The sequence below is a fragment of the Arthrobacter sp. AL05 genome (assembly GCF_029960715.1).
Lineage (GTDB): Bacteria > Actinomycetota > Actinomycetes > Actinomycetales > Micrococcaceae > Arthrobacter.
On the sequence record NZ_JASBRC010000003.1, the window covers coordinates 1 to 55,562 of the forward strand.

Annotated in this window: 54 protein-coding genes; 27 read left to right on the forward strand and 27 right to left on the reverse strand. The window is 66.1% G+C overall.

From position 1 onward, the window contains the following. Positions 1-335 precede the first annotated feature (335 nt). Positions 336-1,148, forward strand: coding sequence for an SDR family NAD(P)-dependent oxidoreductase (locus QK287_RS04470; protein ID WP_226774704.1), 813 nt, complete (start codon positions 336-338; stop codon positions 1,146-1,148). A gap of 39 nt (positions 1,149-1,187) precedes the next feature. Here QK287_RS04470 and galK read toward each other — a convergent pair whose 3' ends face one another. The 9 genes from galK to QK287_RS04515 form a co-directional block, all read right to left on the reverse strand. Further along, positions 1,188-2,375 carry a galactokinase gene (galK, locus tag QK287_RS04475; RefSeq protein ID WP_226774703.1) on the reverse strand — a complete coding sequence of 396 codons (1,188 nt, stop codon included), beginning with the start codon at positions 2,373-2,375 and terminating at the stop codon, positions 1,188-1,190. Next, positions 2,372-3,553, reverse strand: a complete 1,182-nt coding sequence (galT, locus tag QK287_RS04480) for a galactose-1-phosphate uridylyltransferase (protein WP_282359432.1) — start codon at positions 3,551-3,553, stop codon at positions 2,372-2,374. Before galT ends, galK begins: the two co-directional genes overlap by 4 nt. A 1-nt stretch (position 3,554) precedes the next feature. Beyond that, positions 3,555-5,804: an alpha-galactosidase gene (locus tag QK287_RS04485; protein WP_282359433.1), complete on the reverse strand. Its 2,250-nt coding sequence runs from the start codon at positions 5,802-5,804 to the stop codon at positions 3,555-3,557. 44 nt (positions 5,805-5,848) lie between these two features. Continuing rightward, positions 5,849-6,667, reverse strand: a complete 819-nt coding sequence (locus QK287_RS04490; RefSeq protein ID WP_253031583.1) for a DeoR/GlpR family DNA-binding transcription regulator — start codon at positions 6,665-6,667, stop codon at positions 5,849-5,851. A gap of 9 nt (positions 6,668-6,676) precedes the next feature. Continuing rightward, on the reverse strand, positions 6,677-8,785 hold the full coding sequence (locus tag QK287_RS04495; protein ID WP_282359434.1) for a beta-galactosidase: 2,109 nt from the start codon (positions 8,783-8,785) through the stop codon (positions 6,677-6,679). Then, positions 8,782-9,732 carry a carbohydrate ABC transporter permease gene (locus QK287_RS04500; protein ID WP_226773455.1) on the reverse strand — a complete coding sequence of 317 codons (951 nt, stop codon included), beginning with the start codon at positions 9,730-9,732 and terminating at the stop codon, positions 8,782-8,784. The genes QK287_RS04495 and QK287_RS04500 overlap by 4 nt, the downstream gene beginning before the upstream one ends. Beyond that, complete coding sequence (locus QK287_RS04505; RefSeq protein WP_226773515.1) at positions 9,729-10,625, reverse strand: sugar ABC transporter permease; 897 nt, start codon at positions 10,623-10,625, stop codon at positions 9,729-9,731. The genes QK287_RS04500 and QK287_RS04505 overlap by 4 nt, the downstream gene beginning before the upstream one ends. Before the next feature lie 105 nt (positions 10,626-10,730). Continuing rightward, positions 10,731-12,053: an extracellular solute-binding protein gene (locus QK287_RS04510; RefSeq protein WP_282359436.1), complete on the reverse strand. Its 1,323-nt coding sequence runs from the start codon at positions 12,051-12,053 to the stop codon at positions 10,731-10,733. 616 nt (positions 12,054-12,669) lie between these two features. Next, positions 12,670-13,284: a TetR/AcrR family transcriptional regulator gene (locus QK287_RS04515; RefSeq protein ID WP_282359437.1), complete on the reverse strand. Its 615-nt coding sequence runs from the start codon at positions 13,282-13,284 to the stop codon at positions 12,670-12,672. A 213-nt stretch (positions 13,285-13,497) separates the two neighbouring features. On the opposite strand from QK287_RS04515, the gene QK287_RS04520 reads away from it, so the two are divergent. Next, entirely contained in the window at positions 13,498-14,082 is a 585-nt protein-coding gene (locus QK287_RS04520; RefSeq protein ID WP_282359438.1) for a sigma-70 family RNA polymerase sigma factor, read from the forward strand. A gap of 429 nt (positions 14,083-14,511) precedes the next feature. Here the strand turns inward: QK287_RS04520 and QK287_RS04525 are convergent, their stop codons facing one another. Next, a complete protein-coding gene (locus QK287_RS04525; RefSeq protein ID WP_282359439.1) occupies positions 14,512-15,822 on the reverse strand; it encodes an ABC transporter permease in 1,311 nt (436 codons plus the stop codon). A gap of 6 nt (positions 15,823-15,828) precedes the next feature. After that, positions 15,829-16,758, reverse strand: a complete 930-nt coding sequence (locus QK287_RS04530) for an ATP-binding cassette domain-containing protein (RefSeq protein ID WP_282359440.1) — start codon at positions 16,756-16,758, stop codon at positions 15,829-15,831. Between the two features lie 101 nt (positions 16,759-16,859). On the opposite strand from QK287_RS04530, the gene QK287_RS04535 reads away from it, so the two are divergent. The 8 genes from QK287_RS04535 (at position 16,860) to QK287_RS04570 (ending at position 24,077) form a co-directional block, all read left to right on the forward strand. After that, positions 16,860-17,537: a GntR family transcriptional regulator gene (locus QK287_RS04535; RefSeq protein WP_282359441.1), complete on the forward strand. Its 678-nt coding sequence runs from the start codon at positions 16,860-16,862 to the stop codon at positions 17,535-17,537. Between the two features lie 169 nt (positions 17,538-17,706). Beyond that, the gene (locus QK287_RS04540) at positions 17,707-18,429 is read left to right on the forward strand and encodes a DUF969 domain-containing protein (protein WP_282359442.1); all 723 of its coding nucleotides are present in this window, start codon (positions 17,707-17,709) and stop codon (positions 18,427-18,429) included. After that, positions 18,426-19,397, forward strand: coding sequence for a DUF979 domain-containing protein (locus QK287_RS04545; protein WP_282359443.1), 972 nt, complete (start codon positions 18,426-18,428; stop codon positions 19,395-19,397). Before QK287_RS04540 ends, QK287_RS04545 begins: the two co-directional genes overlap by 4 nt. Positions 19,398-19,420: 23 nt before the next feature. Then, positions 19,421-20,449, forward strand: a complete 1,029-nt coding sequence (locus QK287_RS04550; RefSeq protein WP_282359444.1) for a DUF2891 family protein — start codon at positions 19,421-19,423, stop codon at positions 20,447-20,449. A gap of 180 nt (positions 20,450-20,629) precedes the next feature. After that, positions 20,630-22,477, forward strand: coding sequence for a glycoside hydrolase family 15 protein (locus QK287_RS04555; RefSeq protein ID WP_282359445.1), 1,848 nt, complete (start codon positions 20,630-20,632; stop codon positions 22,475-22,477). Further along, positions 22,474-22,614 carry a hypothetical protein gene (locus QK287_RS04560; RefSeq protein WP_282359446.1) on the forward strand — a complete coding sequence of 47 codons (141 nt, stop codon included), beginning with the start codon at positions 22,474-22,476 and terminating at the stop codon, positions 22,612-22,614. The genes QK287_RS04555 and QK287_RS04560 overlap by 4 nt, the downstream gene beginning before the upstream one ends. 69 nt (positions 22,615-22,683) lie before the next feature. Continuing rightward, positions 22,684-23,022 (forward strand): hypothetical protein, encoded by a 339-nt coding sequence (locus QK287_RS04565; RefSeq protein ID WP_282359447.1) that lies wholly within the window; start codon positions 22,684-22,686, stop codon positions 23,020-23,022. A 110-nt stretch (positions 23,023-23,132) separates the two neighbouring features. Beyond that, positions 23,133-24,077, forward strand: coding sequence for an ABC transporter substrate-binding protein (locus QK287_RS04570; RefSeq protein WP_282359448.1), 945 nt, complete (start codon positions 23,133-23,135; stop codon positions 24,075-24,077). Between the two features lie 82 nt (positions 24,078-24,159). On the opposite strand, the gene QK287_RS04575 is transcribed toward QK287_RS04570, so the two are convergent. The 4 genes from QK287_RS04575 to QK287_RS04590 form a co-directional block, all read right to left on the reverse strand. Further along, positions 24,160-24,840 carry a haloacid dehalogenase type II gene (locus QK287_RS04575; RefSeq protein ID WP_226773486.1) on the reverse strand — a complete coding sequence of 227 codons (681 nt, stop codon included), beginning with the start codon at positions 24,838-24,840 and terminating at the stop codon, positions 24,160-24,162. A 99-nt stretch (positions 24,841-24,939) separates the two neighbouring features. Next, positions 24,940-25,554, reverse strand: a complete 615-nt coding sequence (locus QK287_RS04580; RefSeq protein WP_226773487.1) for a hypothetical protein — start codon at positions 25,552-25,554, stop codon at positions 24,940-24,942. Positions 25,555-25,941: 387 nt separating this feature from the next. Beyond that, positions 25,942-26,793, reverse strand: coding sequence for a hypothetical protein (locus tag QK287_RS04585; protein ID WP_282359449.1), 852 nt, complete (start codon positions 26,791-26,793; stop codon positions 25,942-25,944). 104 nt (positions 26,794-26,897) lie between these two features. Beyond that, a complete protein-coding gene (locus QK287_RS04590; protein WP_282359450.1) occupies positions 26,898-27,383 on the reverse strand; it encodes a tetratricopeptide repeat protein in 486 nt (161 codons plus the stop codon). Positions 27,384-27,429: 46 nt separating this feature from the next. Here QK287_RS04590 and QK287_RS04595 point away from each other — a divergent pair, with 46 nt between their 5' ends. The 12 genes from QK287_RS04595 to QK287_RS04650 all read left to right on the forward strand — a co-directional run bounded on the left by QK287_RS04595 (position 27,430) and on the right by QK287_RS04650 (position 40,920). Next, a complete protein-coding gene (locus tag QK287_RS04595) occupies positions 27,430-28,215 on the forward strand; it encodes a GNAT family N-acetyltransferase (RefSeq protein ID WP_226773491.1) in 786 nt (261 codons plus the stop codon). Positions 28,216-28,513: 298 nt separating this feature from the next. Next, positions 28,514-29,488: an aldo/keto reductase gene (locus QK287_RS04600; protein ID WP_226773492.1), complete on the forward strand. Its 975-nt coding sequence runs from the start codon at positions 28,514-28,516 to the stop codon at positions 29,486-29,488. Between the two features lie 111 nt (positions 29,489-29,599). Beyond that, positions 29,600-30,394, forward strand: a complete 795-nt coding sequence (locus QK287_RS04605) for an IclR family transcriptional regulator (protein ID WP_226773516.1) — start codon at positions 29,600-29,602, stop codon at positions 30,392-30,394. 157 nt (positions 30,395-30,551) lie between these two features. After that, positions 30,552-31,829, forward strand: coding sequence for a cytochrome P450 (locus tag QK287_RS04610; RefSeq protein ID WP_226773493.1), 1,278 nt, complete (start codon positions 30,552-30,554; stop codon positions 31,827-31,829). Positions 31,830-31,834: 5 nt separating this feature from the next. Further along, positions 31,835-32,896 carry a PEP/pyruvate-binding domain-containing protein gene (locus QK287_RS04615; RefSeq protein WP_226773494.1) on the forward strand — a complete coding sequence of 354 codons (1,062 nt, stop codon included), beginning with the start codon at positions 31,835-31,837 and terminating at the stop codon, positions 32,894-32,896. 68 nt (positions 32,897-32,964) lie between these two features. Further along, positions 32,965-34,833: a PEP-utilizing enzyme gene (locus QK287_RS04620; protein WP_282359451.1), complete on the forward strand. Its 1,869-nt coding sequence runs from the start codon at positions 32,965-32,967 to the stop codon at positions 34,831-34,833. Further along, complete coding sequence (locus QK287_RS04625) at positions 34,826-35,599, forward strand: SDR family oxidoreductase (protein ID WP_282359452.1); 774 nt, start codon at positions 34,826-34,828, stop codon at positions 35,597-35,599. Before QK287_RS04620 ends, QK287_RS04625 begins: the two co-directional genes overlap by 8 nt. Positions 35,600-35,646: 47 nt before the next feature. Continuing rightward, positions 35,647-35,967 (forward strand): 2Fe-2S iron-sulfur cluster-binding protein, encoded by a 321-nt coding sequence (locus QK287_RS04630; protein WP_226773497.1) that lies wholly within the window; start codon positions 35,647-35,649, stop codon positions 35,965-35,967. Between the two features lie 2 nt (positions 35,968-35,969). Further along, complete coding sequence (locus QK287_RS04635) at positions 35,970-37,310, forward strand: FAD-dependent oxidoreductase (RefSeq protein ID WP_282359453.1); 1,341 nt, start codon at positions 35,970-35,972, stop codon at positions 37,308-37,310. 30 nt (positions 37,311-37,340) lie between these two features. Further along, on the forward strand, positions 37,341-38,114 hold the full coding sequence (locus QK287_RS04640; RefSeq protein ID WP_282359454.1) for an HD domain-containing protein: 774 nt from the start codon (positions 37,341-37,343) through the stop codon (positions 38,112-38,114). Continuing rightward, positions 38,111-39,631 (forward strand): aldehyde dehydrogenase family protein, encoded by a 1,521-nt coding sequence (locus QK287_RS04645; protein WP_282359455.1) that lies wholly within the window; start codon positions 38,111-38,113, stop codon positions 39,629-39,631. The genes QK287_RS04640 and QK287_RS04645 overlap by 4 nt, the downstream gene beginning before the upstream one ends. Positions 39,632-39,744: 113 nt before the next feature. Then, positions 39,745-40,920: a zinc-dependent alcohol dehydrogenase gene (locus QK287_RS04650; protein WP_282359456.1), complete on the forward strand. Its 1,176-nt coding sequence runs from the start codon at positions 39,745-39,747 to the stop codon at positions 40,918-40,920. 267 nt (positions 40,921-41,187) lie between these two features. Here the strand turns inward: QK287_RS04650 and QK287_RS04655 are convergent, their stop codons facing one another. Continuing rightward, positions 41,188-41,895 (reverse strand): DUF2202 domain-containing protein, encoded by a 708-nt coding sequence (locus tag QK287_RS04655; protein ID WP_282359457.1) that lies wholly within the window; start codon positions 41,893-41,895, stop codon positions 41,188-41,190. Between the two features lie 149 nt (positions 41,896-42,044). On the opposite strand from QK287_RS04655, the gene QK287_RS04660 reads away from it, so the two are divergent. Both QK287_RS04660 and QK287_RS04665 read left to right on the forward strand, forming a co-directional pair. Continuing rightward, a complete protein-coding gene (locus QK287_RS04660; protein WP_282359458.1) occupies positions 42,045-42,734 on the forward strand; it encodes a response regulator transcription factor in 690 nt (229 codons plus the stop codon). After that, positions 42,731-44,086, forward strand: a complete 1,356-nt coding sequence (locus QK287_RS04665) for a HAMP domain-containing sensor histidine kinase (RefSeq protein WP_282359459.1) — start codon at positions 42,731-42,733, stop codon at positions 44,084-44,086. Before QK287_RS04660 ends, QK287_RS04665 begins: the two co-directional genes overlap by 4 nt. Before the next feature lie 97 nt (positions 44,087-44,183). Here QK287_RS04665 and QK287_RS04670 read toward each other — a convergent pair whose 3' ends face one another. The 4 genes from QK287_RS04670 to QK287_RS04685 all read right to left on the reverse strand — a co-directional run bounded on the left by QK287_RS04670 (position 44,184) and on the right by QK287_RS04685 (position 47,399). After that, a complete protein-coding gene (locus QK287_RS04670; RefSeq protein ID WP_282359460.1) occupies positions 44,184-45,464 on the reverse strand; it encodes a Dyp-type peroxidase in 1,281 nt (426 codons plus the stop codon). Then, positions 45,461-46,066 (reverse strand): copper chaperone PCu(A)C, encoded by a 606-nt coding sequence (locus QK287_RS04675; RefSeq protein WP_282359461.1) that lies wholly within the window; start codon positions 46,064-46,066, stop codon positions 45,461-45,463. The genes QK287_RS04670 and QK287_RS04675 overlap by 4 nt, the downstream gene beginning before the upstream one ends. A 53-nt stretch (positions 46,067-46,119) precedes the next feature. After that, positions 46,120-46,680 (reverse strand): copper resistance CopC family protein, encoded by a 561-nt coding sequence (locus QK287_RS04680; protein WP_282359462.1) that lies wholly within the window; start codon positions 46,678-46,680, stop codon positions 46,120-46,122. Between the two features lie 107 nt (positions 46,681-46,787). Continuing rightward, positions 46,788-47,399 carry a hypothetical protein gene (locus QK287_RS04685; protein ID WP_282359463.1) on the reverse strand — a complete coding sequence of 204 codons (612 nt, stop codon included), beginning with the start codon at positions 47,397-47,399 and terminating at the stop codon, positions 46,788-46,790. A 145-nt stretch (positions 47,400-47,544) separates the two neighbouring features. On the opposite strand from QK287_RS04685, the gene QK287_RS04690 reads away from it, so the two are divergent. Beyond that, the gene (locus QK287_RS04690) at positions 47,545-48,324 is read left to right on the forward strand and encodes a GntR family transcriptional regulator (RefSeq protein ID WP_282359464.1); all 780 of its coding nucleotides are present in this window, start codon (positions 47,545-47,547) and stop codon (positions 48,322-48,324) included. On the opposite strand, the gene QK287_RS04695 is transcribed toward QK287_RS04690, so the two are convergent. From QK287_RS04695 to QK287_RS04705, 3 genes are read right to left on the reverse strand one after another with little or no spacing between them, the layout of a single operon-like run. Next, positions 48,321-48,830: a hypothetical protein gene (locus tag QK287_RS04695; RefSeq protein WP_282359465.1), complete on the reverse strand. Its 510-nt coding sequence runs from the start codon at positions 48,828-48,830 to the stop codon at positions 48,321-48,323. The two genes, QK287_RS04690 and QK287_RS04695, sit on opposite strands and share 4 nt — an antisense overlap. Continuing rightward, positions 48,817-49,755 (reverse strand): cytochrome c biogenesis CcdA family protein, encoded by a 939-nt coding sequence (locus QK287_RS04700; RefSeq protein ID WP_282359466.1) that lies wholly within the window; start codon positions 49,753-49,755, stop codon positions 48,817-48,819. The genes QK287_RS04695 and QK287_RS04700 overlap by 14 nt, the downstream gene beginning before the upstream one ends. A gap of 1 nt (position 49,756) precedes the next feature. Beyond that, complete coding sequence (locus tag QK287_RS04705) at positions 49,757-50,512, reverse strand: DsbA family protein (RefSeq protein WP_282359467.1); 756 nt, start codon at positions 50,510-50,512, stop codon at positions 49,757-49,759. Positions 50,513-50,766: 254 nt separating this feature from the next. On the opposite strand from QK287_RS04705, the gene QK287_RS04710 reads away from it, so the two are divergent. Continuing rightward, on the forward strand, positions 50,767-51,192 hold the full coding sequence (locus tag QK287_RS04710) for a DsrE family protein (protein WP_282359468.1): 426 nt from the start codon (positions 50,767-50,769) through the stop codon (positions 51,190-51,192). A 29-nt stretch (positions 51,193-51,221) separates the two neighbouring features. Here the strand turns inward: QK287_RS04710 and QK287_RS04715 are convergent, their stop codons facing one another. Both QK287_RS04715 and QK287_RS04720 read right to left on the reverse strand, forming a co-directional pair. Further along, positions 51,222-51,767, reverse strand: a complete 546-nt coding sequence (locus tag QK287_RS04715; RefSeq protein WP_282359469.1) for a hypothetical protein — start codon at positions 51,765-51,767, stop codon at positions 51,222-51,224. Next, the gene (locus QK287_RS04720; RefSeq protein ID WP_282359470.1) at positions 51,764-53,080 is read right to left on the reverse strand and encodes an MFS transporter; all 1,317 of its coding nucleotides are present in this window, start codon (positions 53,078-53,080) and stop codon (positions 51,764-51,766) included. Before QK287_RS04720 ends, QK287_RS04715 begins: the two co-directional genes overlap by 4 nt. A gap of 265 nt (positions 53,081-53,345) precedes the next feature. On the opposite strand from QK287_RS04720, the gene QK287_RS04725 reads away from it, so the two are divergent. After that, positions 53,346-53,876, forward strand: a complete 531-nt coding sequence (locus QK287_RS04725; protein WP_226773504.1) for a LacI family DNA-binding transcriptional regulator — start codon at positions 53,346-53,348, stop codon at positions 53,874-53,876. A gap of 38 nt (positions 53,877-53,914) precedes the next feature. Here the strand turns inward: QK287_RS04725 and QK287_RS04730 are convergent, their stop codons facing one another. Next, entirely contained in the window at positions 53,915-54,922 is a 1,008-nt protein-coding gene (locus QK287_RS04730; RefSeq protein ID WP_282359472.1) for a bile acid:sodium symporter family protein, read from the reverse strand. A gap of 102 nt (positions 54,923-55,024) precedes the next feature. Further along, on the reverse strand, positions 55,025-55,396 hold the full coding sequence (locus tag QK287_RS04735) for a MerR family transcriptional regulator (RefSeq protein WP_226773506.1): 372 nt from the start codon (positions 55,394-55,396) through the stop codon (positions 55,025-55,027). Positions 55,397-55,562: the final 166 nt, after the last annotated feature.

Consider the following 55,562-nt stretch of genomic DNA (forward strand, 5'->3'; position numbering starts at 1 on the left):
GCGGCGATACCGGCGAAAGTCTTGATCGATGTGCGCATGGGAATGCTCCTTGAAAGTAGTTCAGTGGATGTATCCGTTCCCGCGGCCACACCGTAAGCGGTGCGGTCCTGACAATGAATCCAGCGGGTCCGGCTTGGTCTGTCAGGAGTACTTCGGGAACACCCCCCACCCCGGATGGGTCACCCCAAACCCGTAACCAACCCGTTACATCCGCTGGTGGACCGTCGCGGCCCATCCACTTCGGAATAGCCCGCGGACGGTGTGGGTTGACGCTCACTGAACACCCCGCCGGACGTCATCGTGGTCCGGCATCCTCAAACCGGAAGGATCCCCAGATGGATCTCAGCAACCGCCGAGGCATCATCACCGGCGCAGGTCAGGGCATCGGCCAGGCCCTGGCCCTCGAGTTCGCCGCCCGCGGTGCGCACTTGTTGCTCGTGGGCCGTAGGGAAGAAACGCTGAAGGAAACCGCTGCTCTGGTTCAAGCCGCCGGCGGCAGTGCCGAAATCCTTGTGCAGGACCTGAGCATGCCGGGCGCCGTGGACCGGGTGGTCGAGGCAGTCGTGGCGTGGGATGCCGTGGACTTGCTGATCAACAACGCCGGTAACGTCCGGGCGGGCCGCCTGGAGCTCTCCAGCGAGGTGGATGTGCGCTCGATGATCGACCTGAATCTCACCGCGCCGCTGCTGCTGACCCGGGCCCTCCTGCCGCAACTGCGGGCCAGCGGCACAGCGAGGGACAGTATTGTGCTCAATATTTCCAGTGGCATCGCGCTGGTGGGTATGCCGTTCTACGCTGTTTACGCTGCCACAAAGGCCGGGCTGGCACGCTTCGGGGAATCGTTGCGGCGTGAACTGCACGGCACCGGCGTGCACGTGGCCACGGTGTATCCGGGGGCGACGGACACCGCGATGATGTCCACCCAGAACGCCGGTGCTGATCAGGGCTGGGAGCGCCGGACAGTCGAGGCAGTCATCACGGACCTCATGGCCGGGCTTCTTGCCGGTGACCACGAAATCAACACGGCGCCCGAAAGCCGCCGCAGCATGCAGCGGCTCAATGTCGAGGACCCGATGGCAGTCGATGCGGCGTTGGCGCCCGGACTTGATGCCTTGGAAGCTTCAGTCCGGGACCATCGCAGCATCTAAGCGGCCAACCCGCGGACACCAAAGGTGCCGACGTGGGTGTTACCGTTCGCGCCGGGCACCGGCCGACGCGCTGACCGGAAAGATGTGCGGCGCGGCGAAGCCCGCGTCGGAGAACTCACGGGCAATTCCCTCGGCGACCCTGGCGGCGTCGCTGTTTCGCACCAGTGCGATCGCGGCGCCGCCAAAGCCCCCGCCGGTCATGCGGGCGCCGATACTGCCCAGTTCCTGGGCGCTGGAGACGGCGAGGTCAAGTTCCGGCGTGGAGATTTCGAAGTCGTCGCGCATCGAGACATGTGATTCGTTGAGGAATGATCCGATGGCGGCAGGGCCCGATGTCCGCAGCGCGGCGACGGTGTCCAATACCCGCTGGTTCTCCGTGATGATGTGGCGGACCCGGCGGAAGGTCTGCCCGTCCAGCAGGGCCTCGGCGCGGGGAAGGTCGCCGGGGCCAAGGGCCCGCAGGCTGGCGACGCCCATGGTGCGGGCGCCGTCCTCGCAGGACCGGCGTCGGCTGGCATAGCCGCCGTCCGCGTGCGAGTGGCTGGTGCGGGTGTCGATCACGAGGATCCCCACCCCGGCGGCGGTTAAGCCGAGGGCAATACTCTCGGTCGTGAGGTGCTGGCAGTCAAGCAGGATGCCATGATCCGGCTCGCCCAGAAGTGAAGCCGACTGGTCCATGATGCCGGTGGGCGCGCCGACCACACGGTTCTCGGCCAGTTGGCCGATCCTGGCCAGTTCCTGCCTGTCCAGCCCAAGTCCCCACAGCTCATTCAGGGCGAGGGCCACGGCGCATTCGACGGCAGCGGAAGAAGAGAGGCCGGCGCCGGCCGGGACGTCCGAGATCAGTGCCAGATCCATGCCGGTCAGCCCGGCGCGGGCAATGGTGGCACCGGCGTCGCCGGCACCTCCCGGCGGCTGGCTCATCGCCCAGGCAACGCCCAGCGGGTAGGCGGCCCAGCCGGTGAGCGCAGCCGGGTCGAGGTGGTCCAGGCTCACCTCCACCACGCCGGGATAGGAGCTGCTGGCCACCCGCAGCAGGCGGTCTTCCCGCGCGCGGGCCGCCACAGTGGTGCGCTTATCGATTGCGATCGGAAACGCGTAGCCGTCGTTATAGTCCGTGTGCTCACCGATCAGGTTGACCCGGCCCGGCGCCGACCACAGCCCGTCCGGCGCGCCGCCGAACTGGCTTTCGAAGTACTTGCTTCCACGGTGCAGGACGTCGTTCATGGCCGGAGGTGCTCCTGTCCTGCCGTGCGCTGACCTGCGACGGGCGGTTCCGTGGCCGCCCCGGCTGGCCCGCCGCCGGCTCTTTCGATGGCCTTGCGGAGCCGTGCGGCAGCGGTTTCCGGCGGGATGTCTGCTATAAACGCACCCATCGCCGCCTCGGAACCTGCCAAGTACTTGAGCTTGTCTTTTTCCCGGCGGGGGGAGGTCAGCTGCAGCATCAGGCGGATGTCGTCCCGGTGGACGTGGACGGGGGCCTGATGCCACGCCGAAATGTAGGGCGTGGGGGTGTCGTAGAGGGCGTCGATGCCGCGCAGGAGCCGGCGGTACAGCCGGGAGAACTCATCGCGTTCCCCGCCCGTTGTGGCGGCGAGATCCGGGACGTGCCGGTGCGGGAGGACGTGTACTTCCAGTGGCCAGCGCGCGGCAAACGGCACAAACGCCGTCCAGTGCTCACCCTGGAGCAGCACCCGCTCGGATTTCTGCTCAAAGTCAAGGATGTCCTCGAACAGCGAGCCGCCGTAATTTTCGATGGTGCGGACCAATTGGGCAGTGCGGGGAGTGATAAAGGGGTAGGCATAGATCTGTCCGTGCGGGTGGTGCAGCGTCACACCGATCGCCTCGCCCCGATTCTCGAAAGGGAAGACCTGCTCGACGCCGGGCAGCGCCGACAGCGCGGCCGTCCGGTCTGCCCAGGCCTCCACAACCGTGCGCATCCGGGACACGGACATCCCGGCGAGGGAACCGGTGTGTTCGGGGGAAAAGCACACCACCTCGCACCGGCCCACTGATTGCCGGCTGCGCCCCAGCCCGACCCGGGCCAGATCGTCCAGGGTTTCGGGCGCTTCGGGGCCGGACAGCCCGGGCCCGAAAGACGGGGATTTGTTTTCAAAGACGGCGACGTCATAGCGGCTCGGAATTTCCGAAGGATTGTCCGGCGACGCGGGGGCCAGCGGATCCAGATGCGAGGGCGGCAGGACCACCCGGTTCTGCCGGGCAGCCGCGATCGAAATCCATTCGCCGGTCAGGGCGTCCTGGCGCATCGTGGCCGTGGGCGGCCGGACGGCCGGCTCGCGGAGATCGTCCCCGCGTTCAGGCGGCAGGACGGTATCGGCATCATCGAAGTAGATGATGTCCCGGCCGTCGGAGAGCTTGTAGGAGCGCTTTGCAATCTGGCCCATGTCAGGAGCTCCTCACGGCGTGGCCGCCGGCTGGGGTTGGCCCGGCAGCGGTGACCCGGCGGGCGGTCAGGAGCAGCCCGTGCTCCGGGTTGAGGACAGGCATCGGAAGTCCGGAACCGGCCAGGAAACGGCCCGTCGCCTCAACGCCGGCGGCTAGCCACGCCGGCGGCACGGCCTGCAGGAACGCCCGCCTGTCGTCCGGCGCCGGGTAGACCGCTTCCACCCGATACACGGCATCCGGCAGCAACCCCGGGACGGCGATCCGGCCGGGGACTTCAGCGAACGAGGTCGCCACGGACACCAGCGCGAAGAGGGCCTCGCCGCCGTCGTGCGAAACGACGCCATGCAGCCGGAGGGCCGGATCGGACTCGTCGGCCCGCACCATACGTCCGGTGTGCAGCAGTGAGCGGTATTCCTTGAACAGGGCGATTGCTGCCGCAAGTTCGGTGCGCTCGGAATCATCGAGGTGCCGGACGTCCCATTCGAGGCCGAAATGGCCGAACATGGCCGTGATGGCCCGGAAGGAAAGGTCGTGGGTTCGTGCGGTGGTGTGGCTTCGGGTCGGTCCGATGTGGGATCCGACGAGTTCCGGCGGGACCACTATCCCGGTCCAGCGCTGGATGGTTTGCCGTTCCAGGGCATCGTTGCAGTCCGAGCCCCAGATCCGGTCCGTGCGTTCCAGGATGCCAAGGTCCACACGGGCACCTCCAGAGGAGCAGCTTTCGATCTCGACGCCGGGATGGGCCTTGCGGAGCTCGTCGAGGAGCCGGTAAACGGCCCTTGTCTGGTCGTGCACTGACGGCCGGCCGGCATGGCCCATTTCGCCGAGGTCCCGGTTCTGGTCCCACTTGAGGTAGGCGATGTTGTTTTCGCGCAGCAAGGCATCGAGCCGGTCGAAAATGTACTGCCAGGCCTCCGGATTGACCAGGTCCAGGACCTGCTGGTGCCGCCACCGCTCCGGCAGCCGGCCAGCCGGTCCGCCGTCGCTGGACGGCCGCGGGGCCGGGCCGGCGATCCAGCCCGGGTGGGCCCGGGCCAGGTCCGAATCTTCATTGACCATCTCTGGCTCGACCCAGAGCCCGAACTCCATCCCGTGGCCGGTGACCGCGTCAATCAGCGGGGACAAGCCTTCGGGCCACAGGTCCTCGTCAACGTACCAGTCTCCGAGGCCCGCACCGTCATGGCGCCGTCCCCGGAACCAGCCGTCGTCCAGGACGTAGCGTTCCACCCCAAGCCGGGCGGCGGATTCGGCGAGTTCAAGCAGTACCGGCATCCGGTGGTCGAAATACACCGCTTCCCAGACGTTGAGGACCACCGGGCGGGCCTTGCCGGACTCTGCGCCGGGGTGGTGCGGGCGCTGGCGGAACCAGGCGTAGAACGCGTCGCTGATACCGTCCAGCCCCTCGGCGGAGTACGCCGCGAACAACCAGGGCGTCTCGTAGCCGGTGTTTGCGGCGAGGGTGATCTCGCCGGAGCCAAGCAGCTCCGAGGCCCCGATCACCGTGCGGCCGTCGGGGGCGGCGTCGACGAAGCTCTCGTGGTTGCCGCTCCAGCCCAGGTGGACGGCCCACACCTGCCCGTGGCGGTTGCCGAATCCGGGGGTGCCGGCGGCCAGCAGGAGCGAGGCGTCATGGCCGGTCCGGCCGTGCCGCCCGGAGCGGACCCAGGTTCCCTGGCCCAGCGGCATCCGCTGGGGGTGCGACTCCCGGCACCACCGCCCGGTCAGGTCCAGGATCTCGGTGGCGGCGCGGCCCACCGGAAGCACCGCCGCGAGTTCCTCGACGCTATAGGGATCGGTCCCGTTGTTATCGAGCCGGTGCCGGAGCTGGAGCAGGCCGCCGTCGTTGATCCTGACCTCCGTGCGGACGGTGACACCCGCGGTTGGGTCGGCCTGGGTGATTACGGCTGAGCAGTCCGTCCCGCTGGATCGTTCCACCGCGCTCACGCGCAGGCGGGCCGAGAACGCCAGTCCGTTGCGGTGCCCGCGGAGGCCCGGACGCCCCCGCCAGCCGGAGGATGCCTGCGGGATCAGCCCGAGCGTGACGGGGATGTCGAGGGCCGAGTGCGGCACGGGGTCGCCCAACAGGGACAGGTCCGGAAGAGCCGGGCCAAGGTCGGCGCCGAAGTGCAGCAGGGCGGGTTCACCGGTGCGGAAATCGATCAGCAGTGACGTTCCTGAGCGGCGCAGGTAGAGCGGATCAGGGAGGGGCAAAGGGGTCTCGGGTGCACGAGTGAGGTCCGGGTTGTTCACGGTAGCTCCAGGCATAGGGGGTTGGGGTGGGCGGGCCGTACCGGTCAGCCCGGCGTGGCCAGGAGGCGTGCGGCGGGGACGGGCCGGGCGCCGCCGGCAGGAGCAAGTCGGAGCCGCCCCACGCGTTCGCCAAGAATGCGCCGGGCTTCACCGCCCAGGAGGTCGTCGCTGATGAGTTCGTCGGCATCCTCGAGGCTCGCAATCGTGCTGATACCCAGGGTGCCCCACTTCGTGTGGTCGGCGAGCACCACCACCCGGCGGGCCGCACTGACGAAAGCCCTGTCCGTCTCTGCCTCCAGGACGTTTGGTGTGGTGAACCCGGCATCGGCGTCGACCCCGTGGACGCCGAGGAACAGCACATCCAGGTGCAGTTGCCTGAGCGAGGAGGTGGCCAGCGGCCCGACGAGCGCATCCGAAGGGGTCCGCTCGCCGCCGGTCAGGATCACAGTGGACGCAGAGGAATTCTGGTGGAAAACGTCGGCGATCCGCACCGAGTTGGTGACCACCGTGATCCGGGGACCGGGGGACAACAGCTGGGCCAGCGCCCAGGTAGTGGTTCCGGCGCTGAGCCCCACGGCCATGCCTTCGCGAACCTGGGCGGCCGCCTCCTGGGCGATCGCCATTTTTTCGTCCTTGAGCTGCGTCACTTTCAGCTCAAAGCCCGGCTCGTGGGTGCTGGCCCCGCCGGGCAGCTTGGCCCCGCCATGGATCTTTTCCAGTACGCCGGCCGTGTCGAGCGCCTCGATGTCGCGCCGCACGGTCATCAGCGAGACGCCGAGCATCTTGGCGAGGTCCGTGACGCGGACAATCCGCTCACGCTGGACCTCCGCGAGAATGGCGGAATGACGGGCTGCGGCTAGCATGCGGAGTCCTTACAGGCTTGAGTGGGTTGACTTGGCGGCGGAGGGGCTGCCCTGCCGGGCGGTGGAACGGACGACGGCGACGGCCCCGGCTTCCAGCCCGAGCCCGCCGTCGAGCTCGGTGCCGGTAAGCAGGTCAACGCCTGCCAGCGGCAGCCGGACGTCCTGTGTTCCGTGGTTGATGCAGAACGTCCAGTCTGTTCCGTCTTTGCTTCGCCGGGTCACTTCGACACCGGCCGGCAGATCCGGGACAAGAGGCTGCACGGCCGCATCGGCACAGATGACGCCGAGCAGTTCGCCCAGGCCCGCCGGCGCGAGTGTTGTGGCGACGTAGTAGGCACGGCCGCTTCCGGCGAGGTTGCGGGTCACGGCGGGGGAACCGGCGGCCGGCCCCTCGTCGATGGCCGCCAGGACCTCGGCGGTGGTGGTACGCCCCAGCTCATTCCAGCAGGAGCCCGCACCGAAGCCGCTGAGCCGGACGCTTTCGCCGGCGCAAAGCGGAAAGAACTCTTCCATCCGTACCCCCAGCAGGGCACTGAACGCCCCCGGGTAACTGCCAAGCCTGATGTGGTCATTTTCGTCCACGATACCGGAGAAATAGGTCACCACCAGATGGCCGCCGGCGCGGACGTAGGCTTCCAGGTTTGCCGCCCCGGCGTCGGTGACGAGGTACTGCATCGGCGCGACCACCAGGCGATAACCGGCCAGGTCCTCGGTGCTCTGCCGAAAGTCCGTGGGAATGCCGGCCCGGTAGAAGGCGTCGTGCCAGCGCCTGGTTTCCGCGATGTTCGAGGCGTCCACACTCGGGTGCGAGTCCAGTTCCGAGGCCCAGCGGGCGTCGGTGTCGTGCAGGATAGCCACATCCACCTGGCCGGAGGCGCCGGTGACAACCGAACCGCTAAGCTCGGCCAGGCTGCGCAGCGACTGTCCCAGCTGGACGACTTCGCGCCAGACTTTGGTGTCCGTGCCGGCGTGCGGCAGCATTCCGGAGTGGAATTTCTCGGCGCCCGCGCGCGAGGCCCGCCACTGGAAAAAGAGCGCACCATCAGCGCCGCGGGCCACGTGCTGCATGGCATTGCGGAGCATCTGGCCCGGCGCCTTGGCGATGTTGCGGGGCTGCCAGTTGACCGCCGAGGTGGAATGCTCCATCAGGAGCCACGGCTTGCCCTTGGCCCAGCCGCGGGTGAGGTCAGCCGTTGCCGCCAGCTCCTGGAAATTCCGCGGATCTTCGGCAATGAGGTAGTGGTCGTTGGAGACCACATCCATTTCCTCGGACCAGCGCCAGTAGTCCACGGGCTGGTGCAGGCCCATGTTGAAGCCCATGAAGTTGGTGGTGACTGGATGCTCCGAGTGCGAGCGGATGATGGCCGCCTCGGCCGTGTAGCATTCGAGCAGCTCATCGGAGGAGTACCGGGCGAAGTCCAGTTGCTGGGTCGGGTTGACCCAGGTCCCGGACGTCCGGGGCGGCAGGATCTGCGCCCAGGCCGAGTAGCGCTGGGACCAGAATGAGGTTCCCCACGCGGCATTGAGGGCATCGATGCTGCCGTACCGAAGTTCGAGCCAGCGCCGGAAACCGGCAGCGGCACCGTCGGAGAAGTCAGGCTGGTTGTGGCAGCCGTACTCATTGTGGACGTGCCACATCACCACGGCCGGATGGTCCTTGTAGCGGAGCACGATCTGCTCGGTCAGCGCCGCGGCGGCGCGGCGGTAGTCCGGGCTTGAGGCGGCAAAAGCCTGCCGGGAACCGTAGCTGTGCCGCACGCCGTCGGCCGTCACCGGCAGTGATTGGGGATACTTGTGGCTGAACCAGGGCGGTGGGGAGGCCGTGGCGTTCGCCAGGTCAACCCGGATGCCGTTGGCATGCAGCAGGTCCAGGACCCGGTCCAGCCAGCCGAATTCGTAGCTGCCCTCGGCTGGTTCGAGCAGGGACCAGCTGAAGATGCCCACGCTGACCAGGTTGACGCCGGCCTCGCGCATCAGCCGGACGTCTTCGTCCCAGGTTTCCTCGGGCCACTGCTCGGGGTTGTAATCTCCGCCAAAGGCCAGCATCGGCGACCCTTCGGAGCCGAGACGGGCGCTGATGTAGTCCATGGCGGCGTTGTGGTTGCTGCTCACATTCATCCTTTGCTGGAGCCGAGGGTCAGTCCGGCGACGAAGTGCCGCTGAAGCATGAGGTAGATGATCAGGGCCGGGATCGCCGTAATCATGGCGCCCGCGGCAATGAGGTTGTAGTTGGACAGGAACTGGCCCTGGAGGTTGTTCACGGCCGTGGTCAGCGGAAGCCGGTCCCCGCTTTGAATAAAAAGAAGAGGCCAGAAGAAGTCGTTGTAAATAAAGATCACTTCCAAGGTGCCCATGGCCGCCAGCGCCGGGCGGCACAGCGGCAGGATGATCTCCCAGTACTGGCGCCAGATGCCCGCACCGTCCACGAGGGCGGCCTCCGTCAACTCGGAGGACAGCGCCTTCATGTAGTTGGAGAGCACAAAGGTGACGAAGCCGATTTGGAAAGCGGTATCAACGGCAATGACGCTGATGTAGGTATTGAGCAGGTTGCCCGAATCGCTGATGCTGTACGGCAGTTCGAAGTGCTTGAACATTTCAAACAGGGGAGCGGCCAGCACCTGGGGCGGCAGCAGGTTCCCGGCCGTGAACATGATCAGCAGGGTGATGTTGAACTTCCAGTTCACCCGGCTGACGGCGAAAGCCATCATGGAGGCGAAGAAGAGGATCAGCAGGACCGAGGGGACCGTGATCAGGACGGAGTTCCATGCGTACTGGGCGAAACCGGCCTGCGTCCATGCCTGCACGAAGTTGTCGAAACTGAAGGAGCCACCGAGGCTGAAGTAGCCGTATTTGTCGGTGTCTGCCTTCGGCCGCAGTGCCGTGAAGAGGGTCCACACCAGCGGAATCAGCCACATAATGGCCATAACGCTCAGGAAAATGTGGGTTCCGTAGTGCCGCTTCGCGGATGTTCGTTTTCCGGCGGCGCGCCCTGCCGCGCGGTTCGCGGCCGTGGGCTGGAGTTTCCTGCCGCCCACGTCGGGACGGGAGGGATTGGAGATGCTCATGCCTCTTTGTCCTTTCCGAATGCGCGGGAGAGGTAGAAGGTGATGGGAACCAGCGAGATAACCAGCAAGATGACTGCCAGGGCTGAGCCGACGCCGATCACTTGGCCTTCGCCGACGAGGTTCTGGACCACGAGGGCGCTGATCAGCTCCAGGCCGTTGGTGCCGCGGTTAATGACGTAGACGATGTCGAAGGCCCGCAGGGACTCGATGACTGTAATGACGATGATGATGACGTTGACCGGGCGCATGGCCGGGAAGATCACCCGGAAAAAGGTCTGCACGGCGTTGGCGCCGTCGATCTGGGCGGCCTCACGCAGGGTTGGGTCAACGCCCTTGAGCCCCGCCAAGTACAGGATCATCACGTAACCGGCGTGCCGCCAGGTGGCGGCCACCAGGGCAGCCCAGATGTTGACGCTCGAATCGCCGAACCAGTCGACTGCCTGCGGCGTTCCTGCGGTTCCGAGCAGGAAGTTCAACAGGCCGGTATCCCGGTTGTAGAACAACTGCCAGATGACGCCGATCAGTGCCAGTGAGAGCATCACGGGAGTGAAGAAGATGCTCTGGTAGATCTTGGTGCCGCGGATGTTCTGGTCCAGCAGGATCGCGAGCAGCAGCCCCAGTGGTGTGGCGATCAGCGCCAGAAAGATCAGCCACAGCACATTGTGCTGCACCGCGGGCCAGAACGGCGGGTAGTTCTGGGCGATGAATTCATAGTTGTCCACCCCGGCGGGTTTGATGTCCTCCAGGGTCAGGCCGTTCCATCGGGTGAAGGACAACGCGGCGGAGAGCAGCGTTGGAATCCAGACAAGGACCAGCTGAATCAAAGTCGGCAGGCCCACCATAAAGGCCAGGACCCACTTGTCGCTGCGGGACAGCCGGCGGACCCGCCGCACCGGGGCAGCGCCGGAGCGCCGCGCCGGGGCGGGGTTTGTGTTGGTTGATGTACTCACTAAGACGATTCCTCGATCTGGCTCGTTGGGGGAGTCTTCGTTCGGCGGCTACTGGGCGGCGTACAGTGCTTTGGCCTGGGCTTCCAGGTTCTTGACGTCGACGGCGCCGTCCTTGATAAAGGACTGCAGGGCCGGAATCATCACGTTATTGGCCATGGCCGGGAGGGCATCGCGGTCGAAGAACTGGCTGATGCTCTTGGCGTTGGTGATCACGTCGGCCATTTTTTTGTTCAGCGGCGAGAACTTGGACGTGTCAGTGCCCTTGGCGGCGGCGATGTTGGCAGAGTCGACCGAGGCGTAAACGTCTTGTCCCTCCGGGGTGCCGAGGTAGGCCATGAAGTCCCGAGCCGACTGGTTCTGGCCGCCCTTCTTGGACAGCAGGAGGCCATCGATGGGGGCTTCGACGGCGTCGCGGCCTTCCATCGCGATTTCCGGGAACTGGAAAAAGTCGATATCGTCAGCGACTGCCTTGTCCGTGTACTGCTGGGTCAGGAAGGAGCCAAGCAGGTACATGCCGGACTTCTTGTCGGCGAGGTTCTTGGCAGAGTCCTGCCAGGTCATGCCAAGGGCGTTGGGGTTCTGGTACGGCAACAGGGCCGTCCAGGTGTCAAAAACGTCGCTGACCTTCTTCTGGTCCCAGGATTCCTTGTGGGCTGTGAGGTCCATGTGGAACTGGTAGCCGTTGAGGCGCATGTTCATGTAGTCGAAGGTGCCCATGGCAGGCCAGCCGTCTTTGTCTGCAAATTCGATCGGGATCAGCCCGTCGCCTTGCATCTTTTTCGCCAGCGTTGTCAGCTGGTCGAACGTTTCGGGGACTTCGTAGCCCTTCTCGGTCCAGAGGCTCTTGCGGTAGAAGAATCCCCAGGGATAGTTGTAGTTCGGGATGAAGTACATCTTGCCGTCGCTGCCGGTGGACGCCTTTTTCATGGCGTCGGAGTAGTTGGCTCCGACCTTCTCCCAGACGTCGTCGATTGGCGCGAGCAGGCCCTTATCCGCGTAGTACTGCATCCGGTAGCCTGCGAACCAGGTAAAGGCGTCGTCTGGGCTTCCCTGCAGGTAGGTGTTGATCTTGTTCTGGAAATCGTTGTGCGGAACAACGTTGGTGTTGACGGTAACGCCGGACTTTTTTGTAAACGCATCCGTAACTGCCTTGTAGGCAGCCTTGGGCACTTCGTCGGAGGAGCCCGAGCCAAAGGAGAGCGAGGAGCTGCCGCTGCTGCCGCCGGCGGGGGCGCTGCCGCCGGTGCAGGCTGTGAGCAGGGGAATTCCGGCCATGGCGACTGCTCCGGCACCGAATGTCTTCAGCAAAGTCCGCCGGTCCCAGCCGCCGTGGCTGGAAGCCCGGCGCAGTGCGTCTTCATGCATGGTCATGATTTCTCCTTTGAAATAACGGCTGGCGTGTGAAGTAACTCACATCACTATCTATCATAAACGCACAATAAGGAACGTCAAGAGACCAAAGGGAACAATTTATGTCAGGTCGTTAGGCAAGCGAGTCGATGGCGGCCGAGGTGCGGGGTGGGTCTGCCGGGCCGCAGGTTAACCACGGATCCGGCCTGGGGAGATCCGCACGCCCCTGCTTAGTGGGACGCCGACCGGGGGACGCGCTCCGGTTCAGTCGTCGGATGGGCAGGCTCTGCAGGCGGTGATCAGCCCCGCGAAAGGAGCCGCAAGCTCAATAGAGTCAACTGTGATGGTCCCGGCCGAGTCCGAGCCGAAGTCATGGGTCTGTCGGAACCGTTTGAACGGGACCTTTACCGGCTCGTCGATGGGGGCGGGCACCAAAATGCCAGGCCCGCCAGGCTAGTGTTCCCTGGCGGGGTTAATCCTGCGCTAACGCCGGCGACGTCTGCTGCCCGCGGCCGGGCCGTCAAAGCTGTGTGGTCGTCGATGCTCCGGCAAAGATCAAGCCATTTCGATTTGGGCATGCGCGTCCGGTGGTGGTCCTCCCGGCAGGGTTCTGGAAGCAGGGACCGGGGTCCACGGTCTAGGGGGTGTCCCGGAGCGCAACGTCGATCAGGATCTCCGCCGCCGCCCGGGCCTGGCGCGCGGGCTCGGCGCTGGCGGCTATTGCCGCAGTGGTGATGGCGCCTTCGGCAAGGATGGCCAGTTGCGGGGCCAGCGATGCGGGGGCGCCGAGGTCCTCCGCCAGTTCAGCCAGATAGTCCTGGAAGTGTTTCTTCTGCTTCCTGACGATGTCGGTGATATTTCCGGAGGCACCGCCTACTTCCCCGAAGGAGTTGATAAAAGCGCACCCCCGGAATCCCTCAGAAGTGAACCAGCTGGCCAGGAAGTCGTAGACAGCCAGCAGCCGCTCGCGGGGCACCTGGGTCGATTCAACCTGCGCCGTCACCCCGGACGTCCACATACGCTCCCACGCGAACAGGACTTCTTCCACAATGGCTTCCTTGGACGGAAACAAGCGGTAAAGGCGCTTGAGCGGGACGCCCGATTCGGTCCGGAGTTCGTCCATTCCCACGGCAGTAAAGCCCCGGGCATAAAAAAGCACTGCGGCGGCGGCAATGACTTTCTCTCGGGATGCGTCGTCATCCGGCCGTTCGGCGGGCTGGTTCGCCGGCGCGGCACGCTCTGCTGTGGTCACCTCAACCACCCTTTCCAACACCCCGCTTGCCTAGATAACGATCGTTCTCTATGGTAAACCCTATGAAGTGAGAACCAGCGTTCTACGTTGGTATGGAGCGATCCGGCCACGGCTGTTGTAACCGTCAGTACCGAGAGTAGGGCGCTTTGGCCGCAGGCCCGGGCGCAACCCCTCACCCCGCTCGTGGTTCTCGGGCCGAAAGCTGAAGGCGCCATGAACCGTTTAGAGCAGGACGTACCTCCCCGGACCCACCAAGCCCGGGATCTCCTGGCCGGCCTCCTGGTGCGCACGTCCCACGGCGATCACCTGGCCTTTAATGAGTTCTACCGACACACGGCCCGCCAGGTGTCCGGATTGGTCCAGCGGGTTGTCCTCGACCGTGAGCTCAGCGAGGAAGTGGTCCAGGAAATATTCCTCGTGGTCTGGCAGGACGCGGCGAAGTACCAGCCGGCGCTTGGGACCCCAACAGCCTGGCTGATGACCATTGCGCACCGGCGGGCCGTTGACAAAGTCCGGTCCAGCCAAAGCAGCCGCAACCGTGACGACCGCTGGGCTGCGAGCGTGCCCGGTGCCTACGACGGTGTACTCGAAGCGGTGACAGCAAAGATGGAAGCCCGGGTCCTCATTGCGTCGCTGGCATGCCTGTCAGCACTTCAGCGGGAATCCATCGTCCTGGCCTACTTCGGGTCGCTTACTTACCGGGAGATCTCGGAGGAGCTTTCCGTGCCCCTTGCCACCATCAAGTCCAGGATCAGGGACGGCCTCCACAGGCTCAGGACGCAGCTGGAGCCGGCATAGCGGGAATCCCGCGGGAGCCCCTGCCCCGGGGGTGGCGGACGGCTCTGTTCGTCCCGGTACGCCGGCTGCCCACAGACAGGCCAGCCGGCGCTGCAGCTGCTGCAGGTAACCGACCGACCGGGGGGGCGGGGGCGTCAAGCCAGATCTGCAACGCAGGTCCCGGCTCCAGCCCATTCCAGGGCGCGGTACCAAGTCCGAAGCCCGCCACTAGTCCGAATCCGAGCCATAAAGCCCCTGGACACGCTGTGGGTCCATCCGACGGGCAGGCGCCGTCAGAGTGCCGTCCGGCACTCCAGGGGCCGCCCAGCCAGGACGAAACACCCGCAGCAGCAAGCCCCTGCCGGCACCGGCGCCGGGCCAAGTACCGGAACTGCTGTCGAGGCAATAACAACGGAGGAGCCGGAACAAGTTTCTTCCGGCTCCTCCGAGTCATTTCCGGTCAAGTGAACTGCGTTTGCGGAAGGTTCCGGCGATGGAGAGTTTGCTTGAGTATTGGATGGATCCGTAGCGGAAGAGGTGGACGGCGAGGCGGAGGATGAGGAATCCGAGGATAAAGAGTTCGGCGATGATGATTGTTGCTTCGAGCGGGCTAAGGGTGCCGAAGGCGTTGCGGAGCATGGCTGTGATCGGGGCGGAGAGCGGAAAGTAGGTGAAGATCTGCACGATGGGGGCGTTCGGGTCCGAGACGATGAGGGTGACGGCGTAGAAGGGTACAAAGATCAGGCCCATGAGCGGTCCGAAGATGCTGCCGGCGTCCTTGGCCGTGGGCATGATCGCGCCGATCGCGACCAGGACGCCGGTGAAGACGGTGAACCCGCCCAGCAGCAGAAGTGCCCCGACGATCATGGTTCCGGGTTCGAAGGTGAGGTTGGAAAGGTCGAAATCGGGGAGGGCGAGCTTTTCGCGGAAGAAGAGATAGCCGACAGCGATGGGGGCGAGGAAGACGATGATTTGGAGAAGGCCGACCATAAACAAGGCCACGACTTTGCCGACGATCAGGGTGGTCGGGTTCAGGGTGGTGAGGATCATTTCGGTAACCCTGTTTTCCTTCTCCTCCAGGGTGCTGTTGAGCATCTGGTTGGAGAGCAGGATGATCGAGACGTAGAAGATCAGCAGGAACATCAACGGCGGCACGACGGAGCCTAGCCCGCCGGCAAGCTGGCCGTCCTTGAACGCTTGGGATTCAGTTTTCACATTGCCGCTGGCCGCGGCGGTCAGTTGGGGGGAGCCGACGGCGGCTTGGGCCGAGGCGGTGAGGAGTTGCTTGGCGACGGCGTCGTACTTGCCGTTTTCGAAGATCCCTTTGTCCGTCCCGTAGACCTTAACCGGCTGGGTGGCCGGCTCGGCGGGGTACTCAAAATACGCATCTGTAGACCCGGCTTTGACGTCCTGCAGCGCTTTAGCCGGATCGCTGGCTTTCGTCCCGCCCATGGCGGTGGCGATCTGCGGAGTGATGAGACCGGAGGCATCGCTGTAGGTGAAGGACACTGTTGCGGTCTTCTGGGCGTCGGCGCTGGCCGCGGTGGAGGAGTTGCTGAGGAAGACTAGCGCGAACACGATCGCAAGCACCACCGGGATCGCCAGGGTGGCGATCCAGAATCCGCGTTTTTTCATGGTGCGGGTGAATTCGAATCCGATGACGGTGCCGAGGTTGTGCTGGGCGAAGGGGCGCTTCGGCGGGACCGGCCCCGGCCGGGGCGGGGGAGCGGGGGAGGGTTTAGTGCCCGTGGGATGTGTCATGGGGTGTTATGCCTCCGCCATCGTGTGGGCTTCGCCGTATACCTTGATAAAGATTTCATCCAACGACGTTCTCGCGGTGGTGAAGGACCGGACGGCCATGCCGTGATCGATAAGTTCGCGCAGGACGGCGGTTTCGTCGCAGCCGGGGCGTGGTGAGAGCTCGGCATTGGTCCCTGTGTTGGCTACGACGTCGTACAGGGCCGAGGCGGGAAGGACCCCGTCGTAGGAGAGCCGGTAGAGGGTCCCGCCGAATTGTTCCTGGACCTCGGCAACGGTTCCGTACGCCCGGGCCGTCCCGTCCTTGAGCAAGATCACCCGGTCGCAGAGCCGTTCGACTTCTTCCATCTGGTGGGTGACCATGATGACGGTCGCGCCGGCGAGTTTTTGTTCCTCGATGATGTCCATCAGCAGGCGCCGGTTCACCGGGTCAAAACCCTTGGTCGGCTCGTCCAGGATCAACAGCTCCGGATCGTTCATGATGGTCACACCGAGCTGGATTTTCTGCTGCTGACCGCCGGAGAGCTTGTCCAGCCGCATGCCGGCTTTGTCAGCAAGGTCGACCCGGTCCAAATACTCCCGGGACCAGGCTTTGGCGCGCGATTTATCCAGGCCCTTGAGCCGGCCGAAGTACACCATCACATCGAGGACGGACTCCTTTTTGTACAGGCCGCGTTCCTCGGGCAGGTACCCCAGCCGGGCACCGTCCTGCGGGGCGAAAGGTTTACCCCCGATGTGGAGGATCCCGGCCGTCGGCTGGTAAATCCCCAGAAGTGCCCGCAGCGTCGTGGTCTTGCCCGAACCGTTGCTGCCCAGGAACCCGAAAGTTTCCCCGGCCCGGACATCGAAGGAGAGGTCCTTGATGACCGTTGTGTCCCCGAAGTCCATCTGAAAATCCTGGATGTGTACCAGCGGCTCCGCCGCGTCCCCCAACGTCATGCACACCACTCTAACCGGACCCGTTATGGCAGGGTGGCCACGACTCGGCGCGGGGCCGGCCGGTGCCAACGGTGCCCAGACTGCCAACTAGGCTTGGCGCCATGACTTTCGAAGCGGTACTGGATTCCCTTCGCCGGATGGCTAAGGGCTCAACCCACTCCCACACAGGTGTGTGGATCTCAGCCCAACTGCGTCAGCGGATAGCTGCCGGCGAGCTCGCGCCCGGCACAAAGTTATCCGAGGAGGCCCTGGGTGATGCCCTGGGTGTCAGCCGGAACACGCTCCGGGAGGCGTTCACCGCGCTGAACGCCGAACATATTATTACCCGCATTCCCAACCGCGGAGTTTTTGTCGCCAGACCGTCCGCGGCAGACGTTCGTGAAATTTACCGTGTGCGCCGCTTTATTGAACCTGCAGCCGTGCTGTGGCAGGAACCAGCGCCGCTGGATGAGTTGCGGGTAATTGTGGCCGCGGCCCAGCTGGCCAGTTCCAGCGGGGATGTCAACGGGATGGCGGCAGCCAATCAGGAATTCCACCGGGCGTTGGTTGCGCGGGCGGCAAGTGAGCGGCTTGATTCGTTGATGGAGCAGGTCTTGGCGGAAATGCGGCTGGTGTTCCACTCGATGGGATCCGATCCGGCATTCCACGAGCCTTACGTGGCGGACAACGCGCACGTGATTGAGTTGATGGCCGCCGGGGACAATGCCGCTGCCGCGGAATTCGTGCGCCGCTATCTTGACCGGGCCGAGGCTCAATTGCTCGAGGCCATGACCGATTAGCCGGGCGCTGCGGCGCCTTGCGCATTGTTCAACAAATCCCTAGGCTGTGGATCACGGTGATGGGCATCACTTTGCGGGGACCACCTTCCCGGCACGGGCCGGCTCGGCCATGCCACGATAACTACTCGCGTCCGCAGATCGGACCTGATCCATGCGGGGATGGATGGATATGCTCGTACTAATCGGAGTTTTGCTGGTCATCGTCGGCTTTGCCATCCGAATGAACCCACTGATTGTTGTTACCGCCTCAGGCATCATCACGGCCCTTCTCGGCGGACTGACGCCGCTTCAAATCCTCGACGCCTTTGGTTCCGGTTTCGCCAGCAGCAGGTCGGTCACGATTTTTGTTGTGGTCCTTCCCGTCATCGGCATCATCGAACGGTTTGGCCTCCAGGAGCAGGCGAAGACTTTGATTTCCAAGCTCGCCAAGCTCACGGCCGGGCGTGTCCTTTTGGGGTACCTCCTGGTCCGCCAAGCCACGGCTGCCCTCGGCCTGACCGGGATCGGCGGCCATGCGCAGACGGTGCGGCCATTGGTCTTCCCGATGGCGGAAGGCGCCGCGCTGCGGCGGTACGGCGAGGTTCCGGAGAAGGTACGGGAAAAAATCAAGGGCCACTCCGCTGCAGCAGACAACGTCGGTGTCTTCTTCGGCGAGGACATTTTTGTCGCAGTAGGCTCGATCCTGCTGATCACCACCTTCGTGGACGCGACATACGGGCTCCACCTGGAGCCGCTTGAGTTGGCCATCTGGGCTATCCCGTCCGCCGTGATCGCCTTCCTGATCCACGGGTTCCGTCTCTTGCGGCTCGACCGCGAGCTGGACCGGGACGTCCAGGCAACCCAACAAGCAGCGAAGACCGCCCAGAGCGCCACTGTCGGAGGCAACGCATGATCAAGGTTGAAGCTGTTTTCTGGCTGATTGGCATTCTTTTTGTTGCCTGGGCATTCTTGATTGCCCGCGATACGACCCATCCGAAGCGCTGGGGCAGTGCGGCTTTTTGGGGACTGCTGGGTGTGTGCTTCTTCTATGGCACTTGGGTCCAGGCTGGCACCGCGCCGCCGTGGATCCTGGGCGTGGCCGTGCTGGTGCTGGTGACTCTTGCCAGCTCGGGACCTCTTGGTGATGGCAAAGCAAGGACCACGAGCATGACAGAGCGCGCCGTATCCGCCACCCGGTTCGGCAACAGGCTCTTCATCCCGGCGCTCGTCCTGCCGGTGGTGACGGTGATCATTGTGCTGCTCGCTCCGGTGCTGAAGATCGGTGGACAACCGATCTTCGATCCCACCAACACAACACTCGTGGCACTGGCCGTCGGTGCCGTCGCGGCTGCCGTCGTCGCCGTCGTTATTCTGCGGCCGAAGCAGAAGCTGACCCCGATTTTCGAAGGGCGCCGCATTCTCGAGTCCATCGGCTGGGCAGCACTGCTGCCGCAGATGCTCTCCACGCTGGGCATTCTGTTCACCAAGGCCGGCGTCGGCACGGCAGTGGGCACGCTGGCCAAAGGCATACTTCCGGAGGGTTCGCTGATTGCCGCCGTGATCGTCTACTCCGTTGGGATGTTCCTCTTTACGGTGCTGATGGGCAACGCCTTCGCCGCGTTTCCCATCATGACAGCCGCCATCGGCTGGCCGGTCCTGGTCCAGGGCTTCCACGGGAATCCAGCGATCATCTTCGCGATCGGCATGCTGGCGGGCTTCTGCGGGACGCTGTGCACACCGATGGCCGCCAACTTCAACCTGGTCCCGGCAGCGTTGCTGGAAATGAAAAACAAATACGGAGTCATCAGGGCCCAGATCGCCACGGCAATTCCGTTGCTGGGCGCCAACACAGCACTGATGTACTTCCTGGCCTTCAACTGACTTTGCCCTTCAAAGGAGCGCGCATGATCCTGAATCCCACGGAACAAATGGACCACCTCGCCGAGGCCTACGCGGACATCGTCCTGGACAACCTGACCCGAGCGTATCCCTACGCCTCCCACCACGTGGAAACGTCCCTGGCGGACCGGGCCAGCCCGCAGGAACTTCACCCGGCGTTCTACACCTCTTTCGACTGGCATTCCTCGGTGCACATGAGCTGGCTCGGCGTCGTCCTGGTGGAGCATGGTCTCGACGCCGGCCGTGACAGCGCCCTCCGGGCGGTGCTGGCAGCGAACCTCACCGCTGAAAACCTCGCCGTCGAAGGTGCTTACCTGCTGGCGAACCCCAGCTGGGAGCGTCCGTACGGTTGGGCCTGGCTGGTTCGGCTCGCTGCTGCTGCCGCCTCTTCCCGGGACGCGCAGATCCGGCAATGGGGCAAGAACCTGGATCCGCTGGTGGACATTGTCGCCTCCCTGGTGGCCGGCTGGACCGCCAAAGCGGAGTTCCCGGTCCGGCATGGCCTGCATACCAATGCCGCGTTCGGCCTGGGCATGATGCTGGACGCCTTCCGCACCCTGGGCAGGGACCAGGCTGCCGCCGTTTGTGAGAAAGCGGCACTGAACTGGTTTAGGGACGACGCCGGATGGCCGGGGGAGTGGGAAATGAGCGGGCAGGATTTCCTGTCCGCCGGTTTGAGCGAGGCCGACCTGATGGCCCGGGTGCTCGACGCGGATGCCTTTGCCGCGTGGTTTGCAGCGTTCCTGCCGGGTCTCGCGCCGGATGACAGGATCCTTGCCAAAGCCACTGTCACCGATGAGTCGGACGGGTATCTGGCACACCTCAACGGGTTGAACCTGACCCGCGCCGGCCAGCTGATCAGAATCCGCCGAGCGCTCTCGGCAGCGCAGGGAACTGGCGCAGCGGCCCGGGTTCTCGACGTCGCGACGATGCCATTGCTGGCCGCAGGCATGGATTCCGTCAGCACCGAGGAGTTTATGTCCAGCCACTGGCTCGCCAGTTTTGCGTGGGACGCTTTGGCCTCGGCACAGTAGGAAATTCACAATGCTTCGGCACGGCCGTGGCCAGGCGCCCTGCCGTGTGTCATCATTTGCAGAGCCCGGACCGGGGCCTTGCCGATAGTCGTAGAACGACGGGCAACCGCCCGCGGTTTTCCGGGGCCCGGCTCCACACATGCGGAGCCGGGCCGGGTTGGCTACTAGGCAGGGGCACCGATGAGCAACGAACCGATCGCAAACTACGCCATGCTCTCGGATTGCAGCTCCGCGGCGCTGGTGAGTCGGGCCGGTTCGGTGGACTGGCTATGCTTTCCACGGTTCGACAGCCCTTCCGTTTTCGGCCGCATCCTGGGCGAGGCTGCCGGTTCCTGGTCAATCCGGCCTGTTGCCCCGTATTCCTCGACGCGGCGCTACCTGGGTCCCACAATGGTGTTGGAGACGACCCACACCACGTCCGCGGGAATCGTTACGGTCACCGACGCGTTGGCGCTCGGGGACGGGATCCGGGGCCACGAACTTGGTGCCGGGGCGCCCGGTACGCTGCTGCGTCATGTGGTCTGCTGCAGCGGGGAGATCGAACTGGAAGTGGTGTTCGCTCCCCGCCCGGACTACGGCCGGGACGTGCCGGAGCTGGCCCGGGTCGAGGGTGGGGTCACGGTTCGGGGCGGCACCCGGATCCTGGCCCTGTCCACCACGGTTCCTTTCGAGCTGGTGGACGGTACTGCCCGGGCGAATCCGGTACTTCGCTCCGGCGACGTTTTGGAGTTCGGCCTCCATCACGAGGACTCCGGCGCCGGATTGCCGGCCTTCTGGAACCCGCAGGAGATCGCGCGGCGGCTTGAGGACACGCTGGAGGGCTGGGCCAGCTGGTCGCGGTTGCACCAAAGTTACGGGGGGCCCTGGCAGGATCTGGTGGCTACCAGCGGTCGGATCCTGCAGGCCCTAACCTACTTTCCGACCGGCGCGATCGTGGCGGCAGCGACGACCTCACTTCCGGAAGTGGCCGGCGGAACCCGGAACTGGGATTACCGCTACACCTGGATCCGGGATGCGAGTATGACATTGCAGGCGCTCTGGGTGGCTGCGTGCCCGGATGAGGCCGGAAAGTTCTTCCAATTCCTCGCGTCGGTCTCGGCCAGCCGGCCGGACAGCGACGCGACGCTGCAGATCATGTATGGCATCGGCGGCGAACGGGACTTGTCCGAGCGGGAACTGGCCCACCTTCCGGGCTGGCGCAACAGTGCCCCGGTGCGGGTGGGCAACGGCGCCTGGAACCAGCGCCAACTCGATGTGTACGGCGAACTTCTGGACGCGGCAGCCACCCTTCCTGAGTACCTCACTGCGATGGAGCCCGGAACCCGGAAGTTCCTGGCCGGGGCGGCCGACACCGCGGCATCACTGTGGCAGTCGACCGACCAGGGCATCTGGGAGGTCCGCGGTGCCCCCCGGCATTACCTGCACTCGAAACTGATGTGCTGGGTCGCCGTGGACCGTGCCATCGGCCTCGCCGCGGTCCTGGACGCCGAAGACCGGGTGCCGCAGTGGATCCAAGCGCGTGCCCGGCTTGCCGACTCGATTCGCGTGAACGGCTGGAACGACCACGCCCATGCCTACACGCAGGCGTACGGTTCCGAAGAGCTCGACGCGTCCGTACTGATGCTTGCCATCGTCGGCTTTGTCCCCGCCGATGACCCGCGGATGCTGGCCACGATCAACGCCATCGATGAACGGCTCACCGACAGCCGTGGCCTGGTGTACCGCTACCAGGGGGACGACGGGCTGTCCGGGGAGGAAGGCACGTTCCTGATCTGTACTTTCTGGCTGGCGCACGCACTGGCGTTGGCCGGACAGACCGGACGTGCCCGCGCCGTTTTTGAACGGGCCTCCGGCTTTGCCACCGATCTGGGTCTGATGGCCGAAGAAGTTTCCCCGGACGGCAGCGAGCTGCTCGGCAACTTCCCTCAGGCTTTCAGCCATATCGGCCTGATCAACGCCGCTTGGGCCATTCACACGGCCGAGAACAAGGGACGGGCGGGCATCGGGGACCCCGGAGACGCCACATGAGGGGAGCGAACGCACCCATTGCGGGCAGCCGGCTCCGGGCCGGCCTGCGGCTGGGCCCGCTGCTTGCCCCGGTGGCTGCCGCGGCGGCGGCAGCCCTGCTGTTCCCGTTACCGTCGGTCGATGAAATCCGGAACTAATTCGGCAGCACGGGTTGATGGGGACCTGCCGTATTCATCCTGGCCTATGCCGTCCTGACGCTGGCGCCGGTGCCCAAGAATGTCATGTCGGTTGCCGCCGGGGTGGTGTTTGGCTTCGCAGCCGGCATCGCCGTGGTCTTTGCCGCGGCTATCATGGACGCCGCCGACGTCGCACCCGCCTGGGCGATGATCGAACGCGGCGAGGCCAGCGAGGACCCGAAAACGCGGGAGACCCAGGAACGGCTCGGCTCCTGCATGTACTCAATGAGTCACCCTGACACCGGGCGGCTGGTCCCCGCCTGCGTCCAGCACCCGACCCTGGACGCGGCAGAAAATGCGGGCTCGCGCAAAATGCTGCCACTGCGTCCCGTCAGCCCGGCCGGCGTTCCCGGACCAATGCATCCTTGAGGCGCCATTGCCGCAGTTGCGGACGGTGCTGAGTACCATGGTCCTGCGGGTGCAGGCGCATCAGGACGAAAAATTCGGCCCGGAACCGGCCGGGTTCAAGAATGAGGAACATGAACATGATGAAACCACTGGCCCGGACCGTCGCGCTGGCAGCGGGGACTTTGCTCGCGCTCTCGCTGGCCGCCTGCGGCGCCGGAAATGATCCGCTGAACAATGACCGGCCTTCGGGAAGCAGCACCCCGGGGGCTGCCCTGGTGATCGGCTCGGCAAACTTCCCGGAAAGCGAGACGCTGGCCGAGGTTTACGCGGGTGCGCTCAACGCGGCTGGCATCCCCGCGTCGACGAAGCCAGGAATTGGCTCCCGTGAGGTGTATGTGCGGGCCTTGCAGGACAGGTCGATCGACGTCGTCCCCGATTACAGCGGCAATCTGCTCCGCTACGTTGACAAGACCGCTACCGCTGCCAGTGCCGACGAGGTCATGAAAGCACTCCCCGGCAAGCTGCCCGACGAGTTGACAGTGCTCGAAGCGGCCCAAGCGGAGGACAAGGATTCCATCGTGGTCACCGAGGCGACGGCGGCGAAGTTCGGGCTCAAAACTCTTGCCGACCTGGGGAAGGTGTGTGATCAGATTGCGCTCGGCATGCCGCCGGAAGCCAAGGAACGGCCCCAGGGCCTCCCGGGGCTCAAAGCGAACTACGGCTGCGAGCCTAAGGAATTCGTCCCCTTTAGCGACGGTGGCGGGCCGGTGACAGTCCGGGCGCTGCTCGATGACAGGATCCAGGCCGCCGATGTCTTCAGCACCTCACCGCTGATTCTCCAGAACAAGCTGGTTTCCCTGGCGGATCCGCTGAACAATTTCGCGGCCCAACAGGTGGTGCCGCTGGCGCTGAAGGACCGGCTGGACGCTAAGAGCACGGAAGTGCTGAACAAAGTGTCACGGGTTCTGACGACGGCGGACTTGCTGAAGTTGAACGAGGAAGTCTCCGGCGACCGGAAGGTAAACCCCCGGGATGCGGCTGCCGCCTGGCTCAAAGATAAAGGATTTACCGGCTAGAAGCATCGTCGCGTCCGTGCCCCGGGCTGCGACCCGCAAGCAGCGCCGGGCCAGCTCAGCTGAGGGGCTCGGCGCTGCTTTTTTAGTGCGCTGCGGCCAGCACTCCGGGAAGCTCGGTCAGGGCATTGACCGTAAAATCTGGCGACTCGAAATAGCCCGGGTAGCTGCTCCCTGACCGGTTTAGCCATGCGGTGCGCAGCCCGGCACGGGCTGCGCCGTGGATGTCCCACGGATGGACGGCGACCAGCAGCATGTCCGCCGGGGCGGCGCCCGAAGCGGCAGCCGCATAGTCGTAGGAACTGCGGGCCGGCTTCCAGGCCGGCGCATCCTCGACCGAGAGCAGCGCCTCGAACTCGTCACGGATCCCAGCCCCACTGAACAGCTTCGCGGCGATCCGGGCAGAGCCGTTGCTGAGGGTGATCAGCCGGAACCCGGCAGCGGCGAGGACTGTAATCCCCGCGGGGACGTCCGGATGTACCTTGAGACCGGTCAGCCCGGCCATAACATGGTCGACCGCCGCGTCCATTGGGCGGTTTAGCTCCACCCCGGTCAGAAGTCCCCGAAGTGCCTCCGCCCCGATCGCGGCGAACGATCCGTTGTCTCCGCTGGCTGTAAGCGCGAAGCCGTCACGCAGCAGGGTCGCGAACCAGAGCTTGGCCAACTCAGCCGGCGCCCCGACGTCGCTGAATTGTCCCCCCATCGCGGACATGTCAGAGAGGGTTTCATTGACGTCAAAGACGATGACTGAGATTGCGGTGGTCATGGATTCTCCTTGTGGTCGTGTGCAGCTCCCCCGACCCAGTCTGCCGCCTTCCCGGCGGGGGGTGCCGCAGGCGGGTGCCCGGGCGCTGCGATGCGCAGCTCACCAGAATTTCTGCACTCCGGCAGCGGCGTCACGCAGCCGGGACCCGTCCAGGAAAATGGAGCACTCTGCCAGGCCGAAGTCTTTCCACTCGGCAACCAGCCGAAGTTTCCCCGCGGGTGGCAACGGCCAGAGCCAGAGCGAGCCGGAGCCGGAGAGCTCGTCGTCGCCGCCGCTCCCGCCTCCGTTTCGCATCAGGAGGACCGGCGGAGCAGGCTCCCCGGGGCCTTCGAAGAATCCGTGCGGATGCGCGCTGGTGCTGGACTTTGAGCCGTCAGGGAAAGCCGCGCCGAAGTGCAGCATCGAAGCTCCCCCGGAGCCCCTTCGGGGGCCGGATCCGGGCCGGAAAAACACGTCGTTGAGATCCGCCCACTCCGCATCGGTCTGGTCGCCCCGGCGGATGGTCCATGACACATCGAACGAACAACCCGTTGAAAAGACATCGGCGCTCTTGACTGCCATCACCAATGTCGGGCTCCGGTGCAGGAACTGACCGATCTGGACAACCGCCGGAAGCTCGTAGGGCGGGGCGCCGGCCCAGACCGGCGGGACGTACCTCACCGCCCGCCCGCGCGGGGGAGTGGGCGGTACCGGGAAGTCCTGAAAGAAGGTCATGGCTGATCCTTTCGTCGGCGGGCAAGGCTGCTACTGCTGCCGGTGCGGGAGCTGGAGGGTGATGGGCGGCGTGGTCATGGGACCGCCGCATTCTTCCGACCCACCCGCCCTGGTCCATTCCGGCCGGGATTCCAGCCCGGCGAGCAAGGTGCCGTCTTGGGTGAGCACACGAGTTTTTACGTCCTCGGGCAATTGGCCCCGGACGGTGAACAACCAGGAATTGATCGCTGTCCGGGCTGAGGTGAAGGGTGCTGCGGATGGTGAAGGGAGTGATGGTGCTGACCCACCCGACGGCAGGGCATACGACGTCGGTGCTGCCGCAGGCGGTCAACTGCAGGGCAGCAGCCACCAGCACGGCGGCAGAGCGAAAGATCCCCCAATTCGACCTCATTGGGCCAGTCTAGACAGGTCCCCGGCTGGCCCCGAGGATCTTCTAACCCGGAGGTTGGGGAAAGCCATGCGCCCGAGGTCACCTCCCAGCACCCGTGTGCCCAGGACGCTGCTGACTGCTGTGAACCCTGCGGGGACCACCCAGAGCAGGCCCAGGTCCACCACCCACACCACAGCGCGGACCGCAGGGCGCAGCCCGCACCACGCCAGGGCAACGCCGACCAGCACCGCGGGGAACCAGCGCCACAGCAAGGTCAGCCATACGGGAGCGTTGGCCACCCCAGCCACTTCGGCAGCTGCGGAGGCCACCCAGGACACAAACGGAACGGCCGCAAGGCCAACCCCCAACGCGACCAAGGCCGGAGAACGGGCTGCGAGGAGAAAGAGCAACACCAGCCCGGCGGCGATTGCGGCCAGCACTCCAGCCAGCAGGCCAGCCAGGTAGAGGCGTGACAACGCACTGGGCGCCAAGCCCTCGCCGACCACATTAAATGCCTGGATCGCTGCTGTTGCCTGCACCAGAAGTACGCCCCCGGCGGCGCACCATGTGACCAGGCGACGGCGCGCCGGGGACCAGCGCCGGACCGCCAGGCCGGCTGCCGCAGCGCCCGTGGTCATTAACGACACCAGTGTGGTGGCTTCGTACTGGCTAAGCGGCAGAAGGGCCAGGGGCATCTGTCCGGGCAGTAGCTGCGAGCCCCAAAGGTTCTGCAGCGGCAGGCGTGCGCCGGTGATCAGCCACGGCGCCAGGCCGAGGATGCCCGCCAGGAGCCCGATCAGGAGAGCTGCTGCCGTGTCCCTGCCCGCCGTTGCCGGCACCTTCTGCTGGCGGGATGCCGGTCCCGCCATTATGCCGTCCGGGACCCCGCTTGAGCCGGCAACGGGCCTTCGTCCACGGACGTGGGGGATACCCTCCGGTTGTGGCGGTTTCGGGAGGAGTTGCCGGTTCGGCGCTAGCCGTCTGTAAGGAGCCTCGCGTAGTTCGCGATGGAGTGCTGATACCTCGGCAGATGTGGAATGAGTGCTTCGAGTGCGACCCGGAGGGCTTCGTCGTGCCGGCCAGCGTCCCGCAGGGCCAGGGCCCGCACCGCGCCGGGGGCTCCGCCCAAGGCGTGCGGGTCGGTGCGGGAGAGGATCCTCAAAGCTTCGTCAGTGTGTCCGAGTGCGCGCTCGGAGCTGGCCATTTGCACCCAGGCGCGGGTCCGCCTGATCGGGTCGAGCCCGGCAGCAAGCCCGGCGTCATAGAAGGAGACGGCATCTGCAGTCCGGCCGGTTGAATCGCGGATACAGGCGCGTTCGAAGTCTGCCCGGCCGTCGGTTGCCGGCGAAGCCGCAGCGAGCTCGTCCAGTTCCTCGATGACGTCGTCGGCGTCACTCGGTGCTGCCTCGAAGGCCGTCCAGAATGCGGCTACGCTGCGCTCCCACTCGTCAATTGTCATGTGCCGATCCTACGTGCGCCCCCTCCGGCCGCTGTACCGTGGAGCGATGGCGATTTCAGGACTCCTCAAGAGGTACGACCAGCAGCTCCGCACGGACGCGGAGACCCCCGGCGCGGCCGCCGTGGAGCGGCTGGGACCCTTGCGGCTCGTGACCTTCGAGGGCGGACGAGGTTTCGTCACCTACCAAGACCTTGCTGGGGCCGGCGCCGAGACGATCGCGCGATGGGTGGCCGAAGCGCTGGCGTTCTACCGCCGCGATCCGGCCATTGTGCGGATCGAATGGAAAACCCGCGGTCACGATCATGCGCCCGGACTCCACGAGGCGCTGCTGAAGCACGGATTCGAGCCCGACGAGACCGAGTCGATTATGATCGGGCCGGCCAGCGAACTGAGCGTCGAGGTGGATCTTCCACCAGGTGTGAGCCTGCGAAAAGTGACCGAGGAACAGGACATCCGGGCCATGAACGCCATGCAGGACAGGGTTTTTGGCAGTCCCGTCTCCGATGGAAACGCTGCAGCAGTCCTGCGTCGGATGGCTCGCCGCGACGGGATGGAATTGTGGGTCGCCGAACATCAGGGGCTGATTGTCAGCGCGGGCCGCCTCGAGCCGGTGTCAGGCACTGACTTCGCGGGAATCTGGGGCGGGGCAACACTCAGCCAGTGGCGCGGCCGGGGCATCTACCGCGCTCTCACCGCGGCCCGGGCCCGCGCCGCATTGACCCTGGGCAAAACGCTCATCCACAGCGATTCAACCGAATATTCACGGCCGATCCTGGAACGCTACGGCCTGCTCCGGGTGTCGACGACGACGCCGTACCGCTGGCGGCGCTGAGGCGAAGAAAACCCGTCCGAGAGCGCTGCTCTGCGGTCGGCCGACGTCGGGCCTGCTTTGCTGTGCTGTTGCTTCGTCCGCCGCGCCGATTCGACCGGACGCGCCGATTCGACCGGACGCGAGTCGCAGCGGACCGCGCAAGCGCAGCCGAATCGGATTTTTGTTGTACCCCAGGACGGATGGGCCTAGAGTGGCCACCTGCCACCTGGGCGACGTCCCGCAGCCGGGACACAAGTCCCATCAGGTTCCGGAACGGGACGCCGGTGGCCGCCATGCCGATCTGACTGAGGAGAAATCTATGGAAACCCGCACTCTCGGTTCACTCACCGTCTCAGCCCTGGGGCTGGGCTGCATGGGCATGAGCGAGTTCTACGGTCGTGGCGAGGAAAAAGAGTCCATCGCAACCATCCAGGCCTTTCTCGATGCCGGCGGCAGCCTGCTGGACACGGCTGACATGTACGGCCCGTTCACAAACGAAGCGCTTGTTGGCCGGGCTATTGCCGGCCGTCGGGAGGACGTGGTGCTCGCCACCAAATTCGGCAACGAACGCCGGGCCGACGGATCCTGGGTCGGCATCAACGGCTCCCCGGACTACGTGCGGGCCGCTTGCGACGCGAGCCTGCAGCGACTGGGCGTGGACCATATCGATCTGTATTACCAGCACCGCGTCGACAAGGCCACCCCGATCGAGGAAACCGTCGGAGCCATGGCTGAGCTGGTTCAGGCCGGAAAAGTCAGGCACCTGGGGTTATCCGAAGCCAGCGCGGACACCGTTCGCCGGGCACATGCGGTGCACCCGATCACGGCCCTGCAGACCGAATATTCGCTGTGGGAACGCGAGCCCGAGACCAAGATAATCCCGGTCCTCGCCGAGCTTGGCATCGGCTTTGTCCCCTACAGCCCGCTCGGCCGAGGTTTCCTGACCGGTCAATTCCGCAGCCCTGACGACTTTGCGGCGGACGATTTCCGCCGGCATTCCCCGCGTTTCCAAGGCGAAAACTTCACCCGCAACTTACAGCTCGTGGATCGGGTGAAGGAGTTGGCGGATACGAAGGACTGCACTCCGGCGCAGTTGGCACTTGCCTGGCTGCTGGCCCAGGGCGAGCATATTGTTCCCATCCCGGGCACCAAGAAGCGCGAACGTCTGTTCGAAAACCTGGGCGCTCCCGACGTCGAACTCTCCCCCGACGACCTGGCCCGCCTCGACGAACTGGCCCCGGCCGGGGCGGCAGCCGGAGCGAGGTACCCGAACATGGACACCATCGATGTCTAGGCGGGCCGTGGCTCGTTCGGAGCGTGCCGCGGCCAGTGCCGATTAGACTCGATTCCGGGTAGGGAACGGCCAGCTGACGGCCGGCCCTGAGCCCGCGACGAGGAGGTCATGATGGCCGGCGGCAGCCGCGAACCCGGCAGGACCGTAACCTCGAAGGTCCTCGCCATCCTGGAAGCCTTTGAAAAGTCCCGGGGCGCTCTCAGCCTCACCGACATTGCCGAAAAGTCCGGGCTGCCGCTGAGCACTGCCCACCGCCTGGTCAACGAACTCACCGACTGGGGGCTCCTCTCCCGCGAGCCCAACGGCCGCTACCAGCTCGGCATCCGGCTCTGGGAACTGGCCCAAAACACCGGTCGGCAGCTCCGCGATGCGGCCCGTCCCTACGTCCAGGATCTGTTCTCGCTCACCGGCGAAACCGCGCACCTGGCGGTCCGGGCCGGCCATGAGGTGCTCTACATCGATCGTGTCTACGGCTCCAGGCGGGTCCCGCGGGCCTCCCGGGTCGGCGGCCGGCTGCCCATGCATGCAACCGCCGTCGGAAAGGTCATCCTGGCCTTCGAAGTGGACTGGGTCCGCGAGGCCTACCTGAACCGGCAGCTGGAGCGGCACACCGCCCACACCCACGTGGACCCCAGGAAGCTGTCCGGGGAGCTGACCCGGATCCGCGAGCAGGGCTACGCCACGACCTTGGAGGAAGTCCGGCTGGGCTCCTGCTCGATCGCCGTCCCGGTCTTCCATACCGGCCGGATTGGCGCCTCGATCGGACTGGTTCTGCCAACCAGCCAGGCCGACACGATGACCCGGCACCTGCCCGTCCTGCGGGGCATCGCCGCTCAGATCGAGCGCGCTACGGCCCGGATCCCGCTGGAAACGCTGCTCGGCAGCAACTTCGCCGGCACGGCCTGAGCCGTCGCCGTCGCCGTCGCACCGTGACGGAAGACAACTGGCTTCCACTGAGTGGAAGCCAGTCCTGTCCGGCGCGGGTGATCGGGGCCACACTGATGAATAAGAACCCCCGGCAAGCACTGCCGCTGCCGGCGGGACCAAAAATCTAGGAGCCCAGATGTCATCGTCGACAGAAACGGCCGGCCGCTGCCCCTATGGTCACGGCGCCGAAGCCCCCGCCGGGCACCATGGCTACGAGCCGTTCCAGATGAAGGATCCGTTTCCGGCGTACGCCGAACTCCGGGCCGAGCAGCCGGTGATGTTCGACGAGCGGATCGGCCTCTACGTTGTTTCCCGCTACGACGACATCAAAGCCGTGTTCGACGACTGGCAGACCTTCTCCAGCGAAAATGCCCAGGCTCCCGTCCGCGAACGCGGCGCCGCAGCAAAGAAGATCATGGAAGACGGCGGCTTCACCGCCTACTCGGGCCTGTCCGCCCGCCGGCCGCCGGAGCACACCCGCATCCGTGCCGTGGTCCAAAAGGCCTTCACTCCCCGGCGCTACAAGGCGCTGGAACCCTTTATCCGGCAGAACGTCGTCGAACTGCTGGAGAAGATGCTGGCCAGCCCGGACCACCGCGGCGACATGGTCAGGGACCTCGCCTACGACGTCCCCACCATCACCATCCTGACCCTGATCGGAGCGGAGGTGTCCCAGGTGGACACCTTCAAACGCTGGAGTGATTCCCGCGCCGCGATGACCTGGGGCGACCTCAGCGACGAGGAACAGATCCCGCACGCCCACAACCTCGTGGAGTACTGGCAGGAATGCCTCCGCCTGGTCAGGGTGGCCCACCAGGAAGGCGGCGACAACCTCACCGCCGACCTGGTGAAATCGCAGCAGGAAGGCGCCGAGATCTCCGACCACGAGATCGCCTCCGTCCTCTACAGCCTGCTCTTCGCCGGCCACGAGACCACCACCACACTGATTTCCAACGCCCTCCGTGAACTCCTGGCCCGCCCCGAGCAGTGGAAGCAGCTCGTAGCAGACCCCAAGACGATCCCTGCGGCCATCGACGAGGTCCTCCGCTACGCCGGATCGATTGTCGGGTGGCGGCGCAAAGCCCTCAAAGACACCGAAGTCGGTGGGGTGGCGATCGAGGAAGGCTCGCAGCTGCTGCTCCTGATGGGCGCCGCAAACCGCGATGAGGGCAAGTTCAGCTCCGGCGAGGACTTCGACATCACCCGCACCAATGCCCGCGAACACCTGTCCTTCGGGTTCGGCATCCACTACTGCCTGGGCAATATGCTCGCCAAGCTGCAGGCCAAAATCGCCCTCGAGGAAGTCGCCCGGCTCGCCCCCGGGCTGCAGCTGGAGAGGCCGGATGCCACCACCTTCCGCGAAAACCTCTCCTTCCGCGTTCCCGAGACCGTCCCCGTCAGCTGGAAGGCCTAAAAAACATGCAAAGCAACGAATACATCCAGTTCTTCGACGGCGGCATCGAGCCGAAACTTGAAAACTTGGGCGGCAAGGGCGCCTCGCTGGTCACTATGACTTCCGCCGGAATGCCAGTCCCTCCCGGCTTCGTCGTCACCACCGCGCAGTTCGATGCGTTTATGGAAGAAGCCGGCATCACCCGGCATATCCACCAGCTCCTTGCCGATCTGGACCCCGGGGACATGGGCCAGGTGGATAAGGTCTCCGCCGCCATCCGCGAGGACATCTGCTCCCGCCCGGTGCCGCAGGCGATGCGCGAGCTCACCGTCGGAGCCTATAACGCCCTGATGTCCCGCTTTGAGGAGCCGGTCCCGGTCGCCGTGCGGTCCAGTGCCACGGCCGAGGACCTCCCGGACGCCTCCTTCGCCGGCCAGCAGGACACCTATCTCTGGCTCGACGGCGTCAAGGCCGTCACCGAGCACATCAGGCAGTGCTGGGCCTCACTCTTTACCTCCCGCGCAATCATTTACCGGCTCCGGAACAACATCCCCAACGAGGGCCTGTCGATGGCCGTGGTGGTGCAGAAGATGGTCAACGCCCGTGTTTCCGGCGTCGCGATCACCATGGACCCCACCAACGGCGACCGCTCCAAGATCACCATCGACTCCTCCTACGGGGTCGGCGAAATGGTGGTCTCCGGCCAGGTCACCCCGGACAACATCATGCTGGACAAGGTCACCCTGGCCGTCATCTTCGAACACCTCGGCGACAAGCACGCCGAACTCGTCCCCGACGCCGCGGCCGGCCGCCTGGTGGAACGGGAGGTCGACGCCGAACGCCGCGGCCGCCGCAGCCTCAGCGACGCCGAACTCGCGGCCGTCGCGCAGATGGCCAAGCGCGCGGAGAAGCACTACAAATGCCCGCAGGACATCGAATGGGCACTCGACGGCGACCTGCCCGACGGCGAAAACCTGCTCCTGCTCCAGTCCCGCCCCGAGACGGTGCATTCCTCCAAGCCGACTGTCCCGTCGGCTGCTGCCGCTGGTGGCTACTTCAGCGGACTCAGCCCCCGCCAGCTCACCTAACAAGTCCTGACCCCCTATCCCGCTCCCTCACCCAGGCTCAACGCCGAGCCCGCACTGAAAGGACCGCCATGTCCCTGAAATCCTTCCCCAAGCCCTCCGAGCTTGCGGTCCCCGCCGGCGCCGAGGGCTGGGAAAAGATCTACCCTTACTACCTGGTGTTCCAGGACAAGCTCAAGGAGCAGGAGGACGCCAAGTTCTGGTTCTGCGACAGCCAGCACTGGCCCACCGTGTTCAAGCCCTTCGAGACCATCGGCGGCGAATTCGCGGTCAAGTGCCTGGGCCAGTACAACGCCCGGCACCTGATGATCCCCAACGCCAACGGCATCGAATTCCGGGTCCACCTGGGCTACCTCTACATGTCGCCCATCCCGGTGCCCGAGGACCAGATCGCCGCGCGGGTGCCCCTGTTCGAGCAGCGGGTTGGCCACTACTTCCAGAACTGGGACGAGCTCCTCAAGCAGTGGCACATCAAGGTCAAGGGGACCATCGACGAGATGGAAACCATCTCCTTCCCCAAGCTCCCGGACGTGGTCCCGATCGAGGACATCCTCTCCGGCAAGGGCAAGGACGGCTCCGAGAAGCTGCTTGAGAGCTACGACCGGCTGATCCAGCTGGCCTACCAGAACTGGCAGTACCACTTCGAGTTCCTCAACCTCGGCTACATTGCCTACCTGGACTTCTTCAACTTCTGCAAGCAGGTCTTCCCCAACATCCCCGACCAGTCCATCGCCACGATGGTCCAGGGCGTGGACATGGAACTCTTCCGCCCGGATGACGAGCTGAAGGGGCTGGCCAAACTGGCCGTCGAACTTAAGCTGCAGTCGCTCTTCGGCAACACCGACGACGTCGGGTCCACCCTGGCGGCCATCGCCGCGGCCCCCGGCGGGGACCGCTGGACGGCCCAGTACGAGGCCGCCAAGGACCCGTGGTTCAACTTCACCGTGGGCAACGGCTTCTACGGCCACGACAAGTACTGGAACGAACACCAGGAAATCCCGCTCGGCTACATCGCCGACTACATCCGCCGCGTGGACGAGGGCCAGGAAATCATGCGGCCCGTCGAGGCCCTGATCATCGAACGCGACCGCATCATCGGGGAATACCGGGACCTGCTCGAAGGCGGAAACCTGGCACTTTTCGACGCCAAGCGCGGCCTTGCCGCCACCGCCTACCCGTACGTGGAGAACCACAACTTCTACATCGAGCACTGGACCATGGGCGTCTTCTGGCGCAAGATCCGCGAACTGTCCCGCATGATGCAGGCTGAAGGCTTCTGGACCGAACCGGACGACCTGCTCTACCTTGGCCGCAACGAGGTCCGTGACGCGCTCTTCGACCTCGTCACCGGATGGGGTGTCGGCGCGAAGCCCATTGGTCCGGACTACTGGCCGGAGGAAATCGAGCGCCGCCGCGGGATCGTGGATGCGCTCAAAACCGCCCGGCCCGCCCCGGCACTGAACACCCCGCCGGAGATCATCACCGAACCCTTCACCCGGATGCTTTGGGGCATCACCACCGAACAGGTCCAGCAATGGCTTGGGGCCGGCGAAGCAGTCGAAGGCGGCGGTCTGCGCGGCATGGCCGCCTCACCCGGCGTCGTGGAAGGCCTGGCACGCGTCATCACCGACGCGGACCAGCTATCCGAGGTGCAGCAGGGCGAAATCCTGGTGGCCACCGTCACGGCACCGTCCTGGGGGCCGATCTTCGGCAAGATCAAGGCCACGGTCACGGACATCGGCGGCATGATGAGCCACGCGGCGATCGTCTGCCGGGAGTACGGCCTGCCGGCCGTGACCGGCACCGGCTCGGCGTCCACCACAATCAAGACCGGGCAGCGGCTCCGCGTGGACGGCACGAAGGGCACGGTCCAGATCCTCGACGCCGAAGACGAACTGGTCATCGCCGGACCGGGCGCGCACAGCCACAGCCATGTCTGATCCGCAGTTGGACGGTGCGGGGCAGCCTGCCCGCACCGTCCTGATCACCGGTGCCGCCGGCGGGCTCGGCCGGGCGTTCGCGCTCGGCTTCGGCCGCCGCGGCTACCGCGTGGCGGTGGCGGACGTAAACCTCGACGGTGCACAGGAAACTGCCAGGCTGGTTCAGGCTACCGGTGCCGATGCCGTCGCCCTCCACGCCGACGTCACCAGCGTCGGCTCCACCGAGGCGCTGGCGAAAAGCTGCGCGGATTTCGGCAGCGGAAGCATCGACGTTGTGCTCAACAACGCCGCGGTATACGCCGGAGTGACCCGCAGCCCGTTCGAGGACATCGACCCGGCCGAATGGGACCTGGTGATGAACGTCAACCTCAAGGGCCCGTGGCTCGTCACGAGGGCCGCGAGCCCGTACCTGCCCGAGGGCGGGCGCGTCATCAACCTCTCCAGCGCCACCGTTTTCAGTGGCTCGGAGCAGTGGCTGCACTACGTCGCCTCCAAAGGCGGCGTGGTGGCCCTAACCCGGGTGATGGCCAAGGAACTGGGCCGGCGGGGAATCACGGTCAATGCGATCGCCCCGGGCTTCACCCTGACCGAAGCAAGCTACGGGCTGATGGCGGACGCCGAAAACTACGGTGTGGACCGGGGCGCCATCAAGCGGGCCAGCCAGCCGGAGGACATCGTGGGCGCGGCCCTTTTCCTGGCCGGTCCGGACAGTTCCTACTACACCGGCCAGACCATGGTGGTCGACGGCGGCCGCCAGTTCATCTGACCCCGCCCTTGACCTCACCTTTCCGCTTTTCAATCCAAGGAGGACCAATGCCAACGGTTCATTTCACCGACGCCGCGGGCGCAGTCCGCGACGTCCAGGGCAACGCCGGCGACTCGGTCATGGAGACCGCAGTGCGCAACGGCGTCACCGGCATCGTGGCCGAGTGCGGCGGTTCGCTCTCCTGCGCCACCTGCCACGTTTTTGTCCGGGAGGACTGCCTCTCGCAGCTTCCGGCCATGGAGGACATGGAAGACGAGATGCTTTACGGCACCGCTGTGGACCGTGCGGACAACTCGCGCCTGTCCTGCCAGCTCCGCCTCACCGATGAGCTCGAACTGTTCGTCACTACCCCGGAAACGCAGGTGTAGTGATGGGCACCCATGTTGCCGCGGCGCAGCAGGCGTCCGCCGGAACCGCCGGCGCAGCCGGTACCGAAACTGAGAGCCCGACCCGCACCGGCCTGCTGATCATCGGCGCCAGCCAGTCCGGCGTCCAGCTCGCGGTATCGCTCCGGGCGCTCGGTTTCGAGGAACACATCACCCTGCTCGGCGATGAGGACCACCGGCCCTACCAGCGCCCGGCCCTGTCCAAGGAGTTCCTGCAGGGCACGGTGGAGAGCGAATCCCTTATCTTCCGCTCCAACGACTACTGGGCCGAGCACAACGTGGAGCTGGTCAAAGCCGAATACATTGTCAGGATTGACAAGGACGCCGACGGCTCCGGCGTCGCGTATTCCACCTCGGGCAGGCAATTCCCCTTTAAGCGCCTCGCCCTCACGGTGGGCGCCCGCGCCCGGAAACTGGAAATAGCGGGCGGCGACCTCGACGGCGTGCTCTATCTGCGCAACGCCGACGACGCGCTGGCGCTCAAGGCCAGGGTGGGGGACGCGCAGGATGTTGTGGTGATCGGCGGCGGGTTCATCGGCCTCGAAGCTGCGTCGAGCCTGCAAAAAATGGGCAAAAACGTCACCGTGCTGGAATTCGGCCCGCGGCTGGTGGGCCGCGCCGTCGGCGCGGAAACAGCCGAGTACTTCCTGCAGGCCCACCGCGCCCGCGGCCTGGACATCCGGCTCAATACAAGCGCCAAACGCTTCACCGCAGCCGCAGGCAACGCAGGCGCCGTCGCCGTCGCCGGCGTCGAGCTCCAGGACGGCACGGTGTTGCCGGCGCAGATCGTGCTGGTGGGCATCGGCGTCAGCCCCAACACCCAACTCGCAGAACAGCTTGGCCTCGCCGTGGACAACGGGATCGTTGTGGACCGTTTCGCACTGGCATCGGACGGCACCACAGTGGCGATCGGCGACTGCGCCAACATGCCCAACCCCGTGCCCGGCTCGGAACCGGGTGAGCGGATTCGGCTGGAAAGCGTGAACAATGCGATTGAACACGCCAAGGTGGCCGCCTACTCGCTCACCGGCAGGCGCGAGGAATACGCCGGCATCCCGTGGTTCTGGTCCAACCAGGCCGAGCTGAAACTCCAGATCGCCGGGCTCTGCAACGGCTACGACCAGACGGTGCTGCGGCCGGACAGGGAACGCGGCAAATTCAGCGTTCTCTACTACCGCCTGGGCCAGGTCATCGCCGCGGACTGCGTTAATGCTCCGCTGGACTTTATGGCCGTCAAAAACGCCCTTGCCCAAGGGCGCAACATCCCCGCCGGCGCCGCTGCCGACCCAACTACGCCCCTCAAAACGATCACCACGGACAGCTAGCCAGCAGGCCTGCCCACCCGAAGGAGAATCATGACTGCCCCCCACACCTCGGCTGCCGCCACCGGCGCCGCGAACCCGGTTTCCGAAAATCCGGCTGGAACCAGTCCCGCGGCTGTTGATTCCGCGGCTGCGGAGTTCGCAGCCGCATACCCGGTCCGGCCGGTCCCGGCGCCGGGACCGGTAGACACCGCCCCGATCGCCACCACCCCGGCAGCGCTCGGGGATCTCGACGGGCTCTGGCGCACCGTAGTGCACGAGACGCGTACCCGCGGCAATGACATCCACCTGCCGATCTCCCTCGCCTTCGCCGAAAGACTCTGCCGGGCCTACCCCAACGCTGACGCTGAACTGGTCCGGGTGGCCACCCTGCTGCACGATACCGGCTGGGCCCACGTGGATGAGTCCCGCATCATCTCAGAGGGTTTCGCGGGGGATTGGCGCAAGGCCGCCATTCGCTACGAACACGAGAAGCAGGGCTGCGACGTCGCCCGGCGGGTGCTCCCGGGCCTGGGCTATAACACCGAGTTCATTGACCGTGTGTGCGAGATCATCGACGGCCACGACACCCGCCCGGTAGCCAAGTCGCTGGAGGACGCGTTGATGCGCGACGCAGACCGGCTGTGGCGCTTCGACCAGGCCGGGGTTGCCTTGGCCTCGTCCTGGTTCAAGCTGGACCCCGCCACCTACACCGACCGTCTGGCCGCGGAAATAGTGCCCGAACTCATCACCCAGGCCGCCCACGACATGGCCAGCGCCGACCTGGACCGCTCCAATGCCCTGCTGAAGACGGCAGTCATCCGATGACTGCCGCCACACACAACAGCCCTGCCCTGGCCCTCCGCGCCGCCCTTCAGCTGCCGTACACGCACGTTGACAACATCTTCGTCGACGGCGCCTGGAGGTCCGCGGGCGGCACCGGCCGCAACCCTGTCACCGACCCCGCCACCGGCGAAGTCTGGGGCTCCGTCCCGGACGGAACCGCCGCGGACGTCGACTCCGCCGTCGAGTCCGCACGCACGGCCTTCGATGGCGGGGAGTGGCCGCGGCTGGCACCCTCGGACCGCGCTGCGTACCTGCTGCGCATTGCCGAAGAGGTAGAGAAGCGCGCCGGGGAACTGTCGCTGACCAACACCCGCGAGAACGGTTCTCCGGTCTCGGAGTCCGCCGGGGCGGCGGCCAACGCCGCGGGCATCTTTCGCTACTTCGCAGGCCTGGCCGGCTACCTTGAGCGGGAGGACGTGCGGGCTTTCCCCCGGGGCGGCGGCGAATCCGTAGTCCGGCGCGAACCGATCGGCGTCTGCGCCTTGATCGCGCCCTGGAACTTCCCGATCAACCTTGTGGTGATCAAGCTCGCCCCGGCGCTGCTGGCCGGCTGCACCGTGGTGATCAAGCCGGCGTCGCCCACCCCGCTGTCGCTCCGGGTGATCATCGATGCGATAGCAGCGGCTGGTGTTCCTGCCGGCGTCGTTAACCTCGTCACCGGCTCCGGACGGTTGGGCGATGCGCTGGTGAAGCACCCGGGAGTGGACAAGGTGGCCTTCACGGGTTCGACGCCGGTTGGCCGGAAGATCGCGGCGGCCTGCGGCGAGCTGTTGCGTCCCGTGACCCTGGAGCTCGGCGGGAAGTCCAGTGCGATCGTGCTGCCGGACGCCGATCTTGAGGAAATGTCCAAAGTACTGATCCGCTCCTCCATGCGCAACACGGGGCAGACCTGCTACATCTCGACCCGGATCCTGGCGCCGGCCAGCCGGTACGAGGAGGTGGTGGCCATGGTCACCAGCACCATCGCGGCCGGAAAGCAGGGCGACCCGCTGGATCCGGACACGGTCTTCGGGCCGTGCGCCACGGAATCCCAGTACCGGACCGTGCTGGAATTCGTGGAGTCGGGCCTGGCCGAGGGCGCCCGAGCCACCACCGGCGGTCGCCGCGCGGCACTGGGCGGCGGGCTGGAAGGCGGTTACTTCGTGGAACCCACAGTGTTTGCCGACGTTACGCCGGACATGCGGATCTCCCGCGAGGAGATATTCGGTCCGGTGATTTGCATCCTCAAATACAACGACGCAGGTGGCAGCGTTGATGAGGCGGTTGCGCTGGCGAACAACACGGAATTCGGCCTCGGCGGGCTGGTGTTCGGCCGTGATCAGGAGGCAGCGCTGGCCGTGGCGGACCGGATGGACACCGGCTCGGTGGGCATCAACTTCTTCGCTTCCAACCATGCGGCTCCTTTCGGCGGCCGGCACGATTCCGGGCTGGGCACCGAGTACGGGGTCGAGGGCCTCACCGCCTACTTGAGCTACAAGTCGATCCACCGGAAGGTCTAGGGCCGCCGCGCACTCCGCCCGGGCCCGGTCTCACTTTTCAATAACGCGGGGATAAGGAACAATCGAAATGGCAAGTATGCTTATCAATCTCGATTGTGACTGGAGGAGCTGACATGAGGGCGCTTACGTGGCAGGGAAAAAGGTCAGTCAGTGTGGAGACGGTTCCGGATCCGGTGATCCAGGAGCCGACGGACGCCATCGTCAAAGTCACGTCATCGGCGATTTGCGGCTCTGACCTTCACCTATACGAGGTCCTGGGTCCGTATATGAAGGCCGGCGATATCCTCGGCCACGAACCCATGGGGATCGTTCAGGAGGTCGGCTCCGGCGTCCGGAACCTCAGGCCGGGCGACAGGGTTGTGATCCCTTTCAACATTTCGTGCGGTCATTGCTGGATGTGCAAACGGGGTCTGCAGTCCCAGTGCGAAACCACCCAGGTCCACTCCCACAACAGCGGTGCGAGCCTGTTCGGGTTCTCCGAGCTGTACGGCTCGGTCCCCGGCGGGCAGGCCGAGTTCCTGCGGGTTCCGCACGCGGATTATGGGCCGGTGAAGGTCGGGCATGAGCTTCCCGACGAGCGGTACCTCTACCTTTCCGACATCCTGCCCACGGCTTGGCAGGGGGTCCACTACGCTGACGTTCCCGACGGCGGGACACTCGCCGTCTTTGGTCTTGGCCCGGTGGGGCAGTTCGCCAGCCGGATCGGCCGGCACTTGGGCCACCGGGTCATCGCCGTCGAGCCGGTTCCGGAACGCCGCCGGATGGCCGAGCGGCACGGCGTGGAGACCGTTGATTTTACGAAAGACATTGGTGACCAGCTCCGCGACATGACCGATGGCAGGGGCCCCGACGCGATCGTCGACGCCGTCGGGATGGAAGCGCATGGTTCGCCGGTGGGCGCCTTTGCGCAGAACGCCGTGGGGCTCCTGCCCGATGCGCTGGCCAGGAAGGTCATGGAGACTGCCGGTATCGACCGGATGTCGGTCCTCCATGCAGCTTTGGATTCCGTGCGCAGGGGAGGGACCGTCTCGCTCAGTGGAGTATACGGCGGCACCGCAAGCCCCATGCCATTGATGAGCATGTTCGACAAGCAGATCCAACTCCGGATGGGACAGTGCAACGTCCGGCGCTGGACGGACGAGCTGCTTCCGCTTGTTGAGGATCCGGCAGACCCGCTCGGCGTTATGGACCTCAAAACCCACGAAGTCGCCCTCGACGACGCCGCTGGGGCCTACGAGATCTTCCAGAAAAAGGAAGACGGCTGCATCAAGGTTGTGCTGAAGCCCTAGCGGTGAGTTGCCAGTGGCACGGACGCCTCGTGCACACCGTGTTCGGGAGCGTTTCCCGGCCCAAGGGACCGGCCTGGACGCGGCCACCATCGAACTCCATCATTTCCGCGGTCTGAGAGGCCCGCGGCTCGGGCCCTCGGGTCAATCTGCGCTAGCGCCTCCCCTGGCTGCCCGGGAGCCCGCCGGCCAACGCTGTGCGCGCAAAAAGGTGCTGACCAACCCGTCAGAGGGGGTGTCCGCCACGGCGGACACCCCCTCTGACGGGTTTTAACCGCCGAATGCGGTGAGATGGTGCTGTGATGCCTCCAGGAGGCGGGTGAAGGCGGTCTTGGCATCGGGTGCCGTGGTGGCGTTCTCAGCGGATGTGGCCAGGCTTTGGATGTCGGTCTTCTCGACGGTTCGCCCGACCGCGAATGCGCCCTCCTGGCTGGCTTTGCCCTGGGCGAGTAGCTCATCGTAGAGCTTCTGGAGGCTGTCATCTGAGAACACGCCCGCCGTGTGGTCAACGGTGGGATCAGTGACGCCGTAACGATCCATCAGGTTCCGGACGGCCTCAAGGTGCTTGGACTCGGAGTTCGCGACCCGGCTGAATACCGGGGTGCCGTACAGACCGGCGAAGGTGGTGTACAGATCATGGGCCAACAGTTCCTCCTCGGCCATATAGACAAGTTCTGCCCGCTGCTCATCCGTCATGGTCCCGGTGGAAGTGCTCCCGGCGTCCGGACCCGAGCCGGATCCCCGTCCTGAGCCCTGACCCTGGCCCTGACCGCCGGCCTTGCCATGGCCCATTGAGCTGCCGCCGGCCTGCCCGCCTGTGCCGCGGGCGTTGCCGTTCGTGGGCTGCGCCTGCCCGCTCTGCTGGTGCTGGCCGTTCTGCCCGCCCTGTACGACGGCGGCCACGCCGGGCCCCGCCACGAGAGCGGTAATGACGGCGCTGCCGGCGATTGCTGCTGCAATCATGGTCTTCTTTCGCATGGTGTGCTCCTTGTTCGATTGCCGGAAAACCAGCTTGTATACACAGAATGCCGCCCGCGTGTGCAGTGCTGCTGGCGACCGTGTGCAGATTGTGTGGAGATTCGTTCCTCCTGCCTTCCGGCGCAAAAGCTGGCATTAGTGTTAGCTCCATGCCCACCGTGCTGGTCGTCGAGGACGAAAAAGACATCCGTGAAGTGCTGCGCCGTTACCTGGAACGGGCGGAGTTCTCGGTCCTGACCACTCCATCGGGCGCCGAAGCACTGCGGCTTCTGCCGTCCGCTGACCTGGTGGTGCTGGATCTCGGGCTGCCCGACGTCGACGGCACCGACGTCCTCCGCGAGATTCACAGGCTCGGAAGCCTTCCGGTGATAGTGCTGACGGCGCGCAGCAGCACTGAGGACCGGATCCGTGGTCTCGAACTGGGAGCCGACGACTATGTGACCAAGCCCTTCAGCCCGCATGAACTTGTCCTGCGGGTGCAGGCCGTGCTGCATCGCTTCGGAGGCGTCCCTGCTGCGGACGCCGCGGCGAGCTATGGTGACGGCAGGCTGCGAATCGACCCCGGCCTGCACAAGGCGTGGCTGGATGGGAACCTGCTGGACCTGACCCCAACAGAATGGGACCTGCTGGACGCTGTGGCGGCATCGCCGGGACGGGTTTACTCGCGGTACGAGCTGGTGAACCGTGTCCGGGGTTACGAATATGCCGGTTACGAGCGCACCATCGACTCCCACGTCAAGAACCTCCGGCGGAAGCTCGGACCCCGAGCCGCAGACGTCTTGGAAACGGTGACCGGCGTGGGTTACCGGCTGGGCCTGCACCGCGACGAGCGGAAATGAGGCGGGCTGGGAAGGGCCTCGGACAACTCGGGAAGCGTCTGTTGCTGGCGTTTGTGCTGGTGGCTGTTTCGTCGGTTCTTGTGCTGGTCGCAGCTGCACTGATCGGGGTGGACCGTGGTGTTCATGCAGCACAGCAGGCGGACCGAGAACAGCTGGCCGCGGCGGCCGCCGCTGCCGCCGCGGGCGCCTATCAACAGGCTGGCGGGTGGGACGGCGCCGATCTGAGTCGTTCCCTGGCCATCGGTGACGCCGCATCGGCCCACCTGAATATCGTCGACGCCGACGGTAACTTGCGGGCCGGCTCCGGCAACCCGGCCCGGGGAAACGCCGGCCAGGCAGATTCCAGCGGTCAGGGAGCGGTGACCGCTGATGTCGTCGTCGATGGCACTCGAGTCGGTGCAGTGCGGGTCAGTCTCGGAGGGAACGGAGGGAACGGTGGAACGAGGATCCTCGACGTTGCCTGGACGTGGATCGCCGTCGCTGCAGTGGTGGCACTGACAATGGCTGTCGCCGCGAGCTGGTTCGTCACACGGAGGCTTGTCCGGCCAATCCGCAGCATGACGGAGGCGGCGCGTGCCTTTGGCGCGGGAAACCGGAACGTCCGCACAGCCGGGGATGCACCTGGCGAACTCGGCGACCTCGCCCACGCCCTCAATGACATGGCGGACGCGGTTGTCCGGTCCGATACGGAACGGCGCAACCTCACCGCAGATGTGGCACACGAGCTGCGCACGCCGCTCGCGGCCCTGCAGGCAGGGCTCGAGGAACTGCGCGACGGACTCATGGAACCGACGCCGGCCGGTCTGGCCGGATTGCACGACCAGTCGCTCAGGCTCGGCCGCGTTGTGGCCGATCTCGCCGAGCTCTCCGCCGTCGAAACGGCGGCGTTGTCCCTGGACCTGGCACCCGTGGACCTTGCCGCGCTCGCTGCCGATGCACTCTCCCGCTCAGAGCCGCAGTTGCGGGCGGCCGGCCTGGCGACGGAGCTGGAAAGCGCCGGTCCCGTGTGGGTCAGGGCCGACGGCGATCGCCTGCACCAGGCAGTCGGCAACCTGCTGGCCAACTCCGCGCGCTACTGTCGAAAGGGCGGCAGGGTAACCCTCAAGGCGTTGGCCGACGGCGGCGAGGCCGTGCTCACCGTCGCCGACACCGGCCCGGGAATCCCCGCCGAGGAACTGCCTCACATCTTTGACCGGCTCTGGCGGGGGAGGGCCGCAGAACAGATCGCCGGCTCCGGCATCGGGCTCGCCCTGGTCCGCGAAATCGTGACCAGCCACGGCGGAACCGTCCAGGCGGCGTCAACCCCGTGGGAAGGGACCACGATCTCCCTGCATTTGCCCCGCCTCCGCTGAGCCGAACGGCCGCACCTTCCGGCGTCCTGATGCGGGGTCACTACGCGCCCGTCCCAGCCGGTGGGATGGGCGCGTAGTGACCCCGCGTTGCTTTGGATCAGGCGAACAGGCCGTCGCCGACGAATCCGTCCTCACGGCACCCCGGCGGGATGGCGAACACAGCGGAGCCGACCGGCGTCGTCCACTGATTGAGCATGTCCATTTGATCGAGCCGGCGCTGGATGGGCGTGAACTGCCTGTCGACGTCGGCCTGGTAGGCGACGAAGATCAGCCCCGAGTCCGAGACCCCTCCGGCGCCGGGAGCGGCGTCGTAGTTGTAGGCCCGGCGAAAGATCCGCTGGGAACTGTCCTCCGGCCGGGCCCGGCGCAGGTGTGAGACGTCCGAGATGACCGGGAACCCGAGCTTGGACTTGGCGGTCAGGTCCGGCTCGTCGTGTTCCTGCGTCCCGGTCAGGGGTGCGCCGTTGGACAGCCGGCGGCCCACGGATTCCTCCCGGCCCACGCGGTCCGCCTCGTCCCATTTGTCCAGGTTCATCGCGATCCGGCGGACAACCACGGACGTGCCGTTGGCCGTCCATGCGGGTATTTCTCCGCCGCCCCAGACCACGCGCTCGTTGTCCGGGCCGCCGGGCGCCGGGTTCGACGTCCCGTCCACCTGGCCGAAGGGGTTCCGCATGGTGGTCCCGGATTTTTCACTGCCGTAGGAACGCCGGAACCCGGTCTGCACCCAGCGGACGGTCGCGAAGCTCCGGCTGTCTTTCAGGAGCATCCGTTGGGCATGCGCCACGGTCAACGGATCATCCGCGCAGATCTGCAGCAACAGATCACCGTCGGAGAATCCGGGCTGAAGCCGGTCGATGCTGAAGGCCGGCAACGGCTTCAGCCAGCCCGGCGCCCGGGCGGGGTCCACCGCGGCAACCAGGCCGGGGCCGAATCCGAACGTGACCGTCAGCCGGGCCGGCACCTGGGCCAGTTCGCCCTCGGTGTCGGCCAGGGCTGGCTTTCCCGCGCAGAGGTTTGCGGCGTCGTCGCTGAGCAGCCGCAAGAGCGCCTTGACCGCGGCGCGCGTCGTTCCGGGCCGCAAATCCAGGGCGACAAAAACGCCGTGGGCCTGCGCCGCCGTCGTGATGCCCGCCTGGCGGTCGCCGTGAAACGGAACAATGCCGCTGCCGTGGACGCTCTCCGCGGGATCATCCGGGGCGGGGTTCCCCGCCTGCTGGACGCCCGCCCCGGCGAGGTGGGCGCCGGCCGCGGCCAGCGCCCCCAGCCCGGCGGCGGCGCCGCCGAAGAGCAGTCCGCGCCGCGGCAGTTTCCACGGGGCATCGGGCTCCCCACTGCCCGCGGTTGCGCCGGCGGGCCGCTGGTCCCCGGCGCTCATTTTGAGGTCGACGACGGCGCCGAACCGGGTGCGCTGCCGGTGCTGGAGGGCTGGCCGTGGGACATGCCGGTGCCTTCTTCTTCGACATAGTTCTCGTGGGCGCCGCTGAAGTCTTTCGCCACGGCGGTGAATTCGAAGCTGCCGCCGCCGGCCAGCTCAAGCGTGAACGTGACGTCAGCACCGGGGTTGATCGGCGCGGTAAGCCCCATCAGCATGATGTGGTTGGCGCCTGGCTCAAGTTTCAGTTCGCCGCCGGCAGGGATCACAAAGCCGCCCTGCTTGGCCTGCATCTGCATTGCGCCGTTGGGTCCCATGGCTGTTTCGTGCAGCTCGACCATCCGGGCCGACGGGGTCGAGGCGCCGGTGACGGTGATGTCGGCGTCGGAGGTGTTCTTGAGGACGCCGAAACCGCCGGTCATACCGGAAACGGCGGCCTTGACCCACGGCTGGCTGACCGCCAGCGCGGCGGCCGCATTGGCCGGGGTGGTGGCGGTGGCAGACGGGGATCGTGCCGGCGTCGAGGCTGAGGGGGCGCAACCGGCGAGTGCCAGGGCCGCCGCCGCGAGAAGGGAAAGGGTAGGGTAAACGAGCTTCTTGGACATGGCGATACTCCTGAATCGTCGCAGCCGGCCGCAGCGGGCCGGCCCGGTAAGTGTTATTCGCTGGGGGATTGCGTGTTGCGCTTGATGCGCCGAAGGCCGATAAATGCCAGATAGATGCCGAGACCGGCGGCCGCAGCGGTTCCGGCGGCAGGCATCCAACCCGGTACGCCGTCACCCGTGCCGTTTGCGGCGGCCCCGCTGGGTTCACTGCTGGCACCAGCGCTGGCGGAGGCCGCCGGCGGCGCGGCGGCAGGATTTCCGACATGAATCCGGTAGCCGCCACTGATCGGGTGACCGTCTGCAGAGACCACCCGCCAGCTGACCTGATAGCCGCCGTCGGGGAGTTCCGGGAGCGCCTGGGTCAGTGTTTCCCGGGTGAGGACCGGTGCGCCGGCTACCCAGTTCTTGTCGTTGTCATCGACGACCCGAACCTCATGGCCGAGCACCAGCAGGGGCGAACTGAAGGACAGGATGATGCTGGCGGGACTCTTGTTCAGGCGCTCATCGGGCGCTGGACTGGACGAAATCAGCTGGTCGTGGGCGAAGGCCGCCGGTGCTGCTGGGAGGCTGGCGCCTACGCAGAGCAGGAGGGCGGCGAGCAGTGTTGCTCCCAAGCCAGGATTCCGCCATGTTTTTAAGCTATTTCTTGTCATGGCTGCTTCCCGCCCTGGCGCCGTCTTGGCAGCGTTGCAGGGGCGCATCGGGTGAAGGCGCAGGGCGCCTAGGACACGAGCGGAAGCAGGGGAGGTCCGCGGTGGCGCATCACCAGCAGGGGCGCGCCGAGGTTCCGCAGCGGCCTGACGGGCTGGCTGGCGGGCAGTGCGGCTGCGGCCGGACACGCCGGCAGGGGCTGGAAAAGCGGGAGGAAAGCCGTCACGTGCAGCCGCATCGCCTGCGCCAGCCGGACGGCGGCGACCTCGCCGTGGCGCAGGATGGCCACGGTCAGGACGGCGGCAACGGCGTGTCCCAGCCACATCAGCGGCGAGGCGTGGTCCGCCCTGGGGGAAAAGACCGTTCCGGCGGCAGGTTCCAGCAGGGAAGAGTGGGTCAGGTGGCCGCCGGCCGGAGCGCCGGAAACATGCGGAGCCGCTGCCCAGCTGAAGACCCAGTGGAAGAGTCCCTGGCTCAAAGCCACGCCGGCGGAGAGCCGCCACAGGGACAGTCCGCGGCCCGTGAGTGCGGTGCAGGCCAGCCCGGACAGGGCCAGCGTCAGGAGGAGCAGGGGAAGTTCGGGAGCGTTCCCGCCGGCCAGGAAGTGCGAACCGGCGGCGATGGAAGTCGCGACGGCGGCGCCAATCCAGCCGCGTACAAGGCGCAGACCGCGTGCCGTCATTCTTCCTCCTTGCTCACGGGTAATTCTACCGGCTGTCGAAGACTTCATTGGTGCCTCCTGGGGTTCCGGCTCGGATACCAGGCGTGTGTGATGCAGTAACGTCATAATGCCAGCAGCTTTGTGGAGTAAATCGGTCGGGAGAGACGTGAAGGATCAACAGGGGCCAGCGTCCGCTTCCCGCGCGGGACGTGCTGTTGAACGGACCAAGGGAAGCCCTCTCTGGAAAACCGTCAGCGCCGAGCTGCTGCAAGAGGTCCTCGCCGGGGCGTTTGAGGCAGGTTTCCCCGGTGAGCTGGAACTGGCCCAACGCTTCGGAGTAAGCCGCGGCACGATCCGGGCCGCCCTGGCACCCCTGCGCGATGCCGGACACATCACCGCGCACCCCGGGAAGAAACCTACGGTGGTCGCCGGAAGAAGTACGGTGTACGGACCGATCTATAGCGTCCTGGCGTCGATCCGGGAGTCGGGGATGAAACACCGGAGTGTGGTCCTGGAACAGCACCTGGTGGTCAACCCGGAGGTGGCGGCAAAGCTTTCCCTTGATCCGGACGCCGAGCTCTTCCACCTCTCGAGGATCCGCCTCGCCAACGGTGAGCCGATCGGCCTGGACCAGGCCTGGCTCCCTGCAGTGACCGCCGAGAAGCTGCTCGAGGCCGACTTCCGCGACGCGTCCCTCTACGGGGAGCTGGACCGGCGCTGCGGCGTCGTACTGGACGGCGGTACGGAGCAGCTCACTGCCGTGCCCGCCACCCCCGCACAGGCAGCCCTCCTTGGGTGCCCGGACAGCTCCCCGTTGTTGTTGATCGAGCGGACCGGCTGCCATCGGGCGCGCGACCTCGAATTCCGGCGCAGCTATGTCCTGGGCGACCGGGTGGCGATTTCCACCGCCTTCGGTTGCAAGGCCACTCCGCCACCTCGGGGCTAAGCGGTCCACTGAACGCGAGGCACCGGGCAGCGATCCTCAGAGGTTGCCCTCTTCACGAATGCCCACAGCAGCAGGGCGATGGAGAGGCCCGCCAGCACGGGCTGGATCGGTTCGAAGTACTGCATGGCGCCGGAAGTGCCAAGGGCCAGCAGGACGAGCTTGTTGCAGACCGGGCAGCCCACGGCAAAAAAGGAAACGATGGTGCCGGCAGCCCCGAACCGGCCTTTGCTGTCGGGTTCTCCGTCGCTGGACTCGCCGTCGGCCGCAGGTTCGCGGGAAACATAGGTGGCCAGCAGCAATCCGGTGAGGAGGGCTGTAACGCCGAGGACCGGGAACGACCACCAGGTCGGCGGGACCTCACGGCTGAAAAGTGGCGTGTCGATCAGGTCCGTGGGCACGGCCACGACGAGGTAGGTGGCGGTGGCGGCGGCGGCCACTGCCAGCCAGCGCCGCCCCGGCCACTGCGCCAAGGCCGATATCAGGGCTTCGTATTTACTGCGGATCATCGGGCATCCCTGTCTTTGTACGGCCCGGGCCGGGGACACCGCCGGCCTGGTTGGTCACGGTCTCCGGCACACTCTGTGGTTTGACGGCTCCGGGGGCCTTTTCGGGGGGCGTGGTTGGCTCGCTTCGCCTGCTCTTGAAATACAGTGCCATGCCGATCGCGAGAACGAGGGCCGCGACCCCGGCGACAACGAGGTCGGAGATGCCCGCGGCAGCCTCCGTGGCAGCCGATTCTGCGCGGAACTGGTCCTGAACAGTCAGCACACCGCCCAGCCCCGCCGTCCCGTCGCTGACCAGCAGGAGCACGCCGACGCCGACGGAAATGACGCCGGAAATGATCATCAGCCAGGAATTCGACCACTTCCCGATGGTGAGCGGCCGCGGCCGCAACCAGCGGCGGCCGGAGATGCCGAGCCGGTCCCACAGGAGGGCCAGGACAAAGAGCGGCAAAGCCATCCCGAGCGCGAAGACCGCTAGGAGCACGCCGCCATAGACGGCGTTGCTGCCCACTGCGGCCACGGTCAGGATGGAGCCCAAGATAGGGCCGGTGCAGACCCCGGCGACACCATAGACGGTTCCCAGGGCGAAAACGGACAGCCGGGAAGACCCGGCGCCGGCCGTGGGCGTGAGCCCGGAGGGAAGCCTGATTGCGGAGATCTGGGCGGAGCCCAGGAGGATCACCAGGGCCGCCGAAACGCCGATCAGGGCTGGCCGGTGCAGCGTGACAAGGGAGCCGAGTGCCCCGGCGAATATGCCCAGCGGCACCAGGGTGCTCAGCAGACCAAGGTAGAACAGTCCTGTCCGTGCCACCAGCCGGGTTTTGGTGGAGAACGCGTAGGCAAAGAATGCCGGCAACAAGAGCGCTGAGCAAGGACTCAGCAGGGTAAGAACGCCGCCAAGGAATGCGCCCGCGTAGCCGATGTCCATTTCACTTGCCCTTGGCGGACTTCAGGGCAGCATCGATCGCCTTCTCAAAGGAGGCCAGCGGCTGTGCACCAACGAGGGGGGTGTCGTTCACCAGGAACGTGGGAGTGCCGGTTGCGCCCAGGGACGCGGCCTCCTGGGCATCTTTCGACACCGCCTCCTTGAGTGCCGCGGAGTCGAGATCCACTTCGAATTTTTTCAAGTCGGGGATTCCTGCATCGCCGGCAAGCTGGATCAGCCGCTCCCGGGGCAGCTCGGCGTGGCCGCGCTCCGGCGCGATGGCGTAGAGGGCCTTGTTGTATTCCCAGAACCGGCCCTGCTCGCCCGCCGCGCGACCGGCGACGGCGGCGGCGGATGACTGCGCCCCAAAGACCGGCAGGTCTCGCCACTCCACTCTCAAGTCGCCGCGGTCGACGTATTTCGCCACCAGCGGGGGAAGGGTGTCCCGGGAAAACAGCCCGCAGAAAGGGCAGCGGTAGTCGGCGTACTCCACCAGGACGACCGGAGCATCCGGGCTTCCGATCGCCGTCGGATCGCTTGCTTTCCTGCGGGACATGTCCAGTTTTTCGCCGGCGGGTCGCTTGGGGTCCCGGGACTGCTTCCCTTGTTCGGTGTCATCTTTTTGGGTCGCTGCACTTTGGTAGGAGAGCAGTCCCACGAACAGCAACAGCACGGCGATGCCTAGTGCCGGCAGCACGATCGATGCAGTGCGTCGGCTGCGCTTGGCGGCTGCGGGCTCCGGTTTGGTCAACGTGGGCATCTGGGCTCCTCAAGCATTTCATCGCAGGAATGAAATGTTTAGACATTTAGTAGTGTTCGACGCTACGCGACATCAGTGCTGTTGTAAAACACCCGGAATCCCAATGCGGAACCCGGTCAGAGGCGTGGCCGCTTTGACGCCTGCCCGATTTCGAAGGAATGTTTGTACATTGCCGCAGGGCGGCCGCTAGCATGCAGGAAGCGGCCCGGCCTGGCTCTGAAACGGGCGGGCCCAACCAAGCCGAAGGAGATTGTATGTCTGAATTCGCAGCAGATCATGATGCCGGACACGCCGTAGACAACGGAGGGGGCCCTCCGGAGGAACGCGCTGGCGGCGGTCGGCGCGGTCTCGTGGCCCATGCGGCCGGTCCTTTGCCGGACGGTGCACTTGCCGGGGTGCTGCGGAGCAGCCAGAACGCTGTTGCGGCGCTCGGACCAGAGGTTCCCGTCGAGGCTGTCATCCAGGGGCCCGGCGTGGCCCAATTGGCGGAGGGCTCAGCGTTCGGCGAAGCCATCTCCACCGCCGTCGCCGGCGGTGTCCGGGTGCTGGCCTGCGGGAACAGTCTGCGTTCGGCGGGGGTGCCGGCGGAGCGACTGCTGCCGGGCGTCGATATCGTTCCGGCGGCCATCGCCCACCTTGCCGAACGCCAATGGGACGGCTGGGCGTACATCCGTCTCTAACCTGCGCTCCGCCGCCGAGGCCTGCAGGCTCAGTCCTGCGGTCGCGGCTTGGTGGGGAACAGCGGGCGGCAGTCGGTGCAGACGTCGACGCCGGATTCCGGCGATCCGCTGCGGCCCAGCGTGACTTTGCGCTCCAGCTCCAGTCGGCCGTGCAGGGCCCATGCCATCACAGCCAGGGACAGTAGGCCCGCGGCGACCTGGACCGACGGCACTGCCTCCCTAGCCGAGCTCGCCCACACCGCGCCGAAGAGGCCCAGGACGGGCCAGCGTAGATCGCACAGGGTGGCCGCCGCGCCGATCGGGGTGTTGACATAGCTGCCTGCCAGGAAGCCGGCCAGGATCGACGCCGCGCCCACCAGGGCGTAGCCCGTCCAGCCGGTGCCGGCGCCGGCAATCATGCCGTTGGCGCCTAGCAGGAAGAGCGCGGCGATGCCGGCGGCGACGATGGTTGAGACCACGCGTGCCCGGGACCAGTTGCCGAGCACCTGCGCGAGTTGCCGCGCACGGCCGCGGCTTTCGGGTATGTCAGGGGTGCCCGTGCCGACGTTCCCTGTGGGGCCGCTGTCGCTTGTCATGGCTGCTCCTGGATTTTGCCGGGACGTCGTGGCTGCCGGGCGGTCCAGATGATCACGGTGGCCACCATGGTGATGGAGAGGAACCCGAGCCCGGAATACCCGACTGCGGCAAGTACCGGACCGGCCAGCGCGCCGCCGGTCGCTCCGGCTGCGTTCATGCTCAAGTCGGAAACGCCCTGGATCGCGGGCCGGTCCTGCACATGGGCTGACTCGGCCACCAAAGCAGACCCGGCAACCACGGAGGCAGACCAACCCAGCCCCAGCAGGATTAAGCTCGCTGTCACGGCAGCGCTGGAATCCGGCGCAACTCCGGCCAGCACCAGCGACACCAGCAGCATGCCCTGGCCCAGCAGGATGGTCGGCAGTCGCCCGACTTTGTCCGACAGCCAGCCGAAAACAGGTGACAGGGCGTACATGCCGGCGATGTGCAGGCTGATCGTCAGGCCGACCACCGTCAGGCTTGCCCCGTGGTCGCGCAGGTGCACGGGCGTCATTGACATAAGCGCCACCATAGTGGCGTGGCTGAGGGCGACGGCGGCCACTGCGTAGCGAGCCCGGGGGCTGCTGCGCAGAATCCGCAGACCGCTTTTGGGCTGGGGTGCCTCGAGATCGGGCACTCGGGCGGCCATCGCGGTGAGGAGCGGGTCCGGCCGCAGGCCTGTCGCATAGACGCCGGCGGCCAACAGTTGCGCGGCCACGGAGAAGGCGAAAGCGCCCGTCAACGGGGGCAGGCCAAGGGCTCCTCCGACGGTCTCACCGGGGCCGAACAGATTCGGGCCCAGGACGGCGCCGATCGTGGTGGACCACACCACAATCGAGAGGTCCCGGCCCCGGGAGCCGGGGCGGGACAGGTCGGTCGCGGCGAAACGAGCCTGCAGATTCACTGCGGAGCCCGAGCCGAGGAGCATGAGGCCCAGCAGCAGCAACGCGAAGACGCCCAGCGCGGCGGAGGTGATTGCCGTGACGGCGCCGGCGCCGGCAACCAGGGCGCCGGTGGACAGCGAGATCCGCCGGCCGCGGGCCTGGGCCAGCCGGGCGAGGGGGACGGCGGCGAAGGCGGCGCCGAGGGTACTCATTGTGGCGGCCATGCCGGACCACGCGTTGGACCCGGAGAGCTGCGCTGCCAGCAGGGAACCGAGGGACAGTGTTGCTCCCATGCCGATGCCGCCGAGGATCTGGCCGCCGACGAGGATGAAGACCACGCGGCGCTGGAGGCGCTTATTATCCAGGCCGGGCTGGGTCGTGGGGGCGCTTCGCGCCGGGCGATTGGCCTGGACTGGCTTCAAGCCTTCCGGCAGTTCCTTCGTGTGCATGGCGATCCTTCAGGCTCCCGGACGTGGCCCCTGCAGCCGGGGACTTCTTCAATATACCCTATGGGGTATTTTGTGCCACGCCCGCTACGAAGACCTTTTGGCCCGGCCGTAGACCCGGAAACCGACGGCCCACCGGCGGTCACCAAGGATCTGCCTCGGCTTCCCGCTAGAGTTCAACGAGAACCAGCCACACCGCCACCTTTCCGTGACGGAGAACTACCGGGAGTCATCTTTGCGGCAAGGATCCAAGCCCACCATCCGAGACGTGGCGGCGGCCGCAGGAGTTTCCCCTACCACCGTCTCCTACGTGCTGACCGGCCGCACCGGCAGCAGCACCCGGATCAGCCAGCCCACCCGGGACCGCGTCCGTGCCGCAGTCCGAGACCTGGGCTACGTGCCCAACCGGGCAGCCCGAGGGATGCGGCGCGGACGCACCGACGTGGTGGCCGTCGCCATCACCGACCTCGAGGATTCCTGGGACCGTGGGCTCGCCGCGGCGGCCGTTCGGCTCCTGCCCGGGCACGGCTACCAGCCGGTGATCCTCGTGGGCGAGAGCTGGCGGCAGTTTATGCTCTCCGGTGGCGCCGACGGCGTTATCCTCGGCTCCAAGCCGGCGAACCGCAGCATCGGCGACGTTGCGACGATGAAGGAGCTCACTGCCCGCGGTGTCGCCCAACTGGTCTTCTCCGACTCGGCGCAGGCGGATGGTGTCGACGCTCTGGCGCCGGGGGCACCGGCGGCGGGTGGCCCCGCCGAGCGCGCTGTCACGACCCTGCTTGCGCGGCTGCCGGAATAGTTTCCCGCACGGGCCGCGCCGGACGGGGAGCGGCGGCGTTAGGCGTCCCGCAGCGGTCGGCGTGCCAGCCAGGCCGCGACGATGGCGCCGGAGACGTTGTGCCAGACCGAGAAGACGGCTGACGGCAGTGCGGTCAGCGGGCTGAAGTGCGCCGTGGCCAGGGTGGCGGCCAGGCCGGAGTTCTGCATACCGACTTCGAAGGCCAGCGCACGGCGGGCCTTGTCATCCAGACGCCCCAGCTTGCCGGCCAGGTACCCCAGGCCCAGGCCGAAGCCGTTGTGCAGCACCACGGCCAGGAACACAATTCCACCGGCGGCGACGATCTTGCCGGCGCTGCCGGCGACCACAATCGCCACGATCAGTGAAATCACGACGGCGGAGGCCCAGGGCAGCGCCGGGAGCACCCGGGCCACGAGCTTCTTGAGGAAAAAGCGGGCCAGCAGGCCGGCGATAACCGGCAGGAGGACGGTCTTGACGATGTCCAGAACCATGCTGCCGGCGTCGATCTGCAGGTAGGAACCGGCCAGGAACAGCACCAGCAGCGGCGTCACGATCGGGGCGATGAGGGTGGACACGGAGGCGACGGCGACCGAGAGGGCTACGTCGCCCTTGGCCAGGAACGCCATGACGTTGGACGCCGTGCCCGAGGGTGCGCAGCCGACGAGGATCAGACCCACAGCCAGTTCCGGCGACAGATTCAGGGCGACGGCGATCAGCCAGCCCGCGCCGGGCATGATGAGGTAGTGCGCCACGATCCCGAGGACCACGGCCCAGGGGCGTTTGGCGACCGACGCGAAGTCGGGCGGGGTCAGGGTCAGGCCCATGCAGAACATGATGATTCCCAGCAGGTACGGGACGCTGGGGCTCAGGGGTTTGAGGGCGCCCGGGAACAGGTAGCCGGCGACTCCGGCGATGAGGACCAGCAGCGGGAATACGGTCACCGCGATGCGAGCAATCCTGGCCTCAACGGCGAGGGCGGGGTTGATCGGGACCGCGTCAGCGCTGGGCTCCTGGGCGGACTGCGGGTTTTTCGTTGCCTCAAGCATCCAAACATGGTGCCACTGGGGCCGCTCCGCAGCCAGTTCGTGAACGCTGCGCGGGAGAATATGTCGGATTCTAGCTGAGCCGCAGGCGCGGACCCTGGGTGGTTAGGCGGTGCGGCTGCCAAGCATGGCGATGAAGTCATCCGCTTGTGCGAGGCTGCGGGCCATCTTGGCGCGCTGATGCGTCGCCCGCCCCAGGATTTCCACGAGCCGGTCAGTGGACCCCGGCGCGTCCGGTCCACCCGCGAGCAGGCCCAGGATCTCGGACATTTCCTCCAGCGAGAACCCCAGCGGCTTCATCTGCTTGATAACAGCAAGCCGTTCGAAATCATCCTCCGAGTACACCCGGAAGCCGCCGTCGGTGCGCGCGCTGGCGGGCAGGAGTCCAACCTCGTCATAGTGGCGGATCGTCCGCAGGGACAGCCCGGTGCGTTCGGCCAGTTCACCGATGTGCATGGTGCTGGTCTTAGCGCTCATGAGGGGCTCCATCCTGTTCAAATTTAAACCCTACCATCACGTTAGGGTAGAGTTTAAGTAGTGGGGTTGAGACGTTCCTTGCGAAATCCCCCCTCCCCGCGCGGCGCTGCGCCCCAGACATTAGCAAAGCGAAGCCGCATTCGCGCGTCTTCTTGACCATGAACGG

What these genes read in the sequence shown, in the direction of transcription:
- QK287_RS04630 (WP_226773497.1), top strand. Translation starts at nt 35,647, where the DNA reads ATGCCAACGGTTCATTTCACCGACGCCGCGGGCGCAGTCCGCGACGTC.
- QK287_RS04645 (WP_282359455.1), top strand. Translation starts at nt 38,111, where the DNA reads ATGACTGCCGCCACACACAACAGCCCTGCCCTGGCCCTCCGCGCCGCC.
- QK287_RS04655 (WP_282359457.1), bottom strand. Translation starts at nt 41,895, where the DNA reads ATGCGAAAGAAGACCATGATTGCAGCAGCAATCGCCGGCAGCGCCGTC.
- QK287_RS04620 (WP_282359451.1), top strand. Translation starts at nt 32,965, where the DNA reads ATGTCCCTGAAATCCTTCCCCAAGCCCTCCGAGCTTGCGGTCCCCGCC.
- QK287_RS04730 (WP_282359472.1), bottom strand. Translation starts at nt 54,922, where the DNA reads ATGCTTGAGGCAACGAAAAACCCGCAGTCCGCCCAGGAGCCCAGCGCT.
- QK287_RS04660 (WP_282359458.1), top strand. Translation starts at nt 42,045, where the DNA reads ATGCCCACCGTGCTGGTCGTCGAGGACGAAAAAGACATCCGTGAAGTG.
- QK287_RS04530 (WP_282359440.1), bottom strand. Translation starts at nt 16,758, where the DNA reads ATGACGTTGGGGGACGCGGCGGAGCCGCTGGTACACATCCAGGATTTT.
- QK287_RS04570 (WP_282359448.1), top strand. Translation starts at nt 23,133, where the DNA reads ATGAACATGATGAAACCACTGGCCCGGACCGTCGCGCTGGCAGCGGGG.
- QK287_RS04675 (WP_282359461.1), bottom strand. Translation starts at nt 46,066, where the DNA reads ATGTCCAAGAAGCTCGTTTACCCTACCCTTTCCCTTCTCGCGGCGGCG.
- QK287_RS04550 (WP_282359444.1), top strand. Translation starts at nt 19,421, where the DNA reads ATGATCCTGAATCCCACGGAACAAATGGACCACCTCGCCGAGGCCTAC.
- QK287_RS04600 (WP_226773492.1), top strand. Translation starts at nt 28,514, where the DNA reads ATGGAAACCCGCACTCTCGGTTCACTCACCGTCTCAGCCCTGGGGCTG.
- QK287_RS04510 (WP_282359436.1), bottom strand. Translation starts at nt 12,053, where the DNA reads ATGACCATGCATGAAGACGCACTGCGCCGGGCTTCCAGCCACGGCGGC.
- QK287_RS04685 (WP_282359463.1), bottom strand. Translation starts at nt 47,399, where the DNA reads ATGACGGCACGCGGTCTGCGCCTTGTACGCGGCTGGATTGGCGCCGCC.
- QK287_RS04735 (WP_226773506.1), bottom strand. Translation starts at nt 55,396, where the DNA reads ATGAGCGCTAAGACCAGCACCATGCACATCGGTGAACTGGCCGAACGC.
- QK287_RS04640 (WP_282359454.1), top strand. Translation starts at nt 37,341, where the DNA reads ATGACTGCCCCCCACACCTCGGCTGCCGCCACCGGCGCCGCGAACCCG.
- QK287_RS04700 (WP_282359466.1), bottom strand. Translation starts at nt 49,755, where the DNA reads ATGGACATCGGCTACGCGGGCGCATTCCTTGGCGGCGTTCTTACCCTG.
- QK287_RS04555 (WP_282359445.1), top strand. Translation starts at nt 20,630, where the DNA reads ATGAGCAACGAACCGATCGCAAACTACGCCATGCTCTCGGATTGCAGC.
- QK287_RS04610 (WP_226773493.1), top strand. Translation starts at nt 30,552, where the DNA reads ATGTCATCGTCGACAGAAACGGCCGGCCGCTGCCCCTATGGTCACGGC.
- QK287_RS04705 (WP_282359467.1), bottom strand. Translation starts at nt 50,512, where the DNA reads ATGCCCACGTTGACCAAACCGGAGCCCGCAGCCGCCAAGCGCAGCCGA.
- QK287_RS04495 (WP_282359434.1), bottom strand. Translation starts at nt 8,785, where the DNA reads ATGAATGTGAGCAGCAACCACAACGCCGCCATGGACTACATCAGCGCC.
- QK287_RS04585 (WP_282359449.1), bottom strand. Translation starts at nt 26,793, where the DNA reads ATGGCGGGACCGGCATCCCGCCAGCAGAAGGTGCCGGCAACGGCGGGC.
- QK287_RS04535 (WP_282359441.1), top strand. Translation starts at nt 16,860, where the DNA reads ATGACTTTCGAAGCGGTACTGGATTCCCTTCGCCGGATGGCTAAGGGC.
- QK287_RS04560 (WP_282359446.1), top strand. Translation starts at nt 22,474, where the DNA reads ATGAGGGGAGCGAACGCACCCATTGCGGGCAGCCGGCTCCGGGCCGGC.
- QK287_RS04670 (WP_282359460.1), bottom strand. Translation starts at nt 45,464, where the DNA reads ATGAGCGCCGGGGACCAGCGGCCCGCCGGCGCAACCGCGGGCAGTGGG.
- QK287_RS04545 (WP_282359443.1), top strand. Translation starts at nt 18,426, where the DNA reads ATGATCAAGGTTGAAGCTGTTTTCTGGCTGATTGGCATTCTTTTTGTT.
- galT (WP_282359432.1), bottom strand. Translation starts at nt 3,553, where the DNA reads ATGGGCCAGATTGCAAAGCGCTCCTACAAGCTCTCCGACGGCCGGGAC.
- QK287_RS04695 (WP_282359465.1), bottom strand. Translation starts at nt 48,830, where the DNA reads ATGATCCGCAGTAAATACGAAGCCCTGATATCGGCCTTGGCGCAGTGG.
- QK287_RS04525 (WP_282359439.1), bottom strand. Translation starts at nt 15,822, where the DNA reads ATGACACATCCCACGGGCACTAAACCCTCCCCCGCTCCCCCGCCCCGG.
- QK287_RS04540 (WP_282359442.1), top strand. Translation starts at nt 17,707, where the DNA reads ATGCTCGTACTAATCGGAGTTTTGCTGGTCATCGTCGGCTTTGCCATC.
- QK287_RS04615 (WP_226773494.1), top strand. Translation starts at nt 31,835, where the DNA reads ATGCAAAGCAACGAATACATCCAGTTCTTCGACGGCGGCATCGAGCCG.
- QK287_RS04720 (WP_282359470.1), bottom strand. Translation starts at nt 53,080, where the DNA reads ATGCACACGAAGGAACTGCCGGAAGGCTTGAAGCCAGTCCAGGCCAAT.
- galK (WP_226774703.1), bottom strand. Translation starts at nt 2,375, where the DNA reads ATGAACGACGTCCTGCACCGTGGAAGCAAGTACTTCGAAAGCCAGTTC.
- QK287_RS04520 (WP_282359438.1), top strand. Translation starts at nt 13,498, where the DNA reads ATGAACCGTTTAGAGCAGGACGTACCTCCCCGGACCCACCAAGCCCGG.
- QK287_RS04590 (WP_282359450.1), bottom strand. Translation starts at nt 27,383, where the DNA reads ATGACAATTGACGAGTGGGAGCGCAGCGTAGCCGCATTCTGGACGGCC.
- QK287_RS04580 (WP_226773487.1), bottom strand. Translation starts at nt 25,554, where the DNA reads ATGACCTTCTTTCAGGACTTCCCGGTACCGCCCACTCCCCCGCGCGGG.
- QK287_RS04595 (WP_226773491.1), top strand. Translation starts at nt 27,430, where the DNA reads ATGGCGATTTCAGGACTCCTCAAGAGGTACGACCAGCAGCTCCGCACG.
- QK287_RS04650 (WP_282359456.1), top strand. Translation starts at nt 39,745, where the DNA reads ATGAGGGCGCTTACGTGGCAGGGAAAAAGGTCAGTCAGTGTGGAGACG.
- QK287_RS04605 (WP_226773516.1), top strand. Translation starts at nt 29,600, where the DNA reads ATGGCCGGCGGCAGCCGCGAACCCGGCAGGACCGTAACCTCGAAGGTC.
- QK287_RS04470 (WP_226774704.1), top strand. Translation starts at nt 336, where the DNA reads ATGGATCTCAGCAACCGCCGAGGCATCATCACCGGCGCAGGTCAGGGC.
- QK287_RS04665 (WP_282359459.1), top strand. Translation starts at nt 42,731, where the DNA reads ATGAGGCGGGCTGGGAAGGGCCTCGGACAACTCGGGAAGCGTCTGTTG.
- QK287_RS04710 (WP_282359468.1), top strand. Translation starts at nt 50,767, where the DNA reads ATGTCTGAATTCGCAGCAGATCATGATGCCGGACACGCCGTAGACAAC.
- QK287_RS04490 (WP_253031583.1), bottom strand. Translation starts at nt 6,667, where the DNA reads ATGCTAGCCGCAGCCCGTCATTCCGCCATTCTCGCGGAGGTCCAGCGT.
- QK287_RS04625 (WP_282359452.1), top strand. Translation starts at nt 34,826, where the DNA reads ATGTCTGATCCGCAGTTGGACGGTGCGGGGCAGCCTGCCCGCACCGTC.
- QK287_RS04575 (WP_226773486.1), bottom strand. Translation starts at nt 24,840, where the DNA reads ATGACCACCGCAATCTCAGTCATCGTCTTTGACGTCAATGAAACCCTC.
- QK287_RS04500 (WP_226773455.1), bottom strand. Translation starts at nt 9,732, where the DNA reads ATGAGCATCTCCAATCCCTCCCGTCCCGACGTGGGCGGCAGGAAACTC.
- QK287_RS04715 (WP_282359469.1), bottom strand. Translation starts at nt 51,767, where the DNA reads ATGACAAGCGACAGCGGCCCCACAGGGAACGTCGGCACGGGCACCCCT.
- QK287_RS04635 (WP_282359453.1), top strand. Translation starts at nt 35,970, where the DNA reads ATGGGCACCCATGTTGCCGCGGCGCAGCAGGCGTCCGCCGGAACCGCC.